General features: G+C 66.3%; 50 protein-coding genes and 1 riboswitch (2 of these 51 running past the window's edge). Of the genes, 26 read left to right on the top strand and 24 right to left on the bottom strand.

Translation table 11 applies throughout. The features are described 5' to 3' along the window. The 3 genes in view from H3005_RS10970 to H3005_RS10960 are tightly spaced (each overlapping or abutting the next) and all read left to right on the top strand, a layout consistent with a single transcriptional unit that may run on beyond the window. Positions 1 to 1746: the final stretch of an Hpt domain-containing protein gene (locus H3005_RS10970; protein ID WP_191078172.1), read on the top strand. 4944 nt of this gene lie to the left of the window's left edge; only the last 1746 of its 6690 coding nucleotides appear in the window; the start codon falls outside the window, past its left edge; the stop codon is at positions 1744 to 1746. Further along, positions 1733 to 3064 carry a chemotaxis protein CheB gene (locus tag H3005_RS10965; protein ID WP_191078171.1) on the top strand — a complete coding sequence of 444 codons (1332 nt, stop codon included), beginning with the start codon at positions 1733 to 1735 and terminating at the stop codon, positions 3062 to 3064. The genes H3005_RS10970 and H3005_RS10965 overlap by 14 nt, the downstream gene beginning before the upstream one ends. Then, a complete protein-coding gene (locus tag H3005_RS10960; protein ID WP_089236526.1) occupies positions 3061 to 3525 on the top strand; it encodes a chemotaxis protein CheW in 465 nt (154 codons plus the stop codon). The genes H3005_RS10965 and H3005_RS10960 overlap by 4 nt, the downstream gene beginning before the upstream one ends. Positions 3526 to 3626: 101 nt before the next feature. Here the strand turns inward: H3005_RS10960 and H3005_RS10955 are convergent, their stop codons facing one another. Both H3005_RS10955 and bioA read right to left on the bottom strand, forming a co-directional pair. Continuing rightward, positions 3627 to 4364: a 16S rRNA (uracil(1498)-N(3))-methyltransferase gene (locus H3005_RS10955; protein WP_100553280.1), complete on the bottom strand. Its 738-nt coding sequence runs from the start codon at positions 4362 to 4364 to the stop codon at positions 3627 to 3629. Continuing rightward, the gene (bioA, locus tag H3005_RS10950) at positions 4355 to 5746 is read right to left on the bottom strand and encodes an adenosylmethionine--8-amino-7-oxononanoate transaminase (protein ID WP_223880189.1); all 1392 of its coding nucleotides are present in this window, start codon (positions 5744 to 5746) and stop codon (positions 4355 to 4357) included. The genes H3005_RS10955 and bioA overlap by 10 nt, the downstream gene beginning before the upstream one ends. 77 nt (positions 5747 to 5823) lie before the next feature. Between bioA and nudE the strand changes: the two genes are divergently transcribed. Genes nudE through H3005_RS10930 form a run of 4 tightly spaced genes read left to right on the top strand, consistent with a single transcriptional unit; the run spans position 5824 to position 8361 of the window. Further along, positions 5824 to 6387: an ADP compounds hydrolase NudE gene (gene nudE / locus H3005_RS10945; protein WP_088100969.1), complete on the top strand. Its 564-nt coding sequence runs from the start codon at positions 5824 to 5826 to the stop codon at positions 6385 to 6387. Continuing rightward, entirely contained in the window at positions 6384 to 7187 is an 804-nt protein-coding gene (cysQ, locus tag H3005_RS10940; RefSeq protein WP_089236523.1) for a 3'(2'),5'-bisphosphate nucleotidase CysQ, read from the top strand. Before nudE ends, cysQ begins: the two co-directional genes overlap by 4 nt. Positions 7188 to 7201: 14 nt before the next feature. Further along, positions 7202 to 8038: a nucleoside triphosphate pyrophosphohydrolase gene (gene mazG, locus H3005_RS10935; RefSeq protein WP_191078170.1), complete on the top strand. Its 837-nt coding sequence runs from the start codon at positions 7202 to 7204 to the stop codon at positions 8036 to 8038. Then, complete coding sequence (locus H3005_RS10930; RefSeq protein WP_100553277.1) at positions 8035 to 8361, top strand: YnfA family protein; 327 nt, start codon at positions 8035 to 8037, stop codon at positions 8359 to 8361. Before mazG ends, H3005_RS10930 begins: the two co-directional genes overlap by 4 nt. Before the next feature lie 125 nt (positions 8362 to 8486). On the opposite strand, the gene H3005_RS10925 is transcribed toward H3005_RS10930, so the two are convergent. Genes H3005_RS10925 through H3005_RS10905 form a run of 5 tightly spaced genes read right to left on the bottom strand, consistent with a single transcriptional unit; the run spans position 8487 to position 15474 of the window. Continuing rightward, a complete protein-coding gene (locus H3005_RS10925; RefSeq protein ID WP_191078169.1) occupies positions 8487 to 9674 on the bottom strand; it encodes a GDSL-type esterase/lipase family protein in 1188 nt (395 codons plus the stop codon). A 14-nt stretch (positions 9675 to 9688) separates the two neighbouring features. Next, positions 9689 to 10441, bottom strand: coding sequence for a glucose 1-dehydrogenase (locus tag H3005_RS10920; RefSeq protein WP_089236518.1), 753 nt, complete (start codon positions 10439 to 10441; stop codon positions 9689 to 9691). A gap of 46 nt (positions 10442 to 10487) precedes the next feature. Continuing rightward, the gene (locus tag H3005_RS10915) at positions 10488 to 11792 is read right to left on the bottom strand and encodes an MFS transporter (RefSeq protein WP_191078168.1); all 1305 of its coding nucleotides are present in this window, start codon (positions 11790 to 11792) and stop codon (positions 10488 to 10490) included. Continuing rightward, complete coding sequence (locus H3005_RS10910; protein WP_191078167.1) at positions 11789 to 14038, bottom strand: oligoalginate lyase; 2250 nt, start codon at positions 14036 to 14038, stop codon at positions 11789 to 11791. Before H3005_RS10910 ends, H3005_RS10915 begins: the two co-directional genes overlap by 4 nt. Beyond that, positions 14035 to 15474, bottom strand: coding sequence for a polysaccharide lyase 6 family protein (locus H3005_RS10905; protein WP_191078166.1), 1440 nt, complete (start codon positions 15472 to 15474; stop codon positions 14035 to 14037). The genes H3005_RS10910 and H3005_RS10905 overlap by 4 nt, the downstream gene beginning before the upstream one ends. A gap of 243 nt (positions 15475 to 15717) precedes the next feature. Here H3005_RS10905 and H3005_RS10900 point away from each other — a divergent pair, with 243 nt between their 5' ends. From H3005_RS10900 to gcvH, 6 genes are all read left to right on the top strand, one after another. Next, on the top strand, positions 15718 to 18609 hold the full coding sequence (locus H3005_RS10900) for a TonB-dependent receptor (RefSeq protein WP_191078165.1): 2892 nt from the start codon (positions 15718 to 15720) through the stop codon (positions 18607 to 18609). Between the two features lie 102 nt (positions 18610 to 18711). After that, positions 18712 to 19455 carry a FadR/GntR family transcriptional regulator gene (locus H3005_RS10895; protein ID WP_099818855.1) on the top strand — a complete coding sequence of 248 codons (744 nt, stop codon included), beginning with the start codon at positions 18712 to 18714 and terminating at the stop codon, positions 19453 to 19455. A 121-nt stretch (positions 19456 to 19576) separates the two neighbouring features. Next, entirely contained in the window at positions 19577 to 20536 is a 960-nt protein-coding gene (locus tag H3005_RS10890; RefSeq protein WP_191078164.1) for an SPFH domain-containing protein, read from the top strand. A gap of 1 nt (position 20537) precedes the next feature. After that, on the top strand, positions 20538 to 20972 hold the full coding sequence (locus H3005_RS10885) for an NfeD family protein (protein ID WP_191078163.1): 435 nt from the start codon (positions 20538 to 20540) through the stop codon (positions 20970 to 20972). 632 nt (positions 20973 to 21604) lie between these two features. Then, the gene (gene gcvT / locus H3005_RS10880; protein ID WP_100553269.1) at positions 21605 to 22717 is read left to right on the top strand and encodes a glycine cleavage system aminomethyltransferase GcvT; all 1113 of its coding nucleotides are present in this window, start codon (positions 21605 to 21607) and stop codon (positions 22715 to 22717) included. 94 nt (positions 22718 to 22811) lie between these two features. Continuing rightward, complete coding sequence (gene gcvH, locus H3005_RS10875) at positions 22812 to 23207, top strand: glycine cleavage system protein GcvH (RefSeq protein ID WP_100553268.1); 396 nt, start codon at positions 22812 to 22814, stop codon at positions 23205 to 23207. Positions 23208 to 23277: 70 nt separating this feature from the next. Here the strand turns inward: gcvH and H3005_RS10870 are convergent, their stop codons facing one another. Next, the gene (locus H3005_RS10870; RefSeq protein ID WP_133120089.1) at positions 23278 to 23799 is read right to left on the bottom strand and encodes a hypothetical protein; all 522 of its coding nucleotides are present in this window, start codon (positions 23797 to 23799) and stop codon (positions 23278 to 23280) included. A gap of 184 nt (positions 23800 to 23983) precedes the next feature. Here H3005_RS10870 and H3005_RS10865 point away from each other — a divergent pair, with 184 nt between their 5' ends. Further along, positions 23984 to 24523 (top strand): histone, encoded by a 540-nt coding sequence (locus tag H3005_RS10865; protein WP_089236507.1) that lies wholly within the window; start codon positions 23984 to 23986, stop codon positions 24521 to 24523. 72 nt (positions 24524 to 24595) lie between these two features. Here the strand turns inward: H3005_RS10865 and H3005_RS10860 are convergent, their stop codons facing one another. Next, positions 24596 to 25507, bottom strand: coding sequence for a LysR family transcriptional regulator (locus H3005_RS10860; protein ID WP_191078162.1), 912 nt, complete (start codon positions 25505 to 25507; stop codon positions 24596 to 24598). Positions 25508 to 25619: 112 nt separating this feature from the next. Here H3005_RS10860 and H3005_RS10855 point away from each other — a divergent pair, with 112 nt between their 5' ends. Then, positions 25620 to 26378 carry an SDR family oxidoreductase gene (locus H3005_RS10855; RefSeq protein WP_191078161.1) on the top strand — a complete coding sequence of 253 codons (759 nt, stop codon included), beginning with the start codon at positions 25620 to 25622 and terminating at the stop codon, positions 26376 to 26378. 127 nt (positions 26379 to 26505) lie between these two features. Here H3005_RS10855 and H3005_RS10850 read toward each other — a convergent pair whose 3' ends face one another. Next, complete coding sequence (locus tag H3005_RS10850) at positions 26506 to 27906, bottom strand: serine hydrolase domain-containing protein (protein WP_089236505.1); 1401 nt, start codon at positions 27904 to 27906, stop codon at positions 26506 to 26508. On the opposite strand from H3005_RS10850, the gene H3005_RS10845 reads away from it, so the two are divergent. From H3005_RS10845 to H3005_RS10835, 3 genes are all read left to right on the top strand, one after another. Then, positions 27848 to 28063 (top strand): hypothetical protein, encoded by a 216-nt coding sequence (locus tag H3005_RS10845; RefSeq protein ID WP_191078183.1) that lies wholly within the window; start codon positions 27848 to 27850, stop codon positions 28061 to 28063. The genes H3005_RS10850 and H3005_RS10845 overlap by 59 nt on opposite strands. Positions 28064 to 28193: 130 nt before the next feature. After that, entirely contained in the window at positions 28194 to 29522 is a 1329-nt protein-coding gene (locus H3005_RS10840) for an MFS transporter (RefSeq protein ID WP_191078160.1), read from the top strand. 76 nt (positions 29523 to 29598) lie between these two features. Beyond that, entirely contained in the window at positions 29599 to 29949 is a 351-nt protein-coding gene (locus H3005_RS10835) for a DUF1304 domain-containing protein (RefSeq protein ID WP_191078159.1), read from the top strand. A 505-nt stretch (positions 29950 to 30454) separates the two neighbouring features. Here the strand turns inward: H3005_RS10835 and H3005_RS10830 are convergent. The 3 genes from H3005_RS10830 to H3005_RS10820 form a co-directional block, all read right to left on the bottom strand. Further along, the gene (locus tag H3005_RS10830; protein WP_191078158.1) at positions 30455 to 30922 is read right to left on the bottom strand and encodes a hotdog fold domain-containing protein; all 468 of its coding nucleotides are present in this window, start codon (positions 30920 to 30922) and stop codon (positions 30455 to 30457) included. Positions 30923 to 30986: 64 nt separating this feature from the next. Continuing rightward, entirely contained in the window at positions 30987 to 33464 is a 2478-nt protein-coding gene (locus H3005_RS10825; RefSeq protein WP_099818865.1) for an acyl-CoA dehydrogenase, read from the bottom strand. Further along, positions 33461 to 34378, bottom strand: coding sequence for an alpha/beta hydrolase (locus H3005_RS10820; protein ID WP_033831779.1), 918 nt, complete (start codon positions 34376 to 34378; stop codon positions 33461 to 33463). The genes H3005_RS10825 and H3005_RS10820 overlap by 4 nt, the downstream gene beginning before the upstream one ends. Positions 34379 to 34520: 142 nt before the next feature. Here H3005_RS10820 and H3005_RS10815 point away from each other — a divergent pair, with 142 nt between their 5' ends. Further along, a complete protein-coding gene (locus tag H3005_RS10815) occupies positions 34521 to 35123 on the top strand; it encodes a TetR/AcrR family transcriptional regulator (protein WP_025877807.1) in 603 nt (200 codons plus the stop codon). A gap of 137 nt (positions 35124 to 35260) precedes the next feature. Here H3005_RS10815 and H3005_RS10810 read toward each other — a convergent pair whose 3' ends face one another. From H3005_RS10810 to H3005_RS10800, 3 genes are all read right to left on the bottom strand, one after another. Beyond that, on the bottom strand, positions 35261 to 38017 hold the full coding sequence (locus tag H3005_RS10810; protein WP_191078157.1) for a TonB-dependent receptor: 2757 nt from the start codon (positions 38015 to 38017) through the stop codon (positions 35261 to 35263). 374 nt (positions 38018 to 38391) lie between these two features. Next, positions 38392 to 39246, bottom strand: a complete 855-nt coding sequence (locus H3005_RS10805) for a hypothetical protein (RefSeq protein WP_032952038.1) — start codon at positions 39244 to 39246, stop codon at positions 38392 to 38394. Between the two features lie 120 nt (positions 39247 to 39366). Further along, positions 39367 to 40260, bottom strand: coding sequence for an Hsp33 family molecular chaperone HslO (locus tag H3005_RS10800; RefSeq protein WP_088100577.1), 894 nt, complete (start codon positions 40258 to 40260; stop codon positions 39367 to 39369). 77 nt (positions 40261 to 40337) lie between these two features. On the opposite strand from H3005_RS10800, the gene mtgA reads away from it, so the two are divergent. From mtgA to H3005_RS10785, 3 genes are all read left to right on the top strand, one after another. Further along, complete coding sequence (gene mtgA / locus H3005_RS10795) at positions 40338 to 41087, top strand: monofunctional biosynthetic peptidoglycan transglycosylase (RefSeq protein ID WP_191078156.1); 750 nt, start codon at positions 40338 to 40340, stop codon at positions 41085 to 41087. 111 nt (positions 41088 to 41198) lie between these two features. Then, positions 41199 to 42218, top strand: a complete 1020-nt coding sequence (locus H3005_RS10790; protein WP_100553260.1) for a glycosyltransferase family 2 protein — start codon at positions 41199 to 41201, stop codon at positions 42216 to 42218. After that, positions 42178 to 42609: a CBS domain-containing protein gene (locus H3005_RS10785; protein ID WP_025877817.1), complete on the top strand. Its 432-nt coding sequence runs from the start codon at positions 42178 to 42180 to the stop codon at positions 42607 to 42609. The genes H3005_RS10790 and H3005_RS10785 overlap by 41 nt, the downstream gene beginning before the upstream one ends. Positions 42610 to 43102: 493 nt before the next feature. Here the strand turns inward: H3005_RS10785 and H3005_RS10780 are convergent, their stop codons facing one another. The 4 genes from H3005_RS10780 to H3005_RS10765 all read right to left on the bottom strand — a co-directional run bounded on the left by H3005_RS10780 (position 43103) and on the right by H3005_RS10765 (position 48487). Continuing rightward, positions 43103 to 45076, bottom strand: a complete 1974-nt coding sequence (locus tag H3005_RS10780; protein ID WP_191078155.1) for an AsmA family protein — start codon at positions 45074 to 45076, stop codon at positions 43103 to 43105. Positions 45077 to 45188: 112 nt separating this feature from the next. Next, positions 45189 to 45827 (bottom strand): hemolysin III family protein, encoded by a 639-nt coding sequence (locus H3005_RS10775; protein WP_100553258.1) that lies wholly within the window; start codon positions 45825 to 45827, stop codon positions 45189 to 45191. A 96-nt stretch (positions 45828 to 45923) separates the two neighbouring features. Continuing rightward, positions 45924 to 47528, bottom strand: coding sequence for a peptide chain release factor 3 (locus tag H3005_RS10770; RefSeq protein WP_191078154.1), 1605 nt, complete (start codon positions 47526 to 47528; stop codon positions 45924 to 45926). 74 nt (positions 47529 to 47602) lie between these two features. Beyond that, positions 47603 to 48487, bottom strand: a complete 885-nt coding sequence (locus tag H3005_RS10765) for a M23 family metallopeptidase (protein ID WP_191078153.1) — start codon at positions 48485 to 48487, stop codon at positions 47603 to 47605. A 138-nt stretch (positions 48488 to 48625) separates the two neighbouring features. Beyond that, positions 48626 to 48744, top strand: a riboswitch (SAM riboswitch). A gap of 76 nt (positions 48745 to 48820) precedes the next feature. On the opposite strand from H3005_RS10765, the gene H3005_RS10760 reads away from it, so the two are divergent. The 3 genes from H3005_RS10760 to H3005_RS10750 are packed head-to-tail and all read left to right on the top strand — an operon-like array spanning position 48821 to position 52148. Then, a complete protein-coding gene (locus H3005_RS10760; protein WP_100553256.1) occupies positions 48821 to 49852 on the top strand; it encodes a homoserine O-succinyltransferase in 1032 nt (343 codons plus the stop codon). Continuing rightward, positions 49849 to 51084, top strand: coding sequence for an O-succinylhomoserine (thiol)-lyase (locus tag H3005_RS10755; protein WP_191078152.1), 1236 nt, complete (start codon positions 49849 to 49851; stop codon positions 51082 to 51084). Before H3005_RS10760 ends, H3005_RS10755 begins: the two co-directional genes overlap by 4 nt. Next, positions 51081 to 52148, top strand: a complete 1068-nt coding sequence (locus tag H3005_RS10750) for a homoserine dehydrogenase (RefSeq protein WP_191078151.1) — start codon at positions 51081 to 51083, stop codon at positions 52146 to 52148. Before H3005_RS10755 ends, H3005_RS10750 begins: the two co-directional genes overlap by 4 nt. Positions 52149 to 52229: 81 nt before the next feature. Here H3005_RS10750 and H3005_RS10745 read toward each other — a convergent pair whose 3' ends face one another. Then, complete coding sequence (locus tag H3005_RS10745; protein ID WP_191078150.1) at positions 52230 to 53225, bottom strand: alpha/beta hydrolase; 996 nt, start codon at positions 53223 to 53225, stop codon at positions 52230 to 52232. A 122-nt stretch (positions 53226 to 53347) separates the two neighbouring features. Then, entirely contained in the window at positions 53348 to 54730 is a 1383-nt protein-coding gene (locus H3005_RS10740; protein ID WP_089236487.1) for an L-serine ammonia-lyase, read from the bottom strand. A gap of 101 nt (positions 54731 to 54831) precedes the next feature. Between H3005_RS10740 and H3005_RS10735 the strand changes: the two genes are divergently transcribed. After that, a complete protein-coding gene (locus H3005_RS10735) occupies positions 54832 to 55062 on the top strand; it encodes a glutaredoxin family protein (protein WP_191078149.1) in 231 nt (76 codons plus the stop codon). 88 nt (positions 55063 to 55150) lie between these two features. On the opposite strand, the gene H3005_RS10730 is transcribed toward H3005_RS10735, so the two are convergent. Both H3005_RS10730 and H3005_RS10725 read right to left on the bottom strand, forming a co-directional pair. Next, on the bottom strand, positions 55151 to 55723 hold the full coding sequence (locus H3005_RS10730; protein WP_100553250.1) for a YceI family protein: 573 nt from the start codon (positions 55721 to 55723) through the stop codon (positions 55151 to 55153). 3 nt (positions 55724 to 55726) lie between these two features. Continuing rightward, positions 55727 to 56227, bottom strand: the 3' portion of a protein-coding gene (locus tag H3005_RS10725; protein WP_191078148.1) for a cytochrome b. 72 nt of this gene lie beyond the right edge of the window; the window shows 501 of its 573 coding nt (coding positions 73-573); its start codon lies off the right edge, out of view; it ends in the stop codon at positions 55727 to 55729.

Genomic DNA, 56227 nt, shown 5'->3' with positions numbered 1-56227 from the left:
GCGATCTACCGTTCGCGCCTGGAACAGCAGCTCGGCGCCTTCCGCGGCGCGATGGGCGAGCTGGAACGCACCAACGCGCGTCTGCGCGACCAGCTGCGTCGCCTGGACCTGGAAACCGAAGCGCAGATCGTTGCCCGCTACCAGCGCGAGCAGGACCAGGCCGACCACAAGTTCGATCCGCTGGAACTGGACCGTTTCTCCACCCTGCAGCAGCTCAGCCGCGCGCTGAACGAGTCCGCCGCCGATCTGGGTGGCCTGCAGGGCGTGCTGGATGATCTGTCGCGCCAGTACGATTCGCTCCTGCAGCAGCAGTCGCGTGTCAGTTCGGAACTGCAGGATGGCCTGATGCGCGCGCGCATGGTGCCGTTCGACGGCCTGGTGCCGCGCCTGCGCCGGGTGGTCCGCCAGGCCGGCATGGACACCGGCAAGCAGGTCCACCTGACCCTGGAAGGCACCCACGGCGAACTCGACCGCAACGTGCTTGATCGCATGGTTGCGCCGCTGGAGCACATGCTGCGCAACTCGGTTGCCCATGGCCTGGAAGCGCCGGAACAACGTCGTGCCGCCGGCAAGCCGGAAGAGGGCGAAATCGCCATCCGCCTGCACCGCGAGGGCTCGGAAATCGTGCTGGACGTGGCCGACGATGGCGCTGGCCTGGATCGTGAAGCGATCCGCCGTCGCGCCATCGAACGCGGCCTGCTGCCTGCCGATGCGCAGCCGAGCGAGCAGGAGCTGGACAACCTGATCTTCGCGTCGGGCTTCTCCACCGCCGACCAGGTCAGCCAGCTGGCGGGCCGCGGCGTCGGCATGGACGTGGTCGGCAACGAAGTGCGCCAGCTCGGCGGCTCTGTCGACATCCAGTCGGTACGTGGTCAGGGCGTGCGTTTCACGCTGCGCCTGCCGCAGACGCTGGCGGTTACCCAGGCGGTGTTCGTGCAGATCGGCGAAACCACCTTCGCGGTGCCTGTGGCCTCGGTCAGTGGTATCGGCCGGCTGTCGCACGAGCGCTTCGAAGCGGCTGACAGCAGCTACCGCTACAGCGGCGAAGACTATCCGCTGTACGACCTCGGCAGTCTGGTCGGCCAGGCCCCGGCGCGCGCCGACGGCCAGGCCCAGGTGCCCTTGTTGCTGGTCCGCGCGGGCGACCTGCGCGCCGCCGTTGCGATCGACCAGGTGCTGGGCAACCGCGAAGTCGTGGTCAAGCCGGTGGGCCTGCAGATCGCCTCGGTACCGGGCATCTACGGCGCCACCATCACCGGCGATGGCCGCGTGGTGGTGATCCTGGACGTGGCCCCGCTGGTGCGTCGTTTCCTGGCCAACCCGACCGCGCCGGTGCTGGTCAATGCACCCCGCCAGGAACGGCAGGTGCCGTTGGTGATGGTGGTGGACGATTCGCTGACCATGCGCAAGGTCACCGGCCGCATCCTGGAGCGTCACAACTTCGAGGTGAGCGTCGCCCGCGATGGCGTCGAAGCCCTGGAACAGCTGGAAGAGCGCGTGCCGGACCTGATGCTGCTGGACATCGAAATGCCGCGGATGGACGGCTACGAGCTGGCTACCGCAATGCGCGCCGACCCGCGCTACAAGGACGTGCCGATCGTGATGATCACCTCGCGCAGCGGCGACAAGCACCGCCAGCGCGCCTTCGAAATCGGTGTGCAGCGCTACCTGGGCAAGCCATACCAGGAACTGGACCTGATGCGTAACGTGTACGACTTGCTGGGGATTGCCCGTGTCCGTGAGTGACCTCGATCCGGTTCCGGCCGTAGCCCTGCTGGCCCGCCCGGGCGCGGCGCGCGAGCGCCTGCGCGAGGCGTTGGCCCATGCCGACGTGCAGATCGTGCTGGAAGACGATCCCATCACGCTGGAGCCGCAGGCGCTGCAGGATGCACGCCCGCAGTTCGTGGTGATCGCGCTGGAAGCGGCCATTGAAGATGCGCTGGAGCGCCTGGAACCGGCGCTGTCGGCGCCCGGGTTGACCCTGGTGTTCGACGAGGCTGAACTGGCCGCGCGCCGCGATGGTTGGGAAGCGCAGCGCTGGGGCCGCCACCTGGCCGCCAAGCTGCACGGCCACCAGCAGGTGCTGCCGCCGGGCGCCGAGGACGAACCGGCACTGCAGCTTGAGCCGGGCCGGCCGTCGACGCCGCCGGTGCCGAAGGAAGCCGCGCTGCAGCCGCACCTGGAACAGGCCCGTTCGTGGGCCGACGACGTGCCGGCGGATGGCCTCTATTCGCCACCGGCACATCTGCATGAGCCGATCGCGCTGGAGCAGGCACTGGCGGCGCTGCAGCCGGTGCTGGCGGAGACGGCGACGCCCGCTGATGCAGCGGCTGCACCGCCGCCGGTGCCGGCAGCTCCACCGACGGCGTTCACCGATCACACGGCCTGGTCGCTGGTCGACGAGGCCAGTGACGCGCCGGCAGATCCGCGTGTTGCTGCGACGGTTGCGGCGCCGGAACCGGCGTTCGACACCGAGCATCTTTCACTGGTCGACCTGGACGCCGCCGCACCCGCAGGCAGCCGCGCCGGTGCGCTGCTGGTCCTGGCCGGTATCGGCGGCCCCGATGCGTTGCGCCGCCTGCTCGCGGCACTGCCCAGCGGGCTGGCCGTGCCGGTGCTGGTACACATGCGCCTGGACGGCGGCCGCTACGGCAACCTGGTCAAGCAGATGGCGCGCGTATCACCGCTGCCGGTGCAGTTGGCCGAAGCCGGCCAGCGCGCCACCGCGGGCGAAGTGCATGTGCTGGCCGATGACATCGGCGTGCACGCTGCTGCCGATGGCCTGTATTTCCAGACTGAAGCGCAGGGCATCTCGATTGCCGCGTTGTCGGCCGAACACAGCGCGCTGGTGCTGCTCAGTGGTGCCGACCTGGCCCATGTGGGCCCGGCGTTGGACCTCGCCGCCGCCGGCGCCTGGGTAGCCGGGCAGGTGGGCGAAGGCTGCTACGACCCGGCTGCGGCGACGGCCGTGGTCGCTGCCGGCATGGTGGCCGGTGAACCGCAGGAACTGGCGCAGGTGATCGCCGCGCGCTGGGGCCTGGATGACGACGGAGATGCGGCATGAGCTACGCCAGCAATGATGAGATCCGCGGCGTCCTGATCTCGGCCGGTGCCGAACGGGTCCTGCTGCCCAATGCAACCGTGGCCGAGATGATGTCGCGGGTACCGGTGCAGGCGGTGGCCGACGCTCCGCGCTGGCTGGTGGGTGAGATCGGCTGGCACGGCTGGCAGGTGCCGCTGGTGTCGTTCGCACGGCTCTCCGGGTTGGGCGAAGAGACGGTGGCCGGCCACAACAAGGTGGTGGTGCTCAAGACCCTCAGCGGCAACCCGGAGCGTCCCTACTACGCGCTGTTGACGCAGAGCTTCCCGCAGCTGATCTCGGTACCGCGCGATGGCCTGCTGGCCGACGCGTCCGAGGAAACCCTGCCCGACATCGTGCACATGCGCGTGTTGCTGGGCGAACAGAGCGCGCTGTTGCCGAATCTCGACGCGCTGGAAGCCGCGCTGGATTCGCTGACGGCCTGACCGGAATCCGCCGGGCATGGCCCGGCGCTACCGCAGGCGTTCCGGATATCGGGTAGCGCCGGGCCATGCCCGGCGAGCGCAGCGGCCACCGGACCGGAGCCTTATCCCAGATCGCCCAACCGTGCCTGCAATGCCGCGATCGCGGCCAGGCCTGCGGTTTCCGTGCGCAGGATGCGTGGGCCCAACTGCAGGCCCTGGAAGCCTGCGGCCGCCAACTGCTCACGGTCACGTGGCGACCAGCCACCTTCCGGGCCGATGGCGATCACCACGCCGCCGGCCGGCGCTGCCTGCAGGGTCGACAGCCGGTGTGCTCCCAGCGGGTCCAGGGTCAACCGCAACGTGTCGGCCGGCAGTGCCGCACTGGCCTGTGCCAGCGACTGCGGCGGCCCTACCTGCGGAATGCGCGCACGACCGGATTGCCCGCAGGCCGACTGCACCACGTTGTTCCAGTGCGCCACGCGCTTTTCCGCGCGTGCTGCATCCAGCTTCACCTCGGTACGCTCGGCATTCACCGGAACGATCGCGCTCACCCCCAGTTCGGTGGCCTTCTGCAGGATCAGGTCCATCTTCTCGCCGCGTGCAATGCCCTGCAGCAGGGTGATGGTCAGCGGCGATTCGTTGCCGATCGGCTGCACCTGGTCGATGCGCACCTGCACTTCGCGCTTGCCGGCCAGCGTCAGCGTCGCGGTGTAGTCGTGGCCATCGCCGTTGAACAGCACGCAGGTGTCACCCTCGCGCAGGCGCATCACCCGCACCAGGTGGTTGGCCGTCTCTTCCGGGAGGGTCACGGTCTGGCCGCTGTTCAGCGCCAGGTCGATGGGGCAGCGGGTCACGCGCATGCAATTGCCTCGTCGATGGCTGCCAGCGTCGTATGCGCCAGCAGCTCCAGTTGTTCGTCGTCCACGCAGTACGGTGGCATCCAGTACAGCACGTTGCCCAGCGGCCGCAGCACCACGCCGCGCTTCAGCGCCGCCTTGTAGGCATGCAGCCCCAGCTTCAGCGCCGGATCGAAGGGCGTGCGCTTGTCGCCGTTGCGGGTCAGTTCGAAGGCCACCACCATCCCGGCCTGGCGCACATCGGCCACGTGTGGATGGTCGGCGAACGGTGCGGCCAAGGTCCCCATCACCGAGGCGATGCCGCGGTTGCGCGCGATCACATCGTCGTCGTGGAAGATGTCCAGCGTGGCCAGCGCCGCCGCACAGGCCAGCGGGTTGCCGGTATAGCTGTGCGAATGCAGGAAGGCACGTTCGCGCGAATCATCGAGGAACGCGTCGTACAGCGCCTGCGTGGCCAGCACCGCAGCCAAGGGCAGGAAACCGCCGGTCAGGCCCTTGGACAGGCACAGCAGATCAGGCATCACCCCGGCCTGCTCGCAGGCGAACATCGTGCCGGTGCGGCCGAAGCCGGTGGCGATCTCGTCGGCGATCAGGAAGGCGCCATGGGCATCGCACAGTTCACGCGCGCGCTGCAGATAGGCCGGATCGTGCATGCGCATGCCACCGGCGCACTGCAGCCGTGGTTCCAGGATCACCGCGCAGATTTCGCCCGGATGCTGGTCGAACAGCGTGGCAAGGCCGTCAGCGGCCTGGCGTGCGCGGTCGGCCGCACTCTGTCCGGGCTCGGCCAGGTAGGCGTCGGGCGAGGGCGCGAACAGGCCCTCGGCCAGCAATGGCGCATAGACGCGGCGATACAGCGGGATGTCGGCCAGTGCGAGGGCGCCCAGCGTTTCGCCGTGGTAGCCGTTCTCCAGCGAGACGAAGCGCGTGCGCCGGGTCTCACCGCGGTTCTGGAAATACTGGAAGGCCATCTTCAGCGCCACTTCGACGCCGGCCGAGCCGTTGTCGGCGTAGAACACCTTGGCCAGCGGCGCGCGGCCGGGCTGGCGCGGCGCCAGGGCCAGCAGGCGTTCAGCCAGGGTGATCGCCGGTTCATGGCCGAAGCCGGCCAGCATCACCTGTTCCAGCTGCCCGGCCTGGGCGGCGATGGCACCGCCGATGCGCGGCTCGGCATGGCCGAACAGGTTGGTCCACCAGCTGCTGACGGCATCCAGGTAGCGGTTGCCGTCGTGATCGATCAGCCAGGCGCCTTCGCCGCGGGCGATCGGCACCAGCGGCAACGTGTCCGGATGCTCGCGCATCTGCGTGCACGGGTGCCATAGGACCTGGAGGTCGCGTTGCCGCCAGTGCTGGACCAGCGGAGAGGGGGTTGGGTCTGCTAGCATTTCGGGCTCATGAACATGTTCCTGCCTGCACATTCTATCGGCCTCGGCGCATGCGCCGGTTGCCACGGAGATTCCGCATGAACGATGACCGCGCCAGGCGTCCTCTGCCGATCATCCATCGGATCACCGACGAGGAGAACGGGCCCTTCCAGCGCCAGCACCTGGACCTGGAGTTCTCCAACGGCGAACGCCGCCGCTTCGAACGCCTGGTCAGCCGTGGCCATGGCGCGGTGGTGGTGGTGCCGATGCTCGATGATGAAACCGTGCTGCTGGTGCGTGAATACGCGGCCGGCATGCATCGCTACGAGCTTGGCCTGGTCAAGGGCCGGATCGATGCCGGCGAAACGCCGGAGCAGGCCGCCGACCGTGAGCTGAAGGAAGAGGCCGGCTATGGCGCACGGCAGGTCGACGTGCTGCGCGCGATGACCCTGGCGCCGACCTACATGAGCCATCAGTCCTGGCTGGTGGTCGCGCGCGACCTGTATCCGGAGAAGCTGGCCGGAGACGAGCCGGAGGAACTGGAAGTGGTGCCGTGGAAGCTGGCCGATCTGGACCAGCTGATGCTGCGCGAGGACTTTTCCGAAGGGCGTTCGCTGGCGGCGCTGTTCATCGCCCGCCAGTGGCTGCAGGGAGCACGATGATCAAGCTGACCACGGAACTGCGCGAGACCGCGATCGCCATCGCCCAGGAAGCCGGGCAGGCCATCATGCAGATCTACAGCAACGGTTTCGACGTGACACTCAAGGACGACGACAGCCCGGTCACCGCTGCCGACCTCGCTGCCGACCGGGTGATCCAGCAGGGGCTGCGGCAGCTGACCCCGGACCTGCCGATCCTGTCGGAAGAGTCGCCGCTGGTGCCGTGGGAGCAGCGTCAGCACTGGGGCGCGTACTGGCTGGTCGATCCACTCGATGGCACCCGTGATTTCGTCAAGCGCAATGGCGAATTCAGCGTCAACATCGCATTGATCTACCAGGGCGCCCCGGCCTTCGGCGTGGTCCAGTCGCCGGTCACCGGCATTGTCTGGCACGCGATGCGGGGCGAGCTGGCGTATCGCCGGCAGGGTGTACATGACACCGTGCTGCGTACCCGTACACCCGCGACTGCGCCGCTGCGGGTCGCCGCCAGCCGCTCGCATCGCTCAGCCGAGACGAATGCGTTGCTGGCCCGGATGGGCGACATCGAGACCGTGGTGCAGGGCTCTTCGCTGAAATTCTGCCGGATCGCCGAAGGCGGGCTGGACGTCTATCCGCGGCTGGGCCCGACCTCCGAATGGGATACCGCTGCCGGCCAGTGCGTGCTGCACGCGGCCGGTGGTGCGGTGCTTTCGGTCGGTACCGGCAAGCCGTTCCGCTACAACCGCCGGCCGACGCTGTTGAACGGTGAGTTCATGGCGCTGGGCGATACCAGCCTGCCGTGGCGGGACTGGTTGTCCGATTGATCCTGGAGAAACACATGAGCACGCACGACACCCCTGCCACCGGCACTGCCAGCGTGGAGCTGGAGCGCCTGCTGGCCATCATGGCGCGCCTGCGCGACCCACAGGGCGGTTGTCCCTGGGACCTGGAACAGAACTTCGCCACCATCGCCCCCTATACGATCGAAGAAGCCTATGAAGTGGCCGATGCGATCGATCGGGGCGATCTTGACGACCTCTGCGATGAACTGGGTGACCTGCTGCTGCAGGTGGTGTTCCATGCGCGCATGGCCGAAGAGCAGGGCGCGTTTGCCTTTGCCGAGGTCGCGCGCGCGATCAGCGACAAGATGCAGCGGCGTCATCCTCACGTGTTCGCCGACGTCAGCGTCGACGATGCCGAGGGCGTCACGCGGAACTGGGACGCGATCAAGCGTGCCGAGCGTGCTGCCAAGGGTGAGCGGGACACCTCGGCGCTTGCGGGCATCTCGCGTGGCCTGCCGGAATGGCAGCGGGCGGTGAAGCTGCAGTCTCGCGCGGCCAAGGTCGGCTTCGATTGGCCCGGTCCGCTGCCGGTGCTGGACAAGGCGGCCGAGGAGCTGCAGGAACTGCGCGAGGAGTTCGAGCGCGGTGACATCGCCGGCAACAAGGCGCGCCTGCAGGAGGAACTGGGTGACCTGCTGTTCGTCTGCGCCAACCTGGCGCGGCATGCGGACATCGATCTGGGTGCCGCGCTGCGTGGGGCCAACCACAAGTTCGAACGTCGCTTCCGTTCGATGGAGGCGCAGGCCGAGGCACAAGGCGATTCGCTGGCTGCACTCGATCTGGATGCACAGGAAGCGCTCTGGCAGCACGCCAAGGCCTCGGAAAAAGCGTGAAAACGCTGGGTCTGTTCCTGCTGACCGCGCTGGCCGAGATCGTCGGCTGTTACCTGCCCTGGCTGTGGCTGCGCAAGGGCGGCAGCATCTGGCTGCTGCTGCCGGCGGCGGCCAGCCTGGCGTTGTTCGCCTGGCTGCTGACCCTGCACCCGACCGCCAGCGGCCGCGTTTACGCCGCGTATGGTGGCGTGTACATCGGCACGGCGCTGTTCTGGCTGTGGCTGGTCGACGGCATACGTCCCAGCCGCTGGGACATGCTGGGTGCTGCACTCTGCCTGGCCGGCATGGCGGTGATCATGTTCGGGCCGCGGCAGCCGGTCTAATGGCGGCTGTTGATCTTCTGTAGAGCCGAGCCATGCTCGGCTGCTTTGGCAGAGGCAGCCGAGCATGGCTCGGCTCTACAGGAAGCAACAGCAGCCGAACGCGGGTTCGGCTCTACAAAACCGCCTCAGCGCGGGGCATCGCATCCCAGCATCTTCAGATCGATCGCGTCGGCCATGCGCCGGTAGCCCTCGTCGTTCGGGTGCAGATGATCGCGGGTGATGTTCGCCGGCAATGATTCCGGCTGTTTCGGATCACGCAGCGCCGCATCGAAATCCACCACGCCATCGAAACCGGTGTCCTTGCCACGCGCCCACTGGTTGATCGCGGTGCGGGTGGCGGCCGATACCGGTTCGTAGCGCTCCGAATCGCCGAAGGGCGTCAGTGTGCCGAGATGAGCGCGGATGCCATGCGCATGCAGTCGTGCGGCCACCTGGCGGTAGCCCAGCAGCATGTCCGTCGTGCTGCGCCCCGGCAGGGGCTGTGCACCGCCACCGTGGCGGATGTCATTGATGCCTTCGAACAGGATCACCTGGTCGGCGTCGGCCACTGCGATCACGTCGCGATCCAGCCGCGACAGCGCGCTGTGGCTGCGGCCATGGTCCAGCAGCTTGTTGCCGCTGATGCCCTGGTTGAGCACCACGAAGCGGTCCGGGCAGGCCTGCTGCAGACGCTGGCCCAACCGCTCGGGCCATTGGTTGAAGGAGCCACGCGAGGCCGTCGCACCTTCGGTGATGGAATCACCCAGGGCTACGATCACCTGCGGCCGATCCGCGCGCTGCACCAGCACGGCTGAGAACACATTCTGCTGATAGCCCACGCGCACGCTGTCGGCCACCGCGTCCTGCTTGCCGTCGGCCACCCGCACCACCGTACGGCGCACCGCAGGGCGGGTGGGCTGCGGGAAATACGCGGTTACGCTGATCTCCTGCAGGGCGGCAACCCGCAATGGCAGCGCATCACTCAGCAGCGCTGCACCTACCGGTACGTCGATGGACGCGCGTCCATCGACGGTGACCGGCAGCGCTGCCGCCTTGCCATCCTTCAGGCGCACCCGTACCTCTTCCACATGCAGCGGCGTGGTGCCCAGCTCGTTGCTGATGCGCAGACGCAGCGCATCGCCCTTGCTGCCCAGGCGCATGTCCTGGCGCACGGTCTGCGCGGCGAACTGTACGGGCGCATCGGCGCTGCCATCCTTGCGGTCAGGCGCGGGCGAGGCGGTCCAGGCGGTGACCCAGACCGGTGCGGCCAGCGCCGCGGGGGCGGCCACGGCGCTGCCGATGGCGAGGGAAAGCAGGGTGATCCAGCGCTGCATGGGCTTCGGTCCGATCAGGAGAAGTAGGTGCCGCCGTTGACGTCCAGATTGGCGCCGGTGACGAACGCTGCTGCGTCCGACGCCAGGTACACCGCTGCATCGGCGGCTTCGTCCGGCAGCCCCTGGCGACGCAGCGGCGTCGCGCCGGCCACCGCCGTGCGCACTTCCGGTTTGGTGAATTCGTCGTGGAAGCGCGTGGCGATCATGCCGCAGCACAGCGCATTCACGCGGATGCCCTTCGGCCCCAGTTCCTTGGCCATGGCCCGGGTGAAGGTCATCACGCCGGCCTTGGCGGTGGCATAGATCGCCGCGCCAGGGCCTCCGCCATCGCGACCGGCCTGCGAGGCGAAGTTCACGATCGCCGCACCTTCGCCCATGTGCGGTACCACGGCGTGGGTGGTCAGGTAGGTGGAGGTCAGGTTGAGGTCGATGACCTTGTGGAAGAACGCCGGGTCGATGTCGGCCAGCGGACGACGCTCGACCATGCCGCCGGCCACGTTGACCAGCACATCGATGCGCTGGCCGAATGCCGCCTGGGTTGCTGCGACCAGACCGGCCACCGCGGCCGGATCGGTGACGTCGGCGCGGTGAGCGATGGCCTGGCCACCGGCCGCCTTGATCAGCGCCAGCGTTTCCTGTGCGCTGGCTTCGTCGTTGGCGTAATTGAGGCAGACGCGTGCACCGGCCGCAGCCAGCTTGATCGAGACGGCACGGCCGATATCACGGCCACCACCGGTGACGATGGCAACCTTGTCCTGGAACGACATGCGGGAAACTCCTTGGTTTGCGGGGGAATGCGAGGGAAAGGGGGGCTCAACCGTCGTTGCGGTCGAGCTTGTGGATCGGTCCGGTCCACCACCACAGCGCCACCAGCGACAGCGGCACCAGTGCGGCAACGAGGATGAAGATCGGTGCGTAGGAATGGCGGGTCAGCACCGGCACCAGCCAGGTGGTGATCAACGTGCCGGCCACTGCGGCCAGGCCGCCGAGACCGGCCAGCGTGCCGACCGAGCGGCCGTCGAACAGATCGCCGGGCAGGGTCTGGATGTTGCCGATGGCGATCTGGAAACCGAACAGCACTGCAGCAATCGCCAGCACCGCAAACAGCGGCTGGTTGGCCAGTACCGCACCGAGCAGGGCCGGTGCCATGATCACGCAGCCCAGCGAAATCGACAGCTTGCGTGCGCGGTCCACGCCATGGCCGGCATTGATCAGCCGCCCCGACAGCCAGCCGCCGCTGAGGCTGCCCAGCATGGCGCCGACGAACGGCACCCAGGCGAACAGGCCGATCTGCTTGATGTCGAAGCCGAAGGTCTCGGCCAGATAGATCGGCAGCCACGATACGAACAGCCACCAGATCGGGTCCAGCAGGAAGCGGCAGGCGAGCATGCCCCAGCTCTGCCGGTGCGCCAGCAGCGAGCGCACGCTGACCTTGGGGGCATCCGCGCGCTGCTGGCCAGTCTGGTCTTCCATGATCAGGCGTCGCTCGGCGTCACTCACCCACGGGTGCTTGTCCGGGCCGGCGCGATAGACGAACAGCCACGGCAGCAGCCACAGGAAGCCAAGCGCACCGACCAGCACGAAGGTGCCGCGCCAGCCCAGCCACAGGTACAGGCCGGCGATGGCCGGCGCCGAAACGATGGCGCCGATGGACGCACCTGCGTTGAAGATGCCCTGTGCGAGGGCGCGCTCACGCGCAGGGAACCACTCGGCGTTGGCTTTCACCGCGCCAGGCCAGGCACCGGCTTCGCTGATGCCCAGCATCGCCCGCACCACGCTGAAGGACAGCATGGAGTGGGTGACCGAATGCAGCGCGATCGAGATCGACCACACACTGATCGACAAGGCGAACCCCAGCCGCGTCCCGATCATGTCGAACAGGCGCCCGAACAGGAACTGGCCAGCGGCGTAGAACAGCATGAACACCGTGACCAGCAGCGCGTAGTCGTCCTTGGTCGCGCCGACTTCCTTGGCGATCTCCGGCCACATCACCGCCAGCGCATTGCGGTCGATGTAGTTGATCACCGTGGCCACCGCGATCAGGCCGACGATCAGCCAGCGTACGGCCGAGCGCACCGGCACCTTGCGCAGCGTGGCCACGGCCGAGGGGCCGTTCATCGCGCGTCACCCTTGCTGCGGTCCATGCGCGCATGGCTGCCGCTCCAGCGGTAGGCATGACCGTCCACCGTCACGCTGTGGTCGCCCTTCGCGTCGCTGTCGTCGGCCACGCCGAGTGCGATGCGCGCGCCGCTGGCCAGGCGCAGCTCAAGCACCTCGGCATCATCGCCGCGCGTGCGGATGATCTGCTTGATGCGGCTGTCGGCGCCGTGCACGTACTCGGCGGTGCCGTTGTACTCGCCATGCGGCTCCAGCACGCTGAAGAAGGTCACATCCTTCTGTCCTTCCACGCGCTGCAGCAGCGCCGGCTCGCGGCGCAGGTTGAATTCGGGATCGTTGGCGCCGCTTTCCACCAGCAACGCCTGCGATGGCGCACTGCTGCCGAAGCGATAGGTGTAGAAACGCCCGTCGAGCAGCCATGCCAGCGTGCGCGGTTCACTGCCGGCCTTGCTGCGTGCGTCCAGCCACAGGTGCTGGTAGCCGTTGTCGCCGCCGAGCACCGGGCGCTGGGTGGGGAAATGCTCGGCCTCGAAACCGGTGGTGACGATATGGCCGTTGAAGTGCAGCGGCAGGTCGTAGCGCGCGGCCTTGTCGCCATGCACCTGCATCAGGTCCAGCACCACCGGCAGGCCCAGTTCGGGGTGGCGCAGCAATGCCTGGGTGCGGGTGAATACCACGCCCGGGTAAGCATCGCGCATCGTCGCCGAAGCGATCTGGGTATCGGCATCGGCCTGGAAGAAACGCACCGTGGGTGCATGTTCCTCGCCGCGCTTCCAGTCGCCCTTGAAGTGGCTCTGCTCGTTCACCACCAGGGTGTTGTGGGCCACGGTCTGTTTCGCCCAGCTGCGGTTCTCGGCCAGGTAGATGCCGCCTCGCTTGGCTTCCACGTTGAGGAAGCGCGCTGCGCCGTAGTCGGTCACCACGGCATTGCCGTTGTCGTAGAACAACCAGTTGAGCTTGTCGAAGTGGCCGTGGCCCATGCCCTGCATGGTGTCCTTCTGCACCAGCGCCTGGCCGCGTTCGCCGCCCATGCGCAGGATCGCCAGACCGCCGCGTTCACCGTCCGGGCCATCGCGCAGCAGCATCGGCCGATAATCGAACGGCTTGGCTTTGTTGGCCGCCAACGCCTGCGCCACCTGCAGCCCTTCCGGTGACAGCAGCAGGCGTTTCTGCTGCTGCGCGACCGACAGCAGACGATCATCGCCGGCCTGCGCATAGGCGATGCCGATGCCCGCCACCAGCTCTTCGGTGTCGATGCCCTTGTCCAGGATCGCGTCGTTGATCGGGAAGAACAGGCCGTCGTAGCTGGTCTGCACCAGCACGTCCACCGCCTTCAACAGCACGCCGTCGCGGCGCGCGAAGATCTTCCGCTGCGGCTCGTTGCGCTCGATCGCGTTGGCGAACAGCAGGAACGGCGCCAGCGCGTAGCGCTGGTAGTAGGGGCCTTCCTCGTAATAACCATCGGGCGAGAACAGCAGGTCGATCTGCCGCAGGAAACCGAACTGGTCATCCTTGCGGCTGCCGCGCAGCGATTTTTCCACCAGTTCCGGATCGCGCAGCACGTAGCCGGTCATGCCGGTGGCGGCCACCGCCCAGGTTGCGTGGTTGTGGATCTGGTCGTAGTTCTTCGGCTCGCTGGCCAGGAACTCGGCCATCGGCCGGAACACCTGCGATTCGATGGTCTGCCGATCCTGTGGCGACAGCGCATCGCGGATCGCGTCGTAGCCCTGGATGGCGTTGACCAGCCAGACCGAATCGTTGAGCACCTGCCAGAACACCCGGCCGGGAATCTGCCCGCGTCCTTCCGGATGCGGGCCGAGGGTCGGGTAGAGCTTGGCGTACTGCAGCAGCATGTCGCGCGAATAGGTGACATAGGCCTTGTCGCCGGTCAGCCGGTACAGGGTGCCGGCTGCCAGCAGTGCCTGGTAGTTGCGCTTGTGCTGCTCATGGGTGCGACCGCCACCCTTGTCCTTCGGCACCGGCACATCGATGCCGGCCTTCATCATCTTCTGCAGCGATTTCTGCGTACGCGCCTGCTCCTTGGAGAACCACGGGTAGCGGCTGCCCTCGCTGGCCATCTGCTGCCACTGCGCAGCGGTCACCAGTACCGGCGCGGTATCGCCTTGTCGCGCGGCTGCGGCAGGCGCAGCGTGCAGCGGTGCCGTCGGCATCAGGGCGAAGGGAGCGGCCAGGGCAAGGGCGAGCGCCAGGCGGTGGGAACACAGGGACAGCGGCTGCAACCTCATCGATCAACTCCGGTGCTGGTGCGTGACAGGGCAACCTCGCCCACCTTGGGATACCAGTCCACCCCCGTCTGTTCGCGCGGGGTCATCGCCAGCGCCGGATCGGCGCCGATGGCGGGCAGCGGCGTTGCCGGCACCCACAGCCCGCTGGCCGCCAGCTGCAGGGCGATGCTGGCGCTGCTCACCCCGCCCGGAAATACGCTGCTGGCCTGCGGCGACTGCACGTTGTTGCTGAAGGCGATGCCCGCCAGCGAGCTGGCCGCATTCGGTGGATTCTTGCTGGTGCGGTTGACGATCAGGTTGCCGCTGAAGTGGCTGTTGCTGGCCGCGACCACGATCCCCTTGGCCTCGTCGTGGCCAACGCCGAAGCTGATCTTCGCCACGTCGACAAACGTGTTGCGGCTGATGGTTGCGTTGACCACCGGCGCATAGCCGGACAGTGGCGGATTGGCCTGTGCATCCATCACCGCCAGCGCCGAACGGTTGCTGGAGCCGGCCAGCCGTTCGAAGTAGTTGTTGCTGACGGTCTGGTCGGCATTGATGATGCGCACGCCGCCGGTGCCGGCCTTGTCGTCGCCGAGGAAGAGGTTGTCGATCACCCGGTTGCCGTTGCCATGGCGCAGGGTCAGTGCGCCGGCCGAACGATAGAACACGTTGCCGCGGAAGGTGTTGCCGCCGGACTTGTTGGAGACGATCTCGGTCTCGCCATCGCAGCCCTCGAACCAGTTGTTCTCGACAGTGCTGTTGGAATCGCTCAGCGAGGTGTCGCTGGTGCCGACGCGGATCGTTTCACCGCCATTGACGCCCAGCGCCGGGCGCGGGCCGAACCAGTTGTGGTCGATGCGGTGCTGGTTGTCCAGGCCTTGGCTGGCATCGCGCACCACCACCACCGTCGGGCCGGCATTGGTCTTGCCACGCAGCTGGCTGTGGTCGAGGCGGTTGTTGCTGCCGTACAGCGACACCCAGTAGTCCTGGTCGCTGCCATCGGGGTTGCTGTAGTCATCGATGACCAAGCCGGTGACGCGGCTGTGGCTGGCTACCGCCTTGCTCGACTCGCGGAAGGCCACCACCGCGTCACCCGGGGTGTAGCCGTTGCGGAACACCAGGTTGGAGACCTGCAGGTAGCTGCCGGCCAGGCGCAGGTCCGACGCCCCGCTGAGGATCACCTTGCCCGGCGTCTGCGCGCGCAGCACGATCGGAGCGGCGGCCGTGCCCTGGCCCTTCAGCAGAAGGCGCGCATCGGTCCAGGTGCCATCGGCCAGCACGATCTCATCGCCAGGCTGCAGGGCGGCAGCGGCGGTGGCGAACGCGCCGACGTCGTGTACGAGCCAGCTGGCGGCTGTTGCCGGCGAACTGGTCAGGCATGTTGCCAGTCCAATTGCCAGGCAATATCCAAGTGCAGGTTTCGAAAGGCGGTGCGAAGTCGATTGAATGCGCATGAAGTCCTTCCAGAGACGGCGATGCCGTGGTTTCAGAGTGGGTGTGCATACCACTTGTTGGGTGTGTTGTAAGCCACGTCGCGCGCAAAGTCATGCTGCATCAGCACATGAAATGGCGGGCAACCGGTCTGAATCAAAGGTATTACGACAAATCCAGTCCAGTTGGTTGACATTTCTGTGTCGGCGTGTCGAAGCTGCGTCCCACGCCTACCGTCCGGGCGATCCTTTGGGAGGAGGAAAACCATGCGGCAACCTGCCGGAGTTGTACGTCGTACACCGTTGTCACCCACACCACTGATCGTGGCACTGCTCGCTGCGCTGGCGGCTTCGCCGGCCGTACAGGCGCAGTCTGCCGCTACCGGTTCCGGGCAGGACGCCACCACCCTGGACCAGGTCCAGGTCACCGGCATCCGCGAGTCGATGCAGAGTTCGATCAACAAGAAGCGCGACGACACGGTGATCGCCGATGTGTTGTCGGCCGATGACATCGGCGACCTGCCCGCGCCATCGCTGGCCGATGCGATCGAAACGCTGACCGGTGCCGCCTCGACCCGCGACAAGACCGGCGCGTCGGAAATCTCGATCCGTGGCCTTGGCGCATTCCTCAGCAGCACCAACTTCAATGGCCGCGAGATCACCAACGGCAGCGGCGACCGCTCGGTGAACTTCAACATGTTCCCGGCCGAGCTGATCAACACGGTGGCGATCTACAAGACCCAGCGTGCCGACATCATCGAAGGCGGTGTCGCCGGCACCATCGGCCTGGAGACGGTCAAGCCGCTGGAGTACGGCAAACGCTCGGCGCAGATCGATCTGCGTGGCAGCTGGGCCGAGTATGACAAGAAGTACCGCGACGACGATGGCATCGGCTATCGCGGTACCGCCAGCTACATCGACCAGTTCGAATTCGGCAACGGCCAGAAGCTCGGTATCTCGCTGGGCATCCAGCGGCTGGAGGGCACCGATCCGGAGGAGAGCATCACCAGCGGCTCCACCTGGTATGCCTGCGACGGCAGGCAGAACGTGGCCAATGCCAACTGCAGTGAAGTCAGCGCCCAGGCCATCGCCAACGGTGCCCCGTATTACCTGGTGCCCAGCAGCCGCATCTATCGCATGAAGCAGGAACGCAATGATCGCCAGAGCGAGTTCGCGGCGCTCCAGTGGCGGCCCAACGACGTGGTCGAGGTCAACCTCGATTTCGAGCATACCGAGCGCAACTGGGACGAGAACCGCAGCGACCTGAGCCTGTCCAACGCGCGTCGCGGCATCACCCAGCGCGACGTGGACGAGGATGGCATCGTCCGCCACCTGCATGGCAGCACCTCCATCGATTCGACTTCCAACCGCTATTGGCGCGGCGAGGAGTACACCGGTGGCGGCCTCAACCTGATCCTGCGCCCGAGCCCGGCCTGGGAGCTGTCCACCGATCTTTCCTATTCGCATACCAACCGCCTGGACAGCGAGCGCATGACCCGGCTGCGCGCCAACCAGCGCGACGTCAACAACGCCATCGTGCCGGGCATCAGCAGCGGCGCCACCGGCTATGTCGACTACGACTGGGACTGGCATGGCGAGGTGCCGAGCGTGGCGCTGGCGCCGAACTTCGACCCGAACAACTGGGACGCCTACACCGGTGCAGCGCGGGTGACCTCCAGCGCTACCGAGAACGACCACAAGATCAAGGCTGGCCGCTTCGATGCCAGCTTCATGCCCGAGTCCGGTTTCTTCACCCGCATCAAGGGCGGCGTGCGCGCCAGCCAGGCCGACTACCGCCTGCGCGACAACACCCTGGTGACCGACTACGACCAGCGCGTGGCGGCAGACAAGGCGAAGATCATTGCCGCCAACCGTGCCTGCCGTGCACCGTTCCCGCAGGATGACTTCATGGATGCGGCCAGCGGCAACACGATCTCCTCGTGGGCGTACTTCGATCCGAGCTGCCTCTACGAGTCCTTCCGCGGCACCAGTGACAGCGGCCTGGACCCGGATTTCCAGGATCCGAACAACGTCGATGTGACCGAGAAAACCCGCGCGCTGTACCTGATGGGCGAGTTCAGCAGCACGCTGTTCGGGCTGCCGGTCACCGGCAATGTCGGCCTGCGCTGGGTCAAGACCGACGTGCGCTCGGAAGGTGTGCGCACCGACCTGGCGATCATCGACAACGGCGACGGCACGATCCGCCTGCAGCCCACGGGTGATTTCACCACCCAGGTGTTCAAGTCGGGCAACGACAAGCTGCTGCCAAGCCTGAATGCCGCCTTCGAACTGAAGCCGGACCTGCTGTTGCGGGTGGGCGCGTATCGGGCAATGTCGCGCCCGGATATCGCCGCACTCGGTGCTGGCCGCACCATCAATGTCAGCAGCGATGCCACCTATACCGGCCTGGCCGACGCGCTGGACGACATCAGTGCCAGCGGCAATCCGGCCGCGCAGCCGTTGATGTCCTGGAACGGTGATGTCTCGCTGGAGTGGTATGCGAACCCGGACACGCTGCTGGCCGGTGCGGTGTACTGGAAGCAGTTCAACGGCGGCACCGCCACCGCGCTGGTGCCGGAAACCTACACCATCAACGGACAGACGGTGACCGTGCCGGTGCGCCAGCAGGTGACCACCGACGAGGACAGCACCCTGACCGGTATCGAGCTCAGTGCCACGCACCGGTTCTCGTACCTGCCCAAGCCGTTCGATGGCCTCGGCTTCAAGGTCAGCTACAACTATGCCGACGCCGACTACCAGACCCAGGATTCGCGGTTGGGCGAGCAGTTGGCCGCCGACGGATCGATCATCCCGGCCATCGTGCCGCCGGCCGGCCTGAGCGGATTCTCGCGGCACGTGCTGTCCGGTTCCCTCTACTGGGATGTGGGTCGCTTCAACATCCAGGCCATCGGCAAGTTCCGTTCGCACTATTACCAGGACTTCACCGGCAACACGGCGCAGCAGAACCGCTATTACGATGACAACACCAGCGTCGACCTGCGCCTGCGCTACCGGGTGAACAAGCAGCTGTCGCTGTCGCTGGAACTGATGAACCTGACCAACGAGCCACGCGTGGCATACCAGCCGCTTTACGGGAATTTCCGCGAGGTGGTGAGCTACGGGCGGCGTGCGTATTTCGGTGTACGATACAAGTTCTGAACAGGGCGGCGCGGCCAATGGTCGCGCCGTCGCTCCAACCGGACCCGCACCGTGCCCGGTGGCCGGGGACGGGCCCGGAGGGAACCGCCAAGGGTCAGCCGCATGTCCGCCAACCGTCTTTACCAGACCATCGCCGCCAAGCTCCGCAAGCTGATCGAAGATGGCGAATATCCGTCGGGTTCGCGCCTGCCGGGCGAACGTGAACTTGCCGAACGCTTCGGCGTCAGCCGGGTCACCATCCGCGAGGCGGAAATCGCCCTGGAAGCGCAGGGCTGGATCGCGATCCGTATCGGCTCGGGTGTCTATGTGAAGCCGCGCCCGGCACAGGCTGCCGGCGGGCTGCCCGATATCAGCGCCTTCGACCTGACCGCTGCGCGTGCCGTGTTCGAGGCAGAAGCCGCCGCGCTGGCGGCAAGCAATATCGATGAGGCCGGCATCGCCGAGCTGCAGGTGCTGGCCGAAGCACTGTGCCGGCGTGACCTCAGCGATGAAGAGGCCGGCGACTACGACCGCCGCTTCCATCTGACCATCGCCCGCCTGTCGGGCAATCCGGTGGTCGAGTATTTCGTGCAGCAGATCTGGCGCATGCGCAGTGAGCTGCCGCGGGTAACCGAGGTCTATGCCCGGGTGTGCCATGACGATGGTGCCAGCCGCGCCGACGAGCACATGGCGATCTTCGAAGGTCTGCGCGCGCGCGATCCGGTCGCGGCACGCAATGCGATGCGGCATCACTTCCAGCGCCTGTTCGAGGCGATGCTGGAGGCGACCGAAAGCCAGGCGCTGGCCGAGATCCGCCGGCAGACCCAGCAGGACCGCGAGCGCTTCCTGGCCACGACCCGGATCTGACCGGGCCCACGCTGTAGAGCCGGGCCACGCTCGGCTGCTTTCCGTTGGAACGTCCCGCACCCGCACTGCCTGCATCCGCGCGCTATGCTGGGCTCCGGACGTCTCCCATAAGGAAAGCGCGATGTTCCCGACCATGTTCTTCAGCGCGGTACTGGCCTTCGTGGCCGTGGTCATCCTGTTCAAGGCGGTACGGATGGTGCCGCAGGGCTATGAATGGACCGTCGAACGGTTCGGCCGTTACACCCACACGATGTCGCCCGGCCTGCATTTCCTGATCCCGATCGTCTACGGGGTGGGGCGCAAGGTGAACATGATGGAGCAGGTGCTGGACGTGCCCGGCCAGGAAGTGATCACCAAGGACAACGCCGCCGTGCGCGTCGATGGCGTGGTGTTCTTCCAGGTGCTGGACGCGGCCAAGGCCGCCTACGAGGTGTCGGTGCTGGAAGTGGCGATGATCGCCCTGGTGCAGACCAACATCCGTACCGTGATCGGCTCGATGGACCTGGATGAATCACTCAGCCAGCGCGAGGTGATCAACGCCAAGCTGCTCAGTGTGGTCGACCATGCGACCAACCCCTGGGGCGTGAAGGTCAACCGCATCGAGATCCGCGACATCCAGCCGCCGCGCGACCTGCTCGATGCGATGGCACGGCAGATGAAGGCCGAGCGCGAGAAGCGCGCACAGATCCTCGAGGCGGAAGGTTCGCGCCAGTCCGAGATCCTGCGTGCCGAAGGCGAGAAGCAGGCCACGGTGCTGGAAGCGGAGGGGCGGCGCGAGGCCGCGTTCCGCGACGCCGAAGCCCGCGAGCGCCTGGCCGAAGCCGAAGCCAAGGCAACCCAGGTGGTGTCGGCGGCGATCGCCGACGGCGACGTCCAGGCCATCAACTACTTCATCGCACAGAAGTATGTGGAAGCGTTCAAGGCACTGGCCACGTCGCCGAACCAGAAGCTGGTGCTGATGCCGATGGAGGCCAGCGGCGTGATTGGTTCGATTGCCGGCGTGGCCGAGCTGGCCAAGCAGGCCCTGTCCAACCAGGAAACCCGGCCGCCGGCCAAGCGGCCGCCGCCGATTGGAGGCTGACATGCGCTGGGAAGTCGTTGCCTGGGGTGCGCTGGCGTTGTTGCTGTTTGCCGCCGAAGCGCTGGCGCCCGGCGCGTTCATGCTGTGGATCGGCATCGGTGCGGCGGCGGTGTTCGCGCTGGTAGCGGTGTTCGCCGATATTCCGGTGCTGTGGCAGGTGGTCGCCTTCGTGCTGCTGAGCGTGCTGTCGATCCAGTGCTACCGGCACTGGGGCAAGCCGCGTGCGCGGCAGAGCGACGCGCCGCTGCTGAATCGTCGCGCTGAACAACTGGTCGGCCGGGTGGTGCCATTGCAGCAGGCCATCGTCGGCGGGCAGGGCAGGGTCAGCATCGACGACGCGTCGTGGCAGGTGAGTGGGCCGGAGCTGCAGGCCGGCACGCTGGTGCGGGTGGTGGCGGTGCAGGGCAGTGCGCTGGTGGTCGAAGCGGCCGGCTGAGTTTTCCAGCCAACGGCGCAGCCCCTCGTGGATGGTCGCTGAAAGCAGATGCTGGGTCGGGCGGGTGGGCTGTGCAGGGGACGCCGCAAGTACGTCCTTGTAGGCTTGGCCGCGCCATCCATGGCGCGGACACCCCTGCCCAGCCCACCCGCCCGACCTCTGACAGTTTCCGGTGGCGTCCACCCACGGAAAAGAAAATAAGAGCGAAGCAGAAGCGGGTCGCTGCGCTCGCGGGTCATGGCCGGGGTGGGATTTCTTTTCGGCAGGAAAAGAAATCCCACCCCTCTCCTTATATGTATCGACATCCACAACCGCTCTTGCCTTCCGTCCCGTCACCGGGAACTCCGGAAGGGAGGGGCAGCGTGGGCACGCGGAGGTGTCCGCCGCATGGATGCGGCGGCCAAGCCCCCAGGGATGGGTTTACGGCGTCCTCCGCGTGCCCACGCTGCTCCGACCAAGCCGAAAGAACCCAGAGCCGACACGCTTCGGCTTTGCGCTTTGCGCCCTGGCTTGTAGAAAGCGCCCGCCGGCCGCAGGCCGGCCAACATCCCCCCGCTGCGCTGCGGCGCGACCTGCGGCCGACCGATCTGGGATAATGCGCGTTCTTGTTTCCTCTGCTGCCGGACCCGGTCATGACCCAGAAGACGCTGCTCAACGATACCCACCGCGCCCTTGGCGCCAAGATGGTCGATTTCGGGGGTTGGGACATGCCCATCCACTACGGCTCGCAGCTGGACGAGCACCACCTGGTGCGTCGTGAGTCGGGCGTGTTCGACGTCAGCCACATGACCGTGGTCGACCTGCGCGGCGACCAGGTCAAGCCGTTCCTGCGCCGCCTGCTGGCCAACTCGGTCGACAAGCTCAAGGCCACCGGCAAGGCGCTGTACTCGTGCATGCTGAATCCGCAGGGCGGCGTCATCGATGACCTGATCGTCTATTACCTGGGCGAAGACTTCTTCCGCATGGTGGTCAACGCCTCCACCCGCGAGAAGGATCTGGCGTGGCTGCGCGAGCAGGCGGCGCCGTTCAACGTCTCCGTCGAGCAGCGTCCGGACCTGGCGATCCTCGCCGTGCAGGGTCCGCAGGCGCGCGACATCGTCATCGGCCTGGCCGGCGAAGCCGACCGTGAGTCGCTGGGCAAGCTCGGCCGCTTCGCCGCGCTGCAGGTGCAGTCCGATGACGGCGTTGAACTGTTCGTCGCCCGCACCGGCTACACCGGCGAAGACGGTTTCGAGATCCTGCTGCCGCAGGATGCCGTGGTCGCGTTCTGGAACCGCCTGCTTGCTGCTGGCGTGAAGCCGGCCGGCCTCGGCGCGCGCGACACCCTGCGCCTGGAAGCCGGCATGAATCTGTACGGCCAGGACATGGACGAAGCGATCAGTCCCTACGAAGCGGCGCTGGCCTGGACGGTGTCGCTGGACGAAGGCCGCGACTTCATCGGCCGCGATGTGCTGGAGGCGCAGAAGGCCGCTGGCAACGCACGCCAGATGATCGGCCTGGTGATGGATGAGAAGGGTGTGCTGCGCCATGGCCAGGCGGTCACCACGGCCGGCGGCCAGGGCGAGATCCTGTCCGGCACCTTCTCGCCGACCCTGGCCAAGGGCATCGCATTCGCGCGCGTACCGGCCGGTGAACTCGGTCAGGTCACCGTCGACATCCGCGGCCGTCAGGTGCCGGTGCGGGTGGTCAAGTTCCCGTTCGTGCGCGAAGGCCAGGCCCAACCCGGCGTGCTCACCGACGCATGATCCAAACGTGCCGGTCGTCACTGCCAGCAGTGGCGGCCGGTTGGTTACACTAGCCCCGTTTTTTCCACCCCCTGCATATCTCTGGAGCAGTCCCATGAGCGAGATCCCCGGCGACCTCAAGTTCCTCAAGTCCCATGAGTGGGCCCGTGTCGAAGGCAATGGCCGCGTGACTGTCGGTATTTCCGACCACGCTCAGGGCCTGCTGGGTGACCTGGTCTACGTCGAGCTGCCGGAAGTCGGCACGACCGCCAAGGCCAACGAGCAGATCGCGGTCGTCGAGTCGGTGAAGGCCGCCTCCGACGTCTACAGCCCGATCAGCGGCACCATCGTCGAGGTGAACTCGTCGCTGGCCGACAAGCCGGAAACCATCAACGAAGACGCCTACGGCGACGGCTGGATGTTCGTGGTCGAAGTGTCCAACAGCGAAGAGCTCAACGAGCTGCTGGACCCGGACGCGTACGCCGAAGGCCTGGAAGACGAAGAGCACTGAGTCGTCGTTTCCCCGGTACGAAAACGGCCACCCTCGGGTGGCCGTTTTCGTTTTGGAGGACGCGTCGAACTTATGCCGACCGGTTCGCCGCATGCCATCGCCATGGCATCAGCCGGTGTTGAGCGCGGCCAAAAGGCGTGCGCAGTTTTGCGCAAATCCGCGTTTCCACCCCCGCGGCGGCGCGCCCGGATGTGAAAAGTTTTTGGCCTTGTTGCAGGTCCGTTGTGCTGGCGTTGGCGAGTGCATCGCCGTGCACGACCACGTCGCCGTGTGGCGTTCCACTCCAGGCCTCTACATGACGCAGAGTGCTTGTTTCAAGTGTTTTTTCTTCGCTGTTGGTACGCAGCCGATGGCAGCGACGATGCGCGATGCCGTGTTTGCCGGCGCTCGCGGAGCAACATCGGCAGGCGCGGGAAGGGCTCCCGGGACGCGGCGGATGTGAAAATTTTTCGCGGGGGTTGTTGACAGTAAAAAAAACCGTGATTAGGTTTCGCCTCAGCAGACCTTGCCTGCCAAACCGAGTGCGCAGAATCAATCGTCCGATGCGAAGCAGCCCCTCGAAGACCACCGCGATCCTCAAGACGGTGGACATGGCCCCGCTTCCCCCGGAGAAATGCAAGGCGACCCCTGTTCCGATGCCTGCTCCGCCGATCGTGGCGGGCATCACCGCATCCGTAACGGCGCGCCTGACGCGCCGGCGGTCCCCGCACGCAGCATGGGCGGGTTTGATCCACCTGGGCGTTTCAACTCCCTATCACTGACGAGGAGCCATCACCATGGCAACCAAGAAAGCTGCGAAGAAAAAGCCCGCCGCCAAGAAAGCGGTGAAGAAAGTCGCCAAGAAGGCCGCTGCCAAGAAGGCAGTGAAGAAGGTCGCGAAGAAGGCGACCGCCAAGAAGGCAGTGAAGAAGGCTGCCAAGAAGGTCGCCAAGAAGGCCACGGCGAAGAAGACAGTGAAGAAGGCTGCGAAGAAGGTAGCCAAGAAGTCCACTGCCAAGAAGGCCGTAAAGAAGACCGCGAAGAAGGCCGTCAAGAAGGTAGCCAAGAAGGCCACCAAGAAGACTGCCAAGAAAGCCGTAAAGAAGACCGCCAAGAAAGCCACCGCCCGTAAGCCGGCCAAGAAGGTCGCCAAGAAGGCAGTGAAGAAGGCGGTAAAGAAGACCGCCAAGAAAGCGGTGAAGAAGACTGCGAAGAAGGCGACCAAGAAGGCTGCCCCGAAGAAGGCTGCCAAGAAGGTTGCCAAGCGCAAGCCGGCCGCCCGCAAGAAGAAGGCTGCCCCGGTGGCCCTTCCGGCAACGCCGGCACCGCTGATCTAAGTACTTCCCGATAGCCGTACCCTGAGACCCCTTCCCCGACTGCCCAGCGGGGAGGGGGTTTTTTTATGGGCATCATTTTGGCTGGCTGCGATGGCCAGCTGCTTCACAGGGAAACCGCTCGACCAGGAAATCCACGAAGCTGCGCAGCCGGGTCGAGTGATAACGGTCGTGCGGATAGACCACGTGCATGGGCCGACCGCGCCGGCCATGTTCCGGCAGCAGCGGGACCAGGCCGCCCGCATCGATGTCCGCTGCCAGCAGCAGGCTCGACTGCAGGATGATGCCCAGGCCCTGCAGCGCGGCCAGCCGCAGCGCTTCGCCGTTGTTGATCTGCAGGCGTCCCGAGGGCGGTTGAACCGCCGACGTTGCCTCGTTGCCCAGCCAGTGCGACAGCGCAGCCGGGTCCAGCGACAGGCATTGATGCTGCTGCAGCGCCTGCGCGCTTTGCGGCGTGCCATGCCGCGCGAGATAGGCCGGTGATGCACACAAGGTCAGCCGGTAGGGGCTGAGCGGACGCGCTACGAGATGGCTGGTGTCGGCAAGCGTACCGATGCGGATGGCCGCCTCGAATCCCTCTTCGGCCAGTTCGACCACGCGATCGGTCAGGACCAGTTCGACACTGACCTCGGGGTAGCGGTCCATGTAGGTCGACAGTGCCGGCACCAGCGCATGCGTGCCGAAGATCACCGGTGCACTGATCCGCAGCTTGCCCGCCGGTGCCAGATGGTGATGCTGTGCCTGCGCATCTGTTTCCTCCACCAGGTGCAGGATCTCCTTGCAGCGGCCGTAGTAGGCCTCACCGAAAGCGGTCATGTGCTGCCGTCGCGTGGTGCGGCTCAACAGCTGCATGCCCAGCCGTTCCTCCAGGGCGCGCAGGTGCTTGCCGGCCATCGTCGCGGAGATGTCCAGTGCCGACGCCGCGGCACTCAGGCTGCCTTTTTCCACGGCCAGCACATAGACCTGCATGCTCTCCAACAGGTTCATCTGACACCCCGGGTTCTGAATGTTGAAACCTCGCCGGAGTTTATCAATCGAGGGTATTCAAAGAGCATGTCCGCGCGGCCAGATGGGCCGGCAGAACCTGGCAGGGCAGCACATGAAACTGGATCTTGAAGGACGTACCGCGCTGGTCACCGGCGCAGGCAGTGGCATCGGCGCCGGTGTCGCGCGGGTGCTGGCAACGCTGGGTGTGCGCGTGGCGATCACCGCGCGGCGGCAGGCGCCGTTGCATTCGGTGGCGGCCGCGATCGAGGCGGCGGGTGGGCCGGTACCGGTGGTGGTGATGGGTGATCTGACCGACGCCGACGATGTGCAGCGCATCGCCAGCGCGTCGCTGGAGGCGCTGCAGCGCGTGGATATCCTGGTCAATGCGGCCGGTGGTGCGCGGCTGGCCGGGGTGGCTGCAGCAGACGACGTGTGGGACGAGGCGATGGCGCTGAACTTCTCGGCAGCACGACGGTTGACGCAGGCGTTGCTGCCGTCGATGCGGGCCAATGGCTGGGGGCGTGTGATCAACCTCAGCGGCTCGATGGAGCCGCGCGCGGTGAATGCCGCGAGCCCGGCGAAGGCGGCGCTGCATCTGTGGAGCAAGGGGCTGTCCTGCGACGTGGCGGGCGAGGGCATCACCGTCAACGCGATTGCACCAGGGCGTATCAACAGCGCGCAGATTCTGGATCGGCTGCATCCCACCGAAGAGAGCCGACGTGAGTTCATCGCCCGCAACATCCCGATGGGGCGCTTCGGCGAACCGGAGGAGGTAGCGCACCTGGTCGCGTTCCTGGCTTCCCCGTTGGCGGGGTACATCACCGGCGCGGTGATTCCGGTGGATGGCGGAATGCACTACTTCGCCCACTAGCGCTGCGGAACGGTAGAGCCGAGCTAGGCTCGGCTGCTTGAATCAGCCGAGCATGGGCTCGGCTTTGCAACAACAAAAAAAGGGCGACCCGAGGGCCGCCCTTCTGCTTACGGTCGAGCTCGCCGGCTCAGCGCGGCGAGGCCACCGCGCGGTTGCCCGAGGCGCCCTTGCCCTTGCGCTTGTCCTGCTGTGCCGGGGCGGCGCCCTCGGCCATCAGGTTGTCGCTGCCGAAGTCGGTGTCCACGTCCAGCCAACGCTGCGACGGCAGGCCGAGGGCGGCGTCGAGCACGGTCGGCAGCAGGCCGCTGGGCAGGCCGCTTTCACCGTTCCACATGATGGCGATGCCGAGGTCGCGCTCGGGCACCAATGCCACCAGGCCCCGGTAACCCTGCACGGCGCCGGCATGGAACACGACATCGTGACCGGCGTAGTCGAAGGTGCGCCAGCCGAGCGCGTAGCCGGCCGAGTGCAGGCGTTCGCGGCGCCAGCCCGAGCGCATCTCGCCCGGCGTGTTGATCAGGCTGGAGTGCAGGGTGGCCAGCAGCGGCGCCGGCAGCACGTCCGGGCGGTGGCCGGTATGGGCCAGCAGCCACTGCGCCATGTCACTGGCGCTGGCGTTGACGCCGGCAGCCGGGGCCACGCGGTAATAGGTCGGCTTGGGCGTCAGCGATACCCAGCCGTTGCGGCTGCGCACGTGCGGGCGTGCCCAACGCGAGCTGGCCTGGATGCCGGCCAGGCCGAGGCTGGCATCGTTCATGCCCAGCGGCTTGAAGATGCGGCGTTCGACCGACTGCTCGTAGAAGCTGCCGGAGGCGGCATACACGACGTCGCCGATCAGGCTGAAGGCCACGTTCTGGTAGGCGTAGCAGTCGCCCGGCAGGCACTTCAGGCCGGTGTTGGCCAGCTTCTGGGTCAGCGCGTAGTACTCGGCATTGCCTTCGATGTCGCGGTCGTAGGCGTTGTACGGCAGGCCGACGCGATGGCTGAGTACATCGGCCACGGTCAGGCGGTCGGTGGCCTCCGGCGAGTTCAGGCGGAAGCCCGGCACATAGTCGGTGACCTTGCTGTCCCAGCGCAGGGTGCCATCGTTGACCAGCAGGCCAGCCATGGTGCCGGCGAAGGCCTTGGACAGCGACGCCAGGCGGAACACGGTGTGGGCGTCGACCGGCAACGGGTTGTTGACGTCGGTGACGCCGTAGCCGCGCGCGCTGAGCACGCGGCCGCCCTGCACGATGGCCACCGCCATGCCCGGCACGCGCTCGCCATAGGTGAGCTGCTGCGCCATCGATTCGATGTTGGCGACGTTGAAGCCGGCGGCCGGCAACTGCACCTGCGGCACCAGGCCGGTGCGGTAGGCCGCTGGCTGGGTGTGGGCAATGGCGCCACCGGCAGCGGTCTCGATGTTGGTCGGCATCGGCGGCAGGGCCGGCGGGGTCTGCGCGGTGGTGGACAAGGCAAGGGGCATCAACATGCCCAGCAAACCGGTGGCCGCCGAACGGATCGGACGACGCAGGCTGTTCTTTTTCATCGGTTGGAACCCGTGCGCGACTGCTGAGGATGATTCTAGCGCCGCTTTTCGCCTGTGCACAAACAAAGCGAAGATGAATGCGCATCTCGTTGAAAAAGTTGGATTTTTGACGCCGCAAAAGCGGGTGTCAGAAGGTGTCGTGCGGGGGATGCCGTGACACTTCGTTGCAGCCATCGGTGCAGCCTGCGCTGGCGATGTTGCAGTGCATTGGATAACGTACGCGCTTCACTGCCCCCGGAGCCTGCCATGCCGCTGTCCAACCGCCGTTCGCTGGCGAGGGGAGCCGCGTGAGCGCGGCCGGGACGGGCGGTCCGCTGAAGAAGCTGGTCGCAGCGCTGCGCGAGTCGCCGGCGCTCTGGTGGTCGTTCCTGTACTTCTTCTGCCTGCTCAGCGGTTACTACGTGCTGCGCCCGGTACGCGAGGCGATGGCCGCCTCGGCCGACCTGGAGACGGTGTTCCCACCGGTGCTGATCGCCTGGTTCGCCAGCCACGGCATCGCCCTGAAGGACTTCGTCCTGCAGTTCCTGTTTTCCTGCGTGTTCGTGATCATGCTGGTGCTGCAGCCGGTCTATGGCTGGCTGGTCAGCCGCTTCCCGCGGCGGGTGTTCCTGCCGGCGGTGTATGGCTTCTTCATCGCCACCCTGCTGGGCTTCTATGCGCTGTTCGACAGCGGCATGCCGGGGCGTGGCATGGCGTTCTTCTTCTGGATCACCGTGTTCAACCTGTTTGCGGTGGCGGTGTTCTGGAGCTTCATGGCCGACGTGTTCTCCAATGCGCAGGCGCGGGCGTACTACGGCTATATCGGTGCGGCCGGCACGGTCGGCGCCTTTCTCGGCCCGATCATCACCAGTGCGCTGGTGCAGCGGGTGGGCATCGCCAACCTGATGCTGGTGTCGGCCGGCTTCCTGGCCGTCTGCCTGCTGTGCATCTGGCGCCTGCGGCACTGGGCGGTGCTGCGCGAGCGCGAGCAGCAACTCGCGTCCGGCGAGCAGCCGATGGGCGGCAGCGTGCTGGATGGCTTGAAGCTGATCGTGCGCGAGCCCCTGCTGCGCTGGCTGGCGATCATGGTGGTGTTTGGCGTGGGCGTCGGCACCCTGCTGTACAACCAGCAGGCCAGCATCGTGCGTGCCTCGTTCACCGATGCGGGCGCTGCCACCGCGTTCTTCTCGCGCATCGACCTGGCGGTGAACGCGCTGGCACTGCTGATGCAGCTGGGGCTGACCCGCTGGCTGCTGTCGCGCCACGGTATCGCCCCGGCGTTGCTGATTCCCGGCTTTGCGATCCTGATCGGCTTCTCGGTGCTGGCCGCCTCGCCTATGCCGCTGATGGTGGCGGTGGTGCAGGTGATGACCCGCGCCAGCGAATTCGCCCTGGCCAAGCCAGCCCGCGAAACCATCTACACCCGCGTGGACCGCCAGTGGCGCTACAAGGCCGGTGCGGCCATCGACACCGTGGTCTATCGTGGTGCTGACCTGAGCTTCGCCTGGCTGCACAAGGGGCTGTCCCTGTTCGGTTCGCACGTGGTGTTCATCGGTGGCGTTGCCGTAGCCGGGTTGATGACCCTGGCAGCGTTCGGCGTGCTGCGCGAAGAAAAGAAGCTGCCGCGCGATCGTTGATTTTCCGGGGTCAGATCCCTTTCCCTGCGGGAAAGGGATCTGACCCCATTCTCCATCCCTGTTCAAGGAACCGCCCATGTACTGGATCGCGCTCGCCCTGACCCTGCTGGTCGCACTGCTGCACGTTTATTTCCTGGTGCTGGAAATGTTCCTGTGGACCCGCCCGCTGGGTCTGAAGACGTTCCGCAATACGCCGGAGAAGGCGGAGACCACGCGCGTGCTGGCGGCCAACCAGGGCCTGTACAACGGCTTCCTGGCGGCAGGCATCGTGGTGGGGCTGGTGCTGGCGCAGCCGGTGCTGGTGACGTTCTCGCTGGCGTGCGTGGTGGTGGCGGGGTGCTATGGCGCGTACAGCGTGAGCCGGCGCATCTTCATGATCCAGGCGGTGCCGGCGATCCTGGCGTTGATCCTTCGCGCGGTGGCGTGAGTTTCCAGCCAACGGCGCAGCCCCTCGTGGGTTGGTCGCGTAGAGCGGGTCATGTGGTTGGGTCGGGCGGGTTGGGTTCGCGGGGGACGCCGCAAGTACGTCCNNGGCCGCGGCATCCATGCCGCGGACACCCCCGCGAACCCAACCCGCCCGACCCCTGACAGTTTCCGTGTGCGGCCAGCCCACGGAGAAGAAAAAGAAGATCAAGAGCAACAGCGGGTCGCTGCGCTCGTGGATTCTGCGCGCATGAAAAAAGCGGCCATCGGGCCGCTTTTGTTTTTGCTTTTGCTTTTGCTCTTCTTTTTTCTCTTGCGTGGGTGGACGCCGCAGAGAACTGTCAGAGGCCGGAGGGCTGGGGCCGGGCGGGGTATCCGCGCCATGGATGGCGCGGCTAAGCCTACAGGGACGTACTTGCGGCGTCCCCGCCTGGCCCCAGCCCTCCGGCCTAACCCATGACCCGCTTCCAGCGACCAACCCACGAGGGGCTGCGCCGTTCGCAGGAACATCACTTCGCCGGCGACACCCACATGTCGATCACCGCACTGAATACCTCCGTGCCCGCGCGGTCGCGCACGCTCACCGTCACCGGCAACGCGTAGCCTTCCGCCGCCACCACGATCGGCTGCGCCGGCAACGCCGTCGCGTGCAGCGTGCCGCGGGCCTTGGCCAGGTATTGCACCTGCATCCCCTTGGGGATCCAGCGCATGCCCTTCGGCAGCGACGCATCGACCATCAGCCCGGCGGTCAGCTCGGCCAGGTTGCACATCGCGATCGCGTGCACCGTACCGATGTGGTTGCGCACCTTGCGGCGGTCGGCCAGCGTGCCCTCGCAGCGGCCGTTCTCGAGGAGAGTGATGCGCGGGGCGATGCTGGCAAAGTAGGGTGCCTTGAAGCACACCGCGCGCGAGAACAACCAGTTGCCGGCAGGCCAGCGCTGCAGGCGGTGGTAAAGCGTAAGCAGTGGAGCAGACATCGGGTGTCTCCCTAAAGAAACGGCGGACCGAAGTCCGCCGTTGTCGTTTACATGGTGGCTGCGATCACGCGGCCTGCGACTGCGCGCCCTTCTGTTCGCGCTTGTAGTAGCCCGCCGAGCGCAGCTCTTCCGGATCGAAGTCGTCCACGGTGATGGTTTCCAGGGTGAGCGTGCGCAGCTCCTCGAGCAGGGTGCGCTCGTCCTGGGTGATCACGCCTTCGGCCACGGCCTCGTCCAACTGGGTGACGAAATCCAGCGCTTCGATGCCCTTGGTCTTGAGCGCCTTGATGAACTTGCGCTCCACCGGCTCGGCCATGATCGCCTTGCTCAGGTAGCTGTTGATGCGACCACCCGGGTTGTTCTCGCACGGGGTCAGGAACACGCCGCTGGCGAGGCGGTCACGGGCTTCGTTCGGTGCCATCAGCAGCGCAGCCACGCGACGGCTCAGGCGGTCGCCCGGGGCCTCGGCACGGCGGCCCAGCGGGAAGATCAGTGCCCACATCAGCCAGCCGATCGGACGGATCGGGAAGTTGCGCAGGGCCGCCGACAGCGACTCCTCGATCTTGTGCACGCTGTCATGGAAGGCCCAGGCCAGCAGCGGCTGGTCGGCCTGCGGAGCGCCTTCGTCGTGGTAGCGCTTGAGCATGGCGCTGGTCATGTAAACGTGGCTCAGCACGTCGCCCAGGCGACCAGACAGCGATTCCTTGAACTTCAGCTTGCCGCCCAGCGTCATCATCGAGATGTCGGCCATCAGCGCCAGGTTGGCCGAGTAGCGGTCCAGCTTGCGGAAGTAACGGCGGGTGTAGGCGTCACCCGGGGCGGCACCGAAGCGCGCGCCGGTCAGGCCGAACCAGAACGAACGCACGGCATTCGAAATGCCGTAGCGGATGTGGCCGAACAGGCTGCGGTCGAAGTCCTGCAGGCCGGCACGGGTGTCCGGATCCTGCGCGGCCTTCATTTCCTTCAGCACCCACGGGTGGCAGAGGATCGCACCCTGGCCGAAGATCAGCAGGCTGCGGGTCATGATGTTGGCCCCTTCCACGGTGATCGCGATCGGTGCGGCCTGCCAGCTGCGGCCGGCGAAGTTGCGCGGCCCCAGGATGATGCCCTTGCCGCCGATCACGTCCATCACGTCCGAGATCACTTCACGGCTCATGTTGGTGCAGTGGTACTTGGCGATCGCCGACGGCACCGACGGCACGTCACCGCGGTCCACAGCGGCAGCGGTGGCCTGCGACAGCGCGCTGATCTTGTACGCCTTGCCACCAATGCGGGCCAGCGCTTCCTCCACGCCTTCGAAGCGGCCGACCGACAGGCCGAACTGCTTGCGGATACGCGCGTAGGCACCGGTCACCACCGCGCCGGCCTTGGCACCGCCACTGGCGGTGGAGGGCAGGGTGATCGAGCGGCCGACGGCCAGGCACTCGTTGAGCATGTTCCAGCCCTTGCCGGCCTTCTCGGCGCCGCCAATCAGCTGGGTCAGCGGGATGAAGACATCCTTGCCACGGATCGGGCCGTTCTGGAAGGTCGAGTTGAGCGGGAAATGGCGACGGCCGATTTCCACACCGGCGGTGTCACGCGGCAACAGGGCCAAGGTGATGCCGATATCGCGGGTGGTGCCGATCAGGCCATCCGGGTCGTACATGCGGAAGGCCAGGCCGATCAGCGTGGCCACCGGGGCCAGCGTGATGTAGCGCTTGTCGAAGGTGAGCTTGACGCCGAGGACCTGCTCGCCGTTCCACTCGCCCTTGCAGACGATGCCGTAATCGGGGATCGAGGTGGCGTCCGAGCCCGCGAACGGACCGGTCAGGCCGAAGCAGGGCACTTCGCGGCCATCGGCCAGGCGCGGCAGGTACTGGTCCTTCTGTTCCTGGGTGCCGTAATGGTTGAGCAGCTCACCCGGGCCCAACGAGTTCGGTACGCCAACGGTGGAGCTGACCACGCTCGACACTGATGCCAGCTTCTGGATCACCTTGTGGTGGGCCAGCGCGCTGAAGCCCAGGCCGCCGTATTCCTTCGGAATGATCATGCCGAAGAACTTGTTCTTCTTGATGAAGCTCCACAGTTCCGGCGGCAGGTCGGCATGGACGTGGGTGATCTCCCAGTCGTTGACCATCTTGCACAGCTCTTCGACCGGGCCATCGAGGAAGGCCTGTTCTTCAGCACTCAGCTGCGGCTTGGGGTAGTTCAGCAGGATGTTCCAGTCCGGGTCACCGGTGAACAGTTCGCCTTCGAAGCCGACCGAGCCGGTTTCCAGGGCGATGCGCTCGGTCTGCGACAGCGGCGGCAGCACCTTGCGGAACACCTTCATCATCGGGCCGGTCAGCAGCGGCTTGCGGATGAACGGCAGCAGCAGCGGCACGACGATCACTGCCAGTACGGCAGCAGCGACGATCGTGGCGGTCTGGTTGACGTAGGGAATGAACCAGCAGGCGACCAGCAGGGCCACGCTGATCAGCGTCCAGGTCAGCAGGCGCATGCGGTGGTAGGCAACGAACGCGCCTGCCAGCAGCAGGGCGAGGAAGGGAATGACGAGGCTCATGAGCGTGCTCCGGTGACGTGCTCGTTTATGGCGGACGAAGCTGCAGCATCCGCTGCGGGCAACACGTCCAGATAGTCCAACACAGTAGCGGTAAAGGCGTCGTTGTCATCACCGGCGACCATGTGCGTGGCCTGCGGCAACTGTACGTGGCGCGCGTGCGGCGCCAATGCCAGGAATTCGGCCACCGTCTGCGGGGTGACCAGGTCGCTGCGGCCACCGCTGACCAGCAGCAGGGGGCACTTCACCTGGCGCGCGGCCTCGGCCAGTGCATCCTGGTGCTGCTCGCTGTCGCGGGCCAGTTCGGCCACCAGGCGCGGGTCCCAGTGCCAGCGCCAGCGGCCGTGGCCATCTTCGCGCAGCAGGGCGCGCAGTGAATCCTCGGATTTGCGCGGGCGGTGCGGCACATAGGCCGAAATCACATCGGCAGCCTGCGACAGCGAGGCGAATCCTTCCGGGTGCGCGGTCATGAAGGCGAGGATGCGTTCGACGCCAGCGGTGTCCCAGCGCGGGGTGATGTCCACCAGCACCATGGCCGAGAACAGCCCGGGCCAGCGTGATTCGGCCAACAGGCCGAACAGGCCCCCCATGGACGCGGCCACCAGCACCGGCGGTCGCGGCTGCTCGCCGGCCAGCACGATCAGGTCATCGGCGAACTGCTCGCCGTGATAGGCCAGATCGGCCGCATTCCAGTCGGAATCGCCATGACCGCGGGCGTCGTAGGCCAGAGTCTGCAGGCCAGCGGCCGACAGTGCTTTGGCCGTGGTCGTCCAGGCGTGGCGGGTCTGGCCAAAGCCGTGTGCGAACAGCACGCGTCCGCGACGGCCGGAGGTGCTGGCAGTTGCAGCCAGCGAGGCGCCGTGGGCAGCCTCCAGGCGCAGGTCATGGAATGCAGCGGGAGTAGGGGACATAACCATACTCGCTAGTATGGATTGCTTCTGCAGGAAGTCAATACTGCACGGTATGGTGCGTTGCAGGAATCCCTTCTGGCCCGGCTGCCGACGGTTTCGGCCGCAACCGCGTACTGCAACGAACCCCGGCGTATGGTTAAATCAGCAAATGAATCAACCTGACGCTTCCGCCGGCGAACCGCGTGCCGGCCGCAACAGCCGCCTGAGTGCCGAAGACTGGGCCCAGGCGGCCCTCGATCTGATTGCCGAGCAAGGTGTCAGCGCCGTCGCGGTGGAGCCGCTGGCGCGCCGCCTTGGCGTGACCAAAGGCAGTTTCTACTGGCATTTCCCCTCGCGTGATGCGCTGCTGCAGGCCGCGCTGGAACGCTGGGAACTGTTCGAGCAGGAACAGGTGTTCGGCAGCCTGGAAGACGTGCCGGACCCGCGCGTGCGCCTGCGCCAGCTGTTCCAGATGGTGGCGCACGAAGTACAGCCGCACATCATCTACAGCGAGTTGCTGAAGGCGCTGGACCATCCGATGGTGCGGCCGGTGATCGACCGTGTGTCGCAGCGGCGGCTCGATTACCTGATCGCCTCCTTCCGCCAGGCGGGCCTGAGCTCGACCGATGCACGCCATCGCGCACGCTTGGCCTACGCGGCATATGTGGGCTTCCTGCAGTTGTCGCTGCAGCTGCAGCAGCCCAAGCAGGCGCGCGAGGACTTCGAAGCGTATGTCGAGCACCTGATCGACACGCTGATTCCGAACGGCTGAGCGTTCTTCATCGCTGGATGCAGAAAGGCCGCGGCAGTGCCGCGGCCTTTTTCTTTGGTGTTGACGCCAGCAACGAACGTACAAAAAACAACGGCCCCTTTCGGGGCCGTTGCTGCATCAGCTGATCAGTGGATCGATCAGAACTTCTGCTTGTACTGCATGTACATGTAGCGGCCCGGCAGGTCGTACTGCGGGTCGAACATGTTGTACGAGGTCGAGTACGAGACCGGCGGCTGCTTGTCCCATGCGTTGTTCAGACCCAGCATGATCGTGCCCTTCCACGGGGTGTTGTAGCGCACCTGGATGTCGTGGTAGGTGGTCGATGCCATGTGGTTCTTGCCGTTCTGGCCGTCGGAGCAGTAGCCCACCAGGTCGGAGTCGCGCACCGGATCGAACGGGCATTCTTCGGTCATGCCCGACTTGTAGCGCAGACCGTAGTTCACGCCGAAATCACCGTAGGACCAGTCGACGTACAGGTTGGAACGGATGCGCCAGTACGGATCCTGGTCGAGGTAGCGACCGGCACGGCCGTCGACCGGAGCATCGTCGGTGGACTTGGTGTCCCACTTGGACAGATAGGTGCTGTCCCAGCTGACGGTGAACTGGCCGAACGAGGTTTCCGGCAGCTTGTACAGGACGCCCACATCCCAGCCTTCCACCTTGTACGAGGACAGGTTCTGCAGCGGCATGTCGACGTTGGTGATGGTGTAGCGCTGGGTCGCGGTGCCGTAGGTCGGGTCGCGGGTGATCAGGCCGCAATAGGCTGCCTGTTCCTGCGGTGAACCACCGTAGCAGCGATCCATGATGTCGCCGATCGCCGGACGGGTGATGGCGTCTTCGACCTCGATCTGCCACCAGTCCACGGTGACGTTCAGGCCGGTCACGAAGCTCGGGCTCCACACCAGGCCCAGCGTCTTGCTGGTCGAGGTTTCCGGCTTCAGATTCGGGTTCGACTTCCAGGTGAACGCTTCCGGCGTCTGCTTGTTGGCGCCGCTGCCGGCACCCGGCTGCTGGAAGTTCGCCGGTACGCCTTCAGCAGCGCACTGCGCGGCCACCGCACCGGTGCGACGACCGCTGGAGGCCGAGCACGGATCGGCATAGGTTTCGAACGAATCGGCGTCGCCGCGATACAGGTTGTTGATGCTCGGCGCACGGAAGCCTTCGGAGTAGTTACCACGCACCATCAGGTCATCGATCGGCTTCCAGCGGAAACCGAACTTGTTGTTGGTGGTGTTGCCGAAGTTGCTGTACTTCGAGTAGCGCGAAGCCACGCTGAAGTCGAGCAGCTTGGCACCCGGCAGGTCAGCCAGCACCGGGATCGACAATTCCAGGAAGAACTCGTCCAGGTCGTAGGCGCCCTTGGTCGGTGCCGCGCCGTTGCCGGTGCTCAGGCCAGCGGCAATGAACGCGTCCGGATCGAACTGGCCACTTTCCTTACGGCCTTCATAACCTGCTGCGAAGCCCAGCGCACCTGCCGGCAACTGCACGATTTCACCGGAGATGTTGGCGTAGTAGCTCTTGGAAACCAGGCTGGCCGAGTCATGCGCGGTGAAGGAGGCGTAGTCCAGTGCTTCCTGCGAGATCGAGCCCAGTCCGCCCAGCGGATTCATCGGCACGCAGCCCGGAATGACAGCGCCGGCTGCGGTCAGACAGACAGCCTGGCCACCCTGAATTGCCGACGGGCCATAGGCTTCGTTCAAGCGCTGGACGTTGAACAGGCCGTAGGTCAGATCATTCTGGTCGGTCTTGTCGTAACGGTAGCCGACGTCCCAGTCGAAGTTGCGGTCGGCGAATTCGAAGAAGCCCTCGAAACCACCGTAGAAGTGCCAGTTCTTGACGTTCTGGTTGAACGAACGGCCGCCGGTTTCATTGAAGCGGCGATTCACGCCGGTCAGGTCCTCGCCGAACGGGTTGTAGATGCTGCTGGCGCTCAGGCGACGGCCGGTCACCGGCATCGCCGCGAGCAGCTGCTCGGACTTGCGCTCGTTGTACATCGCCTCGGTACGGAAGGTGATGTTGTCGGTGACGTTGTAGGAACCGGTGGCGAACAGCGAGGTGCGTTCCTGCGGGGTCAGCAGGTAGTTGTCCGGCGAGGTGTTGTAGCCATGCACGTCGCTGTCGAACGGGGTCTGCACGCCGTTGATGAGTACATAGCGCTCGTCATCGCGGATGTAGGAGCCCGGGATACCGGTGCTGCTCTGACCGCCGAAGAACGGCGGGCCACCGGCTGAGATCTTGCGATCACCAGCCATCACGGTGCCTTCCTTCACGTAGGACACGCCGAGCACCAGCGACGCGCGGTCGGTGGTGGTGCCGATGGTGAAGTCGGCAGCCTCGCGCTCGCCGTCGCCCTGGCTGTACTGGCCCTTGTAGAAGTTCGCTTCGGCGCCGTCGAAGTTCTGCTTGGTGATGATGTTCACCACGCCGGCGATGGCATCCGAACCGTAGATGGTTGAAGCGCCGTCCTTCAGGACGTCGATCCGCTCGATCATCGCAACCGGGATCGTGTTGAGGTCGACGCTGCCATCCAGGCCGGTGGTCCAGCGACGGCCGTTGACCAGCACCAGGGTGCGTTCGGCACCGAGGTTGCGCAGGCTGATGCCGGACGTACCGTCGCCGCCATTGTTGAAGGTACGGTTCAGTGCGGCACCGTTGGCGGCAACGCGCTGCAGGATGTCGGCGACCGAGGTCACGCCCTGCTTCTCGATGTCGGCGCGGGTCAGGCTCAGGACCGGCTGCGAGGTTTCGATATCGGTGCTCTTGATGCGCGAACCGGTTACCGAAATGCGATCCAGGTTGGTCGCTTCCTGCGCCTGGGCTGTTACGGACGTCGCCGCACCGGCGATCAGCGCGACGACGACAGCGTCACGCAGCTTGTTGGACTGGAAATTCATTGGCTCTCTCTCTCCAAGAAATCTTGGCTGGGGTAGTGCCTGCGCGGCGGAGTCCAAAAGAGGGCTCCAAAATCGCGAGGCTGAATCGATAGTAACGGCCCTCTGCCAAAAATTAAAGCTGCGTTAATTCACGCTGTGGTTACACATGAATGCGCTTCGATTTCTTTTATTTCAACAAGTTATGCTGGTGCGCGGGCGGGCGCCACTGCGTCTGCCCGCCTCCGAAGCACAAAAAAGTTTCAGTTGATGCATGTCGTGATGTATCTGTTTGTAACAGATGAGTGCTTTTCGCACTTGACAGAGGTGTCCGGAAACAATTCGGGCGCCCCAGGGCGCCCGATGTTGAACACTGCTTGTTACCAGTCGATGAGCGGCTACAGATCCTGCTCGTAGCGCACGTACGGCACGGTGCCGTCATCGTTGCTTTCATTGCGCGGGGAGAACGGGTTCTTGCCGCGGCTGATGACGTTTTCCGCGCCGACGGTGAGCTGGCCGGACCACGGGGTGCGCCAGGTCAGGCCGATGCCCAGGCCTTCCCATTTGCCGGGCTTGCCGGGAACGTCAACCACGCGACCGATGATGCTGCCACTGAAATTGCCGTAGCCGGCGCCCAGGCTCAGGCTCTTGCTGTCCCAGCGGTCGACGATGGCCGGCGAGGCGTCAGCCAGCGGTACCAGGCGTGCTTTGGCGTACGTGCCGGCGATGGAGACAAAGCCCTCGCGACCGATGTTCTTCTGTGCGAACACGGTCAGGTCATTCTGTTCGGCGCGCAGCGAGGGGGTCTTGCTGGGCGTCGCCAGCCAGGCGGGCAGGGTCTCGCGACCGGTGCCGGCAGTGATTCCCAGGCGGCCGGTACCACGGTTGAGCGCGGCGGTGCCGGTCAGGCGCCGGTTGGAGCCGATGGCGTCATCGTCGTCACCCAGGCTGGCCAGCATGCAATGGCTCGCCAGTCCGCTGATGCTCGAACCGCTGCTGCTGTTGCACAGCAGGCCCAGCGAGTCGCCCGAGGACAGGCCGAACGCAGCATCGAGCGAATTGCGGCCGAAATGCCAGCGTGCGCCGACGGCCTGTTCACCGGTCGGCTCCAGGTACAGCAGGGCCTCGACCTTGCCACTGCCCTTGTTCCAGACCGGAATCACGGTGCGGGTGTCCTTGCTCTGCGCATGCACGCCCGTGATCGCGCCAAGGGCGATCAGCAGGGCCAGCGGTAGACGCAGGAAGGTACGCATCGGACCAGTTCAGACAGTGACGGACAGTGAAAGTTCCCGCTGGGGCGGGAACTCGATCCTAGGGTGTTTATGAATTCTTAACAAGCCTTGTTCCTCCCCAGATACAAGACTCATTCGTTTTTACTGAAGACGTTCAGGTGCCGGTACAGCCCCCTGGGCACCGTGGAACAGTATGCCGAACTCCGTCAACGGAAAGTGATACTCCTGTCCGCAGAATTCGCAACGGACGTCCACCGCGCCGGTGTCTTCGGCAGCCGCACGGGCCTCTTCCTCGCCCAGCGAGAACAGCATCGAGGCAACCCGCTCACGCGAGCAGGAGCAGGCGAAGGACAGCGCCTTGTCACCCACCAGCTCCGCTTTTTCCTCGTGGAACAAGCGGTGCAGCAGTTCCTCGGCCGGGGTGGCCAGCAGCTCCGCCTTGCCCAGGGTGTCGAACAGCGCGCTGGCGCGGGCCCAGCCGTCGTCGTCGCCCTCGTCGCCCGGCAGCTTCTGCAGCAGCAGGCCGGCAGCACCGTCGCGGCCGGCGGCCAGCAGCAGGCGCGTCGGCAACTGCTCGGACTGGCGGAAGTAGTCCTCGAACGCTTCATCCAGTTCCGGCGCGGTCAGTGCGACCAGGCTCTGGTAACGCTGCGGTTCGCGCGGATCCAGGCCCGGATTCTCGATGGTGATGGCCAGCAGCGAGTCCTGGCCCAGGTCGGTCAGGTCGCGGGGGGCGTCACCGCCCTCGGCCAGCTGGACGATGCCGCGCAGGGTGCCGGCGGCAGTGCATTCGGCGAACAGCGTGCGCAGGGCCGTGTTGCTGCGCAGCTGGATCGACAGGCGGCCGTCCACCTTGGTGTGGCCGGTGAACAGCGCCGAGGCCACGCAGGCCTCGCCGAGCAGTTCGGTGGCACTGTCCGGATACTCGCCGTGGGACTGGATGTCCTGCCAGGTGGCCTGCAGGCGCACGTGGACGCCACGGACACCGGCGTCGGGGAGCAGGAAACGGATAAGGGAATCGGATTGGGCGGTCATCGGCTCACATCGCGCGGAAACGGGGATGGTTGCCGGATAATGCGCCGACAACCAGGCATAAGAAGGATGCACCAGTAATGGGGGCAGGGGGAGAGCAGGACAAGGTAGTGGCCGCCGCCGAAACGGCGTCGCGTCGGCGCTGGCGCTGGAAGCGGCTGCTGTGGCTGCCGGTGCTGTTCGTGGCCTTCAGCTGCCTGCAGGTGCTGGTGCTGCGTTTCATCGATCCGCCGCTGTCCACGGTGATGGTCTGGCGTTTCGGCGAGGCACTGGGTGAAGGCGACTGGTCCTACCGGCTGCACTACCAGTGGCGGGACCTGGACCAGATGGCGCCGAGCCTTCCCATTTCGCTGGTGGCCGCGGAGGACCAGCGCTTCCCTGACCACAGCGGATTCGATCTGCAGGCTATTGAAAAGGCGCGCGACCACAACGCGCGCGGCGGGCGCCTGCGCGGGGCCAGCACGATCAGCCAGCAGGTGGCCAAGAACCTGTTCCTGTGGCAGGGCCGCAGCTGGATCCGCAAGGGCCTGGAGGTCTGGTACACGGTGCTGATCGAAGCGTTCTGGCCGAAGCAGCGGATCCTGGAGATGTACGCCAACATCGCCGAGTTCGGCGACGGCGTGTACGGCGCCCAGGCGGCGGCGCAGACATTCTGGGGCAAGGACGCCGCGCGGCTGAGCCCTGCGGAGAGCGCACGTCTGGCGGCAGTGTTGCCGGCGCCGCGTCGCTACAACGCGGCCAAGCCAGGCCCGTACGTGCAGCGGCGCGCGGCGTGGATCCAGCGGCAGGCACGGCAGCTGGGTGGAGCGGGGTATCTGGCCGAGGATTGAGGGCGCCGACAGCAGCGGCGTCCGTGCTGCCTTTGCTTCTGGTGCCGGAAGCGGGTGGCGTGAACGGTGGACGGGCGGGCTGCACGCCCGTCAACCACGTACAATCCGGCGATGACTCGTGAGCGTCTTACCTTCGTCATCGCCGCGCACAATGAAGAGCTGGTTCTACCCCAGCTGCATCCGCGATTGTGCGCGGTACTGGACGGCTTGGCCGGAATCGATGGACACATCCTGTACGTGGATGACGGCAGCAGTGACACGACCTGGTCGTTGATCGCATCGCTGGCCCAGGCCGACCCGCGGGTATCGGCGCTGAAGCTGTCGCGCAACTTCGGCAAGGAGGCGGCGCTGACCGCCGGCCTGGACCATGTGCGCGAAGGCGCGGCGATGATCCTCGACGCCGATGGCCAGGACCCGCCGGAACTTGTGCCGCACTTTGTCGAGCGCTGGCGCGAAGGCTACGACAACGTCTATGGCACCCGTCTGGTGCGTGACGGTGAGAGCTGGAGCAAGCGTGCTGCCGCATCGGTGTTCTACCGGGTGATCGGCCGCCTCTCGCGCACGCCCATCCCTGCCGATACCGGCGATTTCCGTTTGCTGTCGCCGCGCGCGCTGAGCGCACTGCGCGAGATGCGCGAACGTCACCGGTTCATGAAGGGGCTCTTCAGCTGGGTCGGCTTCCGCCGCGTGGCGGTGCCGTATCACCGGCATGCCCGTTTGGCCGGCAGCAGCAAGTTCAGCCTGTGGCGGCTGTGGAACTTCGCGCTGGAAGGCATCACCGGCTTCTCGACGGTCCCGCTGCGGGCGGCCACCTACATGGGGCTGGCCACCGCGGGCGTAGCCTTCGTGTTTGCCATCTGGGTGATCGCCAAGGCCGCGATGTATGGCGACCGGGTGGCCGGCTGGCCGACGATGATGGCGGTGATCCTGTTCCTGGGGGGCGTGCAGTTGATCGCGCTGGGGCTTATCGGCGAGTACCTGGGACGCCTGTACGAGGAGTCCAAGCAGCGGCCGTTGTACCTGGTTGACGCATGGTTGGCCCCTTCCGTGGCAGACTCGGAGCTGCAACCCACCCTGGGAGGGCAGGCAGATGACGTCGGTACGGCAACTGTTGGACGGCAAGTCCCCTGAAGTGCATGCGGTCGCGCCTGGTGCGGCGGTGATCGATGCGATCCGGCTGATGGCGCAGAAGGGCATCGGTGCGGTGCTGGTGATGGACGGACCGCGACTGGTCGGGATCCTGTCCGAGCGTGATTACGCACGCAAGATCGTGCTCCACGATCGTTCGTCGCGCGATACGGCGGTGTCGGAGATCATGACCGCGAAAGTAGTGACAGTGAGTCCCGGTGAGCAGGTGGAACACTGCCTGCAACTGGTGACCGATTACCGCATCCGCCATCTGCCGGTGGTCGAGGGCGGGCAGGTACTTGGGGTGATTTCCATCGGTGACCTGGTGAAGTCGGTGATCGATGCGCAGCGGCGCGAGCTGGATCAGCTGCAGCAGTACATCGTGGCGGGGTAAGTTTGTCGCTGGCGGGCCTGCGGCCCGCCGGCCCGCTTTTTCAAGCAACTGCCAAAGCCAAAGCCAAAGCAGCGCCTTCCTGTTACGCAGGGGAGGCGTCGGGTGCGGCTGGGCAGGACACGCCGTAAACCCATCCATGGGGGCTCGGTCGGCGCATCCATGCGCCTCACGGTCCTGCCCAGCCGCACCCGACGCCTCTGGACACGTTCCTGCGAGCGCGGCTGGCTTCACCCCCCGACTATCTGCCGTTGGTAGATGCCAACCTTGGTTGGAACTGCTTTTGATTTTGCTCTGTGCTTCTTCTTTTGATCTTGAATTCCTGCTCTCGTTCCGCGCGCGCAGGAAACTGTCGGGAGGGGTACGGGTGGCCCAGGCAGGACCGTTGGCGCCATGGATGGCGCCATCGAGCCCCCAGGGATGGGTTCACGGCGTGTCCTGCCTGGGCCACCCGTCACCCTCAAGCCAAGATCAACAAACGCGCCGAACGACCGCTCTATTTCGCGTAGTGCCCACCGCAGTCGGCATCCTTGCCCGGGCCCAGTTCGATGGTGGCCAGCAGTGCCGCCGGCGGCGCGATGCTGCCCAGCGTCAGCGCCACCGCACCACGGATACCCAGCGCCTTGAAGTCCGGACGGAACGACGGGTCCTTGAAGGTGCCACCGATGCGCAGCGGCGAGCGCAGTACCAGGATGCTCCTGTCCTTCGGTCGTGGCTTCAGCAGCAGGTCCAGTGTTTCATCGCGCAGGCTGACATCGCCCTCGCCGAGGATGATCGTATCGGTGGTGTCCACTGCCATCGACCGGGTATGCATCAGGCCCTCGCGCACGCCGAAATCGGCGAAGGCGCAGCGCAGCGGAATTTGTTTGTCGCCGGTGAACAGGAATTTCAGCGACTCGGTGATGTCCAGTCCCGCCACTTCCATCAGCAGGTTGCCGACATGGCCGCGGCCCATGCCCAACGCCACGTTGCCGCTGCTGCTGCCGAGCATCGCCGCGATCGAGTTGCCGTTGCCGCTCAGATCAATGTCGCCGCTGATACCACCCTTGGCCTGCTCGGCCAGCTTGGCATCGGGGAACAACTGGCCTAGCTGCACGCCGCGCACGCTGGCCTTGAGCGAAGTGGCGATCTGCGGGCGTCGTGCGTCCATGCGGATCGTGCTGCGGATGTCGCCGCCGGCAACGCCGAAGTTCAGCGGATCCAGCCGCAGCACACCATCATCCAGCAGCAGATGCGCATCCATGTCGTCCAGCGGCAGCTTCGGCGCATTGATGCGTTGGGCCTTCCAGCGCACATCCGCATCCATCGCACGCAGCTTGCCCAGGTTGTACGGGGTGGCCGGCAGCACCTTTGCGCTGGCGGCCACGCGCGCAGCCTCGGCTCTCTGTTCTGCATTGGCGGTCTCGCCGCCACCGGTCTTCGGCGGTGCACCGACGAAGCCGGCAAGGTCATCGAAATCCAGACGACGCGACACCAGGTTCGCGGTCATCCGTGGGCGTTCCCGGGAGACGTCGAACTGCACATCGCCGCCCAGATCGCTGTCGCCGACTTTGCCGGTGAAGCGCTCGTAACGCCACACCTGGTGATCACGCTTCAGGCGACCGTCCAGGGCATACGGCGGGGAGGGCGGAATGGCGATGCCCAGCAATGGATAGAGGTCGGCCAGGTCGTTGCCGCTCAGCGCGAACTGCAGGTCGAACACCTGCAGCTGGAACGGGTTGGTCAAGGTGCCGGTGGCAACGGCATGGGTCGCGCCAGCGCGGCCATCAAGGTGGATGCGGAAGGGATGGCCGCTGTTGGTCAGTTCAAGCGGCGATTCGGTGCCACCACTCAGGATGAAGGGATTGCCCCGCCAGCGGCCTTTGCCGGCCACCAGCAACGGTGGTGCGGCGTCGGCCCGTTTCGGTTCGCCGCTGCGCACATTAACCAGGATATCGGTGCGACCGAGAGCGTCGAGGAACTGCAGGCGGCCATCATCGATGCGCAGGCCCTTGAGCTGCGGCGTGGTGCCGCCCTTGCTGTCGCCGAGGAAATTCCAGTTGCCCGGATCACCTTTGCGCGGCGCCGTCTCCAGCAGTACGTCAGGGCGGGTCAGGCGCACTTCGGGAAGCTGCACGTTGCCGCGCAGCAGTGGCCACACGCGCACGTCGATCTCGACCCGGTCGGCGCTGGCCATGTTCGGCTGTTTCGCCCACGTCGCATTGGCGAAGGTGAGGGTATCAGCGCGCACGGTGGTGGTGCGGCCGAGGTCGACATCCAGGTTGCCGATGTGCAGGGCGCGCCCGGTACGGGCCTGCACCGCACGTTCCACCGGGCCCTTGAACCAGTTCCAGTCCCACAGGGCAATGAGGATCAGGATCGCCGCGAACAGGAACACCAGCACGGCCAGCCAGCGCTGCCCGCGTGGACCGGGGCGACGCAGGCGCCAGCGCGACGCCTTGGGAGCAGCAGGAGCAGAGGCAGCATTCACGTTGCCATGGTTGCCCCGTCGCGGTGGACGGGGCGAGAAGCGTTCATGTGCATGGCGTGCACAGTGGACGCCTGCTTGCCGGGCAGGGCCCGGCGCTACCGCAGATCAGCGGTCACAGCACCTGTCGGGTCACTGCGACGAAGTGACAGACGCTGCCGCCAATCACGAACAGATGCCAGATCGCATGCGAATAGGGGATGGATTCGCGGTGGTAGAAGTAGGTGCCCAGCGTATAGGACAGGCCGCCGCCGAACAGCCAGGCCAGGGTGCCGCCATCGATCGAGGCCCACATCGGCTTGATCGCCACCACCACCAGCCAGCCCATGGCGATGTAGATCACCGTGGACAGCACCTTGAAGCGGCCAGTGTAGAACAGCTTGAACACCACGCCGCCGAGCGCCAGCGCCCAGATCGCGGTGAACATGCCCCAGCCCCAAGGGCCGCGCAGGCCGATCAGGGTGAACGGGGTATAGGTGCCGGCGATCAGCACATAGATCGCGCAGTGGTCGAACACCTTCAGGCGGCCCTTGGCCTGCGGGTGCTGAATGGCGTGGTACAGCGTGGAGGCGGTGTACAGCAGCAGCAGGGCGATGCCGAACACGATCGCGCTGGCCAGCTGCCAGCCATCGCCGTAGATCGCGGCCAGGGTGATCAGTACCGCGCTGGCGGCCAGGGCAAGCACCGCACCCAGCCCGTGGGTCAGGGCGCTGGCGATTTCTTCACGGATCGAAACAACGGAAGTCGTGGACATGGCATGGGCATCGTCTGCAGGGAGGGGGACCCGCACCCCCCTATCATCGCCGCGATGGCGGGCGCGTGCACCCCCGCCACCGTATGGTCGCTGCGATCAGTTGCCGGTGACTGTATGCGCGGCTTCCCGGGTTGCCGAGAAACGCACATCCGGCGCGCGTTCCTGCGCCAGCTGCAGGTTGACCCGGGTCGGTGCCAGGTAGACCAGGTGGCCGGCGGCGTCGAGGGCCAGGTTCAGCGCGTTCTTCTCGCGGAACTCCTCCAGCTTCTTCTCGTTGCTGCAGTGGACCCAGCGTGCGGTGGTGACACTGACCGGTTCGAAGGTCGCTTCCACGCCGTACTCGTCCTTCAGGCGGTAGGCAGCCACGTCGAACTGCAGCACGCCCACCGCGCCCAGGATCAGGTCGTTGCTGGTCAACGGACGGAAGAACTGGGTCGCACCTTCCTCGGACAACTGTGCCAGGCCCTTCTGCAGCTGCTTGAGCTTGAGCGGATCGCGCAGACGGGCGCGACGGAACAGTTCCGGGGCGAAGTTGGGGATGCCGGTGAAGGTGATCGCTTCGCCTTCGGTGAAGGTGTCACCGATGGAAATGGTGCCGTGGTTGTGGATGCCGATGACATCGCCCGGCCACGCCTCGGCAGCGATTTCACGGTCGCTGGCCATGAAGGTCAGCGCATTGGCCAGCTTCATGTCCTTGCCGGTGCGCACGTGCAGTGTTTTCATGCCGGCAGTGAACCGTCCCGAGCAGACGCGCATGAACGCCACGCGGTCACGGTGCTGTGGATCCATGTTGGCCTGGATCTTGAACACGAAGCCGGTCAGCTTCGGCTCCTGCGGGGCGACCTCGCGGCCGGTGGTGGAGCGTGCCTGCGGCGACGGCGCGTGCTCGACGAAGAAGTCCAGCAGCGGCTGCACGCCGAAGTTGTTCACGCCCGAACCGAAGAACACCGGGGTCTGCTTGCCGGCCCGGTAGGCCTGCAGGTCGAACGGGTGGCTGGCGCCCTGCACCAGTTCCAGTTCGTCGCGCAGATCGGCCAGCATGCGCTCGCCGATCTTCTCGGCCAACCCGGGCGAATCGATCGACGGGAAGATGGTCGAATCCTGACGGGTAAAGTTGCGACCCTGTTCGTACAGGTGCACTTCGCCGGTGATCAGGTGGACCACGCCCTTCAGGCGCTGGCCCATGCCGATCGGCCAGGTGACCGGTGCGCACTGGATGCCGAGCACGCTTTCAACTTCATCCAGCAGGTCGATCGGTTCCTTGCCCTCGCGATCGAGCTTGTTGATGAAGGTCATGATCGGGGTGTCGCGCAGGCGGCACACTTCCATCAGCTTGATGGTGCGCTCTTCCACGCCCTTGGCCACGTCGATCACCATCAGCGCCGAGTCCACCGCGGTCAGCACGCGGTAGGTGTCCTCGCCGAAGTCGGCGTGGCCCGGGGTGTCGAGCAGGTTGATGATCTTGCCTTCGTACGGGAACTGCATCACCGAGGAGGTGACGGAGATGCCGCGCTCCTTTTCCAGCGCCATCCAGTCCGAGGTGGCGTGGCGGGCAGCCTTGCGGCCCTTCACCGAGCCGGCCATCTGGATCGCGCCGCCGAACAGCAGCAGCTTTTCGGTCAGCGTGGTCTTGCCGGCGTCAGGGTGGGAAATGATGGCGAACGTGCGGCGACGCGACGCTTCGGTGGCGACTTCGGACATGGCAGTGGCGCCCGCACGGGGCGCTTTTCAAAGAGATAAGCGCCCGATTATACCGGCCTGCCGGCGTCGGCGGGTCAGCGCCCGGCGCTGGCGTCGCCGCTGCCCTCGCGGGCGAAGTGCAATTCGCCCTGCGGGGCGAGGATGCGCACCGGCACCGAGCGCAGGCCCATGCCCCGGTTGAGCTGCACCACGAAGTGCAGGTGCGGTGCGGTGCTGTAGCCACTGTTGCCGGACAGGCCGATCGGCTGGCCAGCCTGCACGGCCTGGCCTGGCCGGACCCGCATGCCGCCGGCCTGCAGGTGGGCGTACATCGCCATGCTGCCGTCGCTGTGCAGGATGCGAACGAAGTTGGCGCGTCCGGCATCGCGTTCACGATCCAGGCCATTGCCGCGGAAACCGTCCTGTACCTGCATCACCGTGCCCTCGCGGGCGGCCAGGACCTGCGTTGCTTCGGGCAGGGCAAAGTCGATGGCGTCGCGGTTCTCCTCGTCATCGTGGCTGAACCGGCCCTGCGGGGCCTGGTCCACACGCAGCTGGACGGCCTCGAACGGCAGGCGATAGGCGACGTCTTCGGCGCGCGCGGCCGGATTGCCCGGCACCGACTGCAGGCGAAGGTCCAGTGCCTTGCCGCTGGAAGGGGAGGCAAGGTGGCCCACCACCAGACTGCCGGTGGCCTGCACCAGCGACTGCAACGGCAGGCCCTCCACCTGCGTGCCGGGGGCCGCGCGCAGCTCGATCTGCACCGGGCCGGACAGCGGATTGTCGATTCGTGCCTGCCACTGGTCGCCGATCGGCTGCAGCCGCAGGTGCGCCATCGACGACGCTTGCGGCGCAGCCTCGGCACTGGGCGCGGCTGCAGTCTTCGGCACCATTCCCCAGCCCTGGCGCCAGTCGGCGGCGTTCGCGGAGGCGCTCGCCAACAGGGGCAGCAGCAGGCAGGACAGGGGCAAACGGCGCATCGATGGCTCCAGCGACATGGACCGCCGGGACTCTACGCAAGCTGTTGGGAAGGGGGAAGGGCGGCGGGCGCTCCGCTTATTCATCTCTTTATCCGCATGAAGGGATTGACATGCCCGGAAAGGACTGGCATCGTGGCTCCACCATCGAGACCGGCAGAGGGACAGGCCCTTTGAAGCCGGGGCAGCCCGCAGACGCGAAAGCGCCTGCGTAGGTGCCAAATCCTGCGGGGACCGTGGCGTCCACCGAAAGATGGTTCGAACCTGCACACAACGTGCATTTCGAACGCGAGCCCCGCGAAGGCTCGATGGCCGATTTCCCTACCGGAACCCGCCATGAGCTTCGCCACCAGCACCGTGCTTCGCCCCGAACCCTTTGTCCCCGTCAGCGTGCCGGTCGATGACCGCGTGCACGCCGAGCGCGGCGAGTTCGCCGCCGTGCTGTCGATGCGCCATGCCGGCCCTTGCCCGGTGCGCCTGCGCTACGAGTGGGTCGGTCCGGTCAACGCACCGGTGGTGGTGCTGGCCGGCGGCATCTCCGCGCACCGCCATGTGGCCTCCAATGCGCAGTTCCCCGAGAAGGGCTGGGCCGAAGGCCTGGTCGGCAGTGGTCGCGCACTGGATCCGCAGCAGCTGCGCGTGCTCGCGTTCGATTTCATCGGCGCCGACGGTGCGTTGGATGTGCCGATCGATACCGCCGACCAGGCCGATGCGCTGGCATTGCTGCTGGACCACCTCGGCATCCGCGCGCTGAAGGCGTTCGTCGGCTATTCGTATGGTGCACTGGTCGGCCAGCAGTTCGCGATCCGCCACCGTGCACGGGTCCGCCAGCTGGTGCTGGTCAGCGGCGCACATCGCCCGCATCCGTATGCCGCTGCCTGGCGTGCGCTGCAGCGCCGTGCTGTGGCGCTGGGCCAGCTGCAGTGTGGCGAAGACCACGGCCTGGCGCTGGCTCGTCAGTTCGCGATGCTCAGCTATCGCACGCCGGAAGAATTCGGCGAGCGCTTCGACGCAGCACCGGAAGTGGTCAATGGCCGCGTCCGGGTCGCCGCCGAAGATTACCTCGACGCCGCTGGCGCGCAGTACGTGGCGCGCACGCCGGTCAATGCCTACCTGCGTCTGTCCGAGTCGATCGACCTGCACCGCGTGGACCCGAGCGCGATCCTGCCGCCGACCGTGGTGGTTGCCGTTGAAGGCGACCGCCTGGTACCGCTTGCCGACCTGGTCGGCCTGGTCGAGGGACTGGGCCCGCGTGGCAGCCTGCGCGTGCTGCGCTCGCCCTACGGCCACGACGCCTTCCTGAAAGAAACCGATCGCATCGACGCGATCCTCGCCACCGCCTTCCGCACTTCTGGAGAGTCCGCATGAGCCTGCACGCCGCTGAACCGTCCTGTTGTCGCACCACCGCCGCCGTCCGCGCCGGCATCGATCGGGACACCGCCCATGGCGCGGTCACGCCGCCGATCGTGCTGTCGTCGAACTTCAGCTTTGACGGCTTCGGCAACAAGCGCCAGTACGACTACACCCGCAGTGGCAATCCCACGCGCGACCTGCTGGGCGAAGCGCTGGCCGAACTGGAAGGCGGCGCCGGCGGCGTGGTGACTGCCACCGGCATGGGTGCGATCAACCTGGTGCTGAACGCACTGCTGCAGCCCGGCGACACCCTGGTGGTGCCGCATGACGCGTACGGCGGCAGTTGGCGTCTGTTCAACGCGCTGGCGAAGAAGGGCCATTTCGAACTGGTTACCGCCGACCTGACCGACCCGCGCGCGCTGGCCCAGGCGCTGGCCACGCAGCCGAAGCTGGTGCTGGTGGAAACGCCGTCCAACCCGCTGCTGCGCATCACCGACCTGCGCTTCGTGATCGATGCCGCGCACAAAGCCGGTGCGCTGGTGGTGGTCGACAACACATTCCTGTCGCCGGCATTGCAGCAGCCCCTGTCGTTCGGTGCGGACGTGGTGCTGCACTCCACCACCAAGTACATCAACGGCCACAGCGACGTGGTCGGTGGTGCGGTGATTGCCCGCGATCCCGCCGTGCACGAACAGCTGGTGTGGTGGGGCAATGCACTGGGCCTTACCGGTTCACCGTTCGATGCGTTCCTGACCCTGCGCGGCCTGCGTACGCTGGACGCGCGCCTGCGCGCGCACCAGGAAAACACCGCCGCGATCGTGGCACTGCTCGATGCGCATCCGGCGGTGGCCAAGGTCTACTACCCGGGCCTGGCCGATCATCCGGGCCACGCCGTTGCCGCCCGCCAGCAGAGTGGTTTCGGCGCGATGCTGTCCTTCGAACTGGCCAGCTGTGCCGGCGATGATCCGCATGCTGCTGTGCGTGCGTTTGTCGATGGCCTGCGTTACTTCACGCTGGCCGAGTCGCTTGGGGGCGTGGAGAGCCTGATCGCGCACCCGGCAACCATGACCCACGCGGCGATGACGGCCGAAGCGCGCACTGCTGCGGGCATCAGCGAAGGCCTGCTGCGGTTGTCGGTCGGCATCGAAGGCGAGCGTGACCTGCTGGCGGATCTGGGCGCTGCACTGGCGCGCGCCGGGGCGGTGATAGATGCGGTGGCGCGTGGCAAACAGGTGGCAGACGCATGAGCGCTTTGCCTGTCGAAATTCCGCTGCTGGGTACCGGCCGCTTGGCGCTGCTCGGAACCGGCACCGTCGGTTCGGCCTTCGTACAGCGCTACCAGGCGCTGCAGGCACGTGGGCTGGAGTTGCCCAGCGTGCAGTGGCTGGCCAATTCGCGCACGGCGCTGGCGATCGACCGTGATCTGGCGTTGCCGCTGGAACTGGCACGCCGTGCGCCGCGCGATGGGCAGAGTTCGCCACCGTGGGCCAGCGCCGAAGGGCTGGAGCGTGGTGACGTGGTGGTCGATGCCACCGCCAGCGAAGACGTAGCGGCGCGCCATGTGCAGTGGTTGGCGCGCGGCGTGCACGTGGTGACCGCCAACAAGCTCGGCCGTGGCGCGCACCTGTCGCGCGCGCAGGCCATCGCCGACCGTTGCGCCGACAGCGGTGCGCGCTATGGCGACAGTGCCACCGTCGGCGCCGGCCTGCCGTTGCTCAGCAGCCTGCGCGCGCTGGTTGCCGGTGGTGACCACATTCATGCCATCGAGGGCGTGCTCTCTGGCTCGCTGGCATGGCTGTTCAATCGGTATGACGGCCAGTCACCGTTCTCGGCAGCGGTGCGTGAAGCGCTGGCGGCCGGCTACACCGAGCCGGACCCGCGACTGGATCTCTCCGGCGAGGATGTGCGCCGCAAGTTGTTGATCCTCGCGCGCAGCAGCGGATTGGCGCTGGACGCTTCGCAGGTGCAGGTCGATTCACTGGTGCCGGATACGCTCGCGGCGTTGCCGCTGGAAGATGCAGTGAACGCGCTGGAGCAGCTGGATGCACCGCTGCAGGCGCGTTGGCAGCAGGCGCGCGCGAACGGTCGGGTGCTGCGTTTTGTCGGGCGTGTGGATGGTGAGGGTGCGCAGGTAGGCCTGCGTGAGCTGGCGGCCGACCATCCGCTGGCACAGGGCGCGGGCACCGACAACCGCGTGGCCATCCACAGCGATCGCTACCGCGCGCAGCCGCTGTTGATCCAGGGGCCGGGCGCAGGTGCGGAAGTCACCGCAGCGGCGCTGCTGGATGACGTGCTGCGGATCGTGGGTTGACCCCAGCCGCCGCTGCGCTCGCCCCGGCGCTACCCATACCGATCCTGGTAGCGCCGGGCCATGCCCGGCGGTCATGGAACGTCAACGCGCTTTGAGTGCCTTCAACAACGCCGCATTGAACTGCTTCGGATCCTGCACCTGCGGCGAATGGCCCAGCGCCGCGAACTCGACCAGCGTCGAGCCTGCAATCGCTGCGGCGGCCGCCTTGCCCAGTACCGGGTAATTGCCCAGCGCTGCCTTCAGTTCGGGCGATGCCTGGTCACGACCGATCGCTGTGCGGTCCTTCTGGCCGATGAACAACGTGGTCGGTACCTGCAGATTCTTCAGTTCATGGACGACGGGTTGGTTGAACACCATGTCCGAGGTCAACGCCTGGCTCCAGGCGACCTGCTGCTTGCCCGGGCCCTCGTACATGCCCGACTGCATGCGCGCCCACGGTTCGTACGCCGGCTTCCACTTGCCGTCGTAGTACACGTCCAGCTGGTAGCGGCGGATGCTGTCATAGCTGATGTTCATTTCGCCGGCGTACCACGCGTCCACGCTGCGCCAAGGCACGCCCAGCGCCTTCCAGTCTTCCAGCCCGATCGGATTGACCAGCGACAGACTGCGCAGCTCCTGCGGATACATCAGCGCATAGCGGATGGCCAGCATGCCGCCCATCGAATGACCGACCACATGCACCGGCACGTCACCCAACTGCAGCTGCTGCAGCAGCGCATGGGTGTTGTCGGCCAGTTGCCCGAAGGAATACTGGTAGCGCTCGGGCTTGCTCGATTTGCAGAAGCCCACCTGGTCCGGCGCGATCACCCGGTAGCCAGCAGCCACCAGCGGCTTGATCGTCTCCTTCCAGGTCGCTGCACAGAAGTTCTTGCCATGCAGCAGCACCACCACGCCGATCGGCTTCTTCTTCGGCGCCACATCCAGATAGGCCATCTCCAGCGGCTGGCGCTGCGATTCCAGCGCAAAGGTCTTCACCGGATAGCCGTAATCGAACCCCTCCAGCCGCGGCCCGTAGGCTGGCGCAGCGAGAGCGGACAACGGAACGCAGGCAAGCAGGGCAGCAGCGATCACGCGCATGGGACAGTCCTGGGCAGGAGAGCCTCGAGCCTAACCGCAAAGCGGTGACGACGCCGTCCGGTGTAGAGCCGAGCCCATGCTCGGCTGCAGTAGAGCATGGCCATGCCTGGCTGCGCCAATCATCAGCACTCGATGACGTTCACCGCCAGCCCGCCGCGGCTGGTTTCCTTGTACTTGTCCTGCATGTCGCGGCCGGTGTCGCGCATGGTCTTGATGACTTTGTCCAGCGACACCTTGTGCTTGCCGTCGCCGCGCATGGCCATGCGCGAGGCATTGATCGCCTTCACCGCACCCATCGCATTGCGCTCGATGCACGGAATCTGCACCAGACCGCCGATCGGATCGCAGGTCAGGCCGAGATTGTGCTCCATGCCGATTTCCGCCGCGTTCTCGATCTGGCTCGGGTTGCCGCCCAGTGCCGCGACCAGGCCACCGGCGGCCATCGAACAGGCCACACCGACCTCGCCCTGGCAGCCCACTTCGGCGCCGGAGATCGATGCGTTTTCCTTGTACAGGATGCCGATCGCCGCCGAGGTCAGCAGGAAGTCGAACACGCGCTGTTCGTTCGCGCCGGGGCAGAAGCGGTCGAAGTAGTGCAGCACCGCCGGCAGTACGCCCGCCGCGCCGTTGGTGGGCGCGGTGACCACACGGCCACCGGCGGCGTTCTCTTCATTCACGGCCAGCGCGTACAGGTTGACCCAGTCCAGCGTGGTCAGCGGATCACGCATCGCCGCTTCCGGCTTCGATGACAATTCGCGGTACAGCGCCGGTGCGCGGCGGCCCACTTTCAGGCCACCGGGCAGCACGCCTTCCTCACGGATGCCACGCGCCACGCAGGCCTGCATCGCGCTCCAGATCTCGCGCAGGTTGTCGCGGATCTCATCTTCCGTGCGCCAGCACTTCTCGTTCTCGAACATCAACTGGGCGATGCTCAGGCCACTGCGTGCGGTCTGCGCCAGCAGCTCGTCGCCACTCTTGAACGGGTAGGGCAACGGCGTTTCGTCGGGCACGATACGGTCATCGGCCGCGTCGTCCTGGTTGACCACGAAGCCACCGCCCACCGAGTAGTAATCGCGGGTGGCCAGCACTTCGTCATCGGCGTTGTACGCGGTGAAGCGCATGCCATTGGTGTGGTAGGGGAGCTTCTGCCGCTTGTTCAGGCCGAGGTCGCGCTTTTCGTCGAAGGCGATCTCGTGCTGGCCCATCAGCATGATGCGCTTGCTGCTGCGGATGCGCTCCAGCGTGGACGGGATGATGTCCGGGTCGATCAGGTTCGGACGCTGCCCTTCCAGGCCAAGCAGGATCGCCTTGTCGGTGCCATGGCCGCGACCGGTCAGCGCCAGCGAGCCGTACACATCGGCACGGATGCGTGCGACCTCCCCCAGCTTGCCCGGGTCGAGCAGCCAGCGATGGATGAAGCGCTCGGCGGCCCTCATCGGCCCGACGGTGTGCGAGGAGCTCGGGCCAATGCCGATCTTGAAAACGTCGAACGTGCTGACAGCCATGGTTGCCGTACTGCGGGTACCGGGAGAGACCGCTATTCTAGCGGTTCACGCCGCACTTCCATGGCTGCGGCGCAGCATTTCCGCCAAGGGAGCAAACCCCGGTGTTGACCCTGTTCCAGCGTGACGACTGCCATCTGTGTGACATGGCCCTGGCCGAACTGGCCAAGGCGCGGGCGCCCGAGTTCGAATCGGTGTTCCTCGATGACCAGCCGGCGCTGGAGGCGCGTTATGGGGCGCGGGTGCCGGTGCTGCGTGATGAGACCGGCGGGCGGGAGCTGGACTGGCCGTTCGATGCGGCTGCGGTGCAGGCCTGGTTGGCCGCGGGCAAGTAGCGCCGGGCCATGCCCGGCGAGCGCGAAGCGCGGCCATCGGGGGAAGCCGCCGGGCATGGCCCGGCGCTACCGCGGACGCCAGGGCGTCTTATTTCGCGTCGAACTTCACGATCGTGCTGATCGCCGTCTCGTCGGGGATGGTCTTGGTATCGGCCCAGTCGCCGCCGCCGACACCGAAGTCCAGGCGCTTGACCGTCGCCTTGCCGGTCAGCACCGGCTGTGCGCCGGGCTTCCAGGTGAAGGTGAAGGTGACCGGCTTGCTGACGCCGCGCAGTTCCAGCGTGCCATCGGCGGCGAACTGGTCGTTGCCGAGCGCGCGGAAACCCTTGGCGGTGTAGCGTGCGGTAGCGAACTTGCCGACGCTGAAGAAGTCCGCGCCCTGCAGGGTGGAGTCGCGGTCGCTGTTGCCGCTCTTGGCGCCGGCCAGCGGAATCACCACGTCCAGCGAACCCGCAGCCGGATTGGCCGGGTCGAAGCTGAGCTTGGTGGCGAAGCCCGGGAAGCTGCCGGTGAACACTTCACCGTCGTACTTGGTGGCAAAGGCCAGGAACGAACCGGCACCTGGCGCCTGGGCGTAATCGGCGGCGAGCACCGGTGCGGTGGCCAGCATGCCGGCGAGGGCGGCGGCCACGGCGGCCGGGGTGGTCAGTTTCAGGTTCATCGGTCAGTCCTTCTGGGGAGAGGCGAGCCAGCCACGCGGCAACATCCGGGACAGGGTGGCATCGCGCTGGAACAGGTGGTGGTAGAAGGCAGCACCGGCATGGGCCAGTACCACCGCGATCAACAGCCAGAAGCCGTATTCGTGCAGGGCATGGGAAACCGCCACGACCTGCGGGTCCGGTCCGCTGAGCTTGGGCACTTCGACCAGACCGAGCCAGCGGAACGGACGCAGGCCGCTGGCCGAGTCGTATATCCAGCCCGACAACGGGATGGCGAACATCAGCACATACAGCAGCACATGGGTGGCGCTGGCGATGCGCTCCTGCCAGCTCGGCACGCCCGGTACCGGCTTGGGGGCACCGGCATACAGGCGCCAGCCCAGGCGCAGCACCACCAGTGCCAGCACGGTGATGCCGATCGACTTGTGCGCGGTATAGACCCAGAAGTACTTGGGCGTCTTCGGCAGCTCGCCCATGGTCAGGCCGACGATGCCCAGGGCGAGAAT

The organism is Stenotrophomonas sp. Br8 (genome assembly GCF_014763005.1).
Taxonomy (GTDB): domain Bacteria; phylum Pseudomonadota; class Gammaproteobacteria; order Xanthomonadales; family Xanthomonadaceae; genus Stenotrophomonas; species Stenotrophomonas lactitubi.
Note: the sequence above shows the minus strand (reverse complement) of the source record. Positions and strands in the feature narration are given on the sequence as shown.

Excerpts from the sequence above, each read along its gene's own strand:
- H3005_RS10960 (WP_089236526.1), top strand. The coding sequence starts at position 3,061 with ATGAGCTACGCCAGCAATGATGAGATCCGCGGCGTCCTGATCTCGGCC.
- H3005_RS10955 (WP_100553280.1), bottom strand. The coding sequence starts at position 4,364 with ATGCGCGTGACCCGCTGCCCCATCGACCTGGCGCTGAACAGCGGCCAG.
- bioA (WP_223880189.1), bottom strand. The coding sequence starts at position 5,746 with ATGCTAGCAGACCCAACCCCCTCTCCGCTGGTCCAGCACTGGCGGCAA.
- nudE (WP_088100969.1), top strand. The coding sequence starts at position 5,824 with ATGAACGATGACCGCGCCAGGCGTCCTCTGCCGATCATCCATCGGATC.
- cysQ (WP_089236523.1), top strand. The coding sequence starts at position 6,384 with ATGATCAAGCTGACCACGGAACTGCGCGAGACCGCGATCGCCATCGCC.
- mazG (WP_191078170.1), top strand. The coding sequence starts at position 7,202 with ATGAGCACGCACGACACCCCTGCCACCGGCACTGCCAGCGTGGAGCTG.
- H3005_RS10925 (WP_191078169.1), bottom strand. The coding sequence starts at position 9,674 with ATGCAGCGCTGGATCACCCTGCTTTCCCTCGCCATCGGCAGCGCCGTG.
- H3005_RS10920 (WP_089236518.1), bottom strand. The coding sequence starts at position 10,441 with ATGTCGTTCCAGGACAAGGTTGCCATCGTCACCGGTGGTGGCCGTGAT.
- H3005_RS10915 (WP_191078168.1), bottom strand. The coding sequence starts at position 11,792 with ATGAACGGCCCCTCGGCCGTGGCCACGCTGCGCAAGGTGCCGGTGCGC.
- H3005_RS10910 (WP_191078167.1), bottom strand. The coding sequence starts at position 14,038 with ATGAGGTTGCAGCCGCTGTCCCTGTGTTCCCACCGCCTGGCGCTCGCC.
- H3005_RS10905 (WP_191078166.1), bottom strand. The coding sequence starts at position 15,474 with ATGCGCATTCAATCGACTTCGCACCGCCTTTCGAAACCTGCACTTGGA.
- H3005_RS10900 (WP_191078165.1), top strand. The coding sequence starts at position 15,718 with ATGCGGCAACCTGCCGGAGTTGTACGTCGTACACCGTTGTCACCCACA.
- H3005_RS10895 (WP_099818855.1), top strand. The coding sequence starts at position 18,712 with ATGTCCGCCAACCGTCTTTACCAGACCATCGCCGCCAAGCTCCGCAAG.
- H3005_RS10890 (WP_191078164.1), top strand. The coding sequence starts at position 19,577 with ATGTTCCCGACCATGTTCTTCAGCGCGGTACTGGCCTTCGTGGCCGTG.
- H3005_RS10885 (WP_191078163.1), top strand. The coding sequence starts at position 20,538 with ATGCGCTGGGAAGTCGTTGCCTGGGGTGCGCTGGCGTTGTTGCTGTTT.
- gcvT (WP_100553269.1), top strand. The coding sequence starts at position 21,605 with ATGACCCAGAAGACGCTGCTCAACGATACCCACCGCGCCCTTGGCGCC.
- gcvH (WP_100553268.1), top strand. The coding sequence starts at position 22,812 with ATGAGCGAGATCCCCGGCGACCTCAAGTTCCTCAAGTCCCATGAGTGG.
- H3005_RS10870 (WP_133120089.1), bottom strand. The coding sequence starts at position 23,799 with ATGTCCACCGTCTTGAGGATCGCGGTGGTCTTCGAGGGGCTGCTTCGC.
- H3005_RS10865 (WP_089236507.1), top strand. The coding sequence starts at position 23,984 with ATGGCAACCAAGAAAGCTGCGAAGAAAAAGCCCGCCGCCAAGAAAGCG.
- H3005_RS10860 (WP_191078162.1), bottom strand. The coding sequence starts at position 25,507 with ATGAACCTGTTGGAGAGCATGCAGGTCTATGTGCTGGCCGTGGAAAAA.
- H3005_RS10855 (WP_191078161.1), top strand. The coding sequence starts at position 25,620 with ATGAAACTGGATCTTGAAGGACGTACCGCGCTGGTCACCGGCGCAGGC.
- H3005_RS10845 (WP_191078183.1), top strand. The coding sequence starts at position 27,848 with ATGCCCAGCAAACCGGTGGCCGCCGAACGGATCGGACGACGCAGGCTG.
- H3005_RS10850 (WP_089236505.1), bottom strand. The coding sequence starts at position 27,906 with ATGAAAAAGAACAGCCTGCGTCGTCCGATCCGTTCGGCGGCCACCGGT.
- H3005_RS10835 (WP_191078159.1), top strand. The coding sequence starts at position 29,599 with ATGTACTGGATCGCGCTCGCCCTGACCCTGCTGGTCGCACTGCTGCAC.
- H3005_RS10830 (WP_191078158.1), bottom strand. The coding sequence starts at position 30,922 with ATGTCTGCTCCACTGCTTACGCTTTACCACCGCCTGCAGCGCTGGCCT.
- H3005_RS10825 (WP_099818865.1), bottom strand. The coding sequence starts at position 33,464 with ATGAGCCTCGTCATTCCCTTCCTCGCCCTGCTGCTGGCAGGCGCGTTC.
- H3005_RS10820 (WP_033831779.1), bottom strand. The coding sequence starts at position 34,378 with ATGGTTATGTCCCCTACTCCCGCTGCATTCCATGACCTGCGCCTGGAG.
- H3005_RS10815 (WP_025877807.1), top strand. The coding sequence starts at position 34,521 with ATGAATCAACCTGACGCTTCCGCCGGCGAACCGCGTGCCGGCCGCAAC.
- H3005_RS10810 (WP_191078157.1), bottom strand. The coding sequence starts at position 38,017 with ATGAATTTCCAGTCCAACAAGCTGCGTGACGCTGTCGTCGTCGCGCTG.
- H3005_RS10805 (WP_032952038.1), bottom strand. The coding sequence starts at position 39,246 with ATGCGTACCTTCCTGCGTCTACCGCTGGCCCTGCTGATCGCCCTTGGC.
- H3005_RS10800 (WP_088100577.1), bottom strand. The coding sequence starts at position 40,260 with ATGACCGCCCAATCCGATTCCCTTATCCGTTTCCTGCTCCCCGACGCC.
- mtgA (WP_191078156.1), top strand. The coding sequence starts at position 40,338 with ATGGGGGCAGGGGGAGAGCAGGACAAGGTAGTGGCCGCCGCCGAAACG.
- H3005_RS10790 (WP_100553260.1), top strand. The coding sequence starts at position 41,199 with ATGACTCGTGAGCGTCTTACCTTCGTCATCGCCGCGCACAATGAAGAG.
- H3005_RS10785 (WP_025877817.1), top strand. The coding sequence starts at position 42,178 with ATGACGTCGGTACGGCAACTGTTGGACGGCAAGTCCCCTGAAGTGCAT.
- H3005_RS10775 (WP_100553258.1), bottom strand. The coding sequence starts at position 45,827 with ATGTCCACGACTTCCGTTGTTTCGATCCGTGAAGAAATCGCCAGCGCC.
- H3005_RS10770 (WP_191078154.1), bottom strand. The coding sequence starts at position 47,528 with ATGTCCGAAGTCGCCACCGAAGCGTCGCGTCGCCGCACGTTCGCCATC.
- H3005_RS10765 (WP_191078153.1), bottom strand. The coding sequence starts at position 48,487 with ATGCGCCGTTTGCCCCTGTCCTGCCTGCTGCTGCCCCTGTTGGCGAGC.
- H3005_RS10760 (WP_100553256.1), top strand. The coding sequence starts at position 48,821 with ATGAGCTTCGCCACCAGCACCGTGCTTCGCCCCGAACCCTTTGTCCCC.
- H3005_RS10755 (WP_191078152.1), top strand. The coding sequence starts at position 49,849 with ATGAGCCTGCACGCCGCTGAACCGTCCTGTTGTCGCACCACCGCCGCC.
- H3005_RS10750 (WP_191078151.1), top strand. The coding sequence starts at position 51,081 with ATGAGCGCTTTGCCTGTCGAAATTCCGCTGCTGGGTACCGGCCGCTTG.
- H3005_RS10745 (WP_191078150.1), bottom strand. The coding sequence starts at position 53,225 with ATGCGCGTGATCGCTGCTGCCCTGCTTGCCTGCGTTCCGTTGTCCGCT.
- H3005_RS10740 (WP_089236487.1), bottom strand. The coding sequence starts at position 54,730 with ATGGCTGTCAGCACGTTCGACGTTTTCAAGATCGGCATTGGCCCGAGC.
- H3005_RS10730 (WP_100553250.1), bottom strand. The coding sequence starts at position 55,723 with ATGAACCTGAAACTGACCACCCCGGCCGCCGTGGCCGCCGCCCTCGCC.